Genomic DNA, 57,671 nt, shown 5'->3' on the forward strand with positions numbered 1-57,671 from the left:
TGAAACAGGCTGCGTCCCACATAGTGTTTCGTAAGCATGCCGGTAACAAAGAGCAACAGCAGCAGACCGACCATTCCGATGCCCGGGATGCGGTAACTGTGAGGAAGTTTGATGCCCAGTGATATGAGGGCATGGGTGACCAGTGGGGAAAAGGAACTGTCGATTTTCTGGAACAGAAAGTGCGCGACGAGAATGGTGACGGTGGCGGGCAGGATGACGATCAGGCCCGTCACCATAGTCTGGCGGCAGTAGCGATAGATTTTCATGGGTCAGGGCAGCAGCGTGCTGGCGTGTTCGGTGCGCGCACTGATGTACGTACTGCTGATGCGTTTGTGCAGGTTGTCTGACAACTCCTTGCGTCTGGTGCCCGAAGCACTGTATACGGGCTCCATGAAAGTCATGGAGACATGTACGGATCGGGTCTGGAGCAGTCGCCTGACATGGGCCAGGAATTCCATATCCCCATAATAGCAGATGACATCAAGTTCAGCCTGGTTGGCCTGCCTGGAGTTGATGGTGTGATAACAGAGGCAAAGAGGCTGGATGGTGAAATGTCGCTGACAGGCGATCTCCAGCAGTCCACTGCGAAAGGGGAGAACACTGCTGCCATCGGAGGTTGTGGCTTCCGGAAAAATACAGACGCGCAGGCCCTGTTCTACCCATGACGCAATAATCTGCTGCTCCTGGTGGATATTGCGGGGATTGCGCCGATCCACAAAGATGGTGCCACCGCAGCGAGCCAGAAAACCCAGCAGGGGTGAGCGTTCCACTTCCGTTGATGATACGAAGAGTGTGGGGTGTTGAGCCGCGATAACGAGGATGTCAACATAAGAGAGATGGTTACTGACAACGATACAGGCAGACGCGGCTGTGCCTGGCTGGGGGGCGCCATGGTGGCTGACGTGGATGCCCAGCAGGCGCAGCCCCCACCGGCAGTATCTGGTGGTGGTTTCAGCGCACAGTCGCTTGCGCCTGTGCGCCTGAAGGGGGAGATTCTGCACTATCCACCCCGTCAGGGCATAGGCGACCAGAGAGAGCACTACCAGGGGGTATTTCAGCAGGGGGTTCATACTCCGGAGAATTTCTCCTCAATGCGGTTATTGAGTTTTGTGGTGTCCAGCAGGGTGAAGAAGTCCACACAGGCGAATTTGCGATCCAGTGCAGGCTCGCCGCAGATGACCGCACCCGATTTCAGATAGAATTTCAACAGGGTCGGAATCTGCTTTCTGGCATCTTCGGCAAAGCTGTCCTGGATGGCCCCGACAAATTCAGCGTAGGCGTCCAATCCGCTGATGCGGAATTTTCGGCGGGGGAGAACTTTTTCGTTGGCGCTGCAGCGATGCTTCCACTTCAGGTAGAGGTGCAATGAGGCGATTTCATCCAGGGCAGTGGTCTGAATGCTTGAGCAGCCGAAGATATAAGTGCTTTTGGTGAGCTGGATATAGTGCCCGACGGCTTTCCAGAGCAGGGCGATCATGTAGCTGTTGCGGTAGTCGCGGTGGATGCAGGCACGACCCAGTTCAAGCTTGTGGCCGGGCAGGGCCAGGATGTTGCCGATGGAGAATTCTGTGGCAGAGTAGAAGGAGCTGCTGAAGCGAGATGAGTTGACCCGATAGGTGCCGATACAGCTCCCGGTCGCCTTATCGATGATCATCAGGTGGTCGCAGATGAAGTCGAAGTTGTCGATATCGATCTGCAGGGGCCTGTTTTTCTTGAGCATCTCGCTGTAGAAGACGTCGTGTCTGAGGGTCAGTACCTTTTCCAGGTCTTCGCCGTCAAGGGCAGTTCGTACCAGGTACTTGCTGTTTTCAATGACGAAGGGATATTTGGGTGTGAACTTGCGCATTTTTGTGTGAACCAGATAGTTCACCAGTTTTTCGGTTTTGATGGTCTTGTGCAGTGAGGTAAGGCCAGGAGCTTCAAGAATGCTTTCGATGATCATATCGTACTCCTTGGGAAGCGTATGCCAGGAGTATGGGGGAGTGAGGCGTGAAGTGTGTGAAGTCATTGTAAAATAGCAGTAAATGAATAAAAAAACCGCAGCCGATGGGGGCTGCGGTGGGAATGGTGTCCTGATTGGATCAGATGTCCAGGGTCTGGGTCTTTTCCTCCAGGATGTAAAACTCCAGGGTATCGCCTTCCTCGATGGGATCGTTGTAGCCGTCGAGGCCTATGCCGCACTCGTAACCCTTGACCACTTCCTTGACATCGTCCTTGAAGCGTTTGAGGGAGGCCAGCTTGCCCTTGAAGAGCACGTTGCCGTTGCGGATCAGGCGGGCAAAGCTGTTGCGCGTGGCTTTGCCTTCAGTCATCATGCAGCCGGCGATTTCGCCCTGTTTGGGAACGCGGAAGACCTGGCGAACGCTGGCCTGACCGATGACCAGTTCCTCAACCTGCTTATCGAGCAGGCCTTCCATGGCTTTTTTGATGTCTTCCACCACCTCGTAAATGATGTTGTAGAGGCGGACGTCAACGCCTTCACGCTGGGCCAGTTCGGCAGCCTTCGGCTCGGCGCGGACACTGAAGCCAATAATGATGGCGTTGGAGGCGCTGGCCAGGTTCACGTCGGTCTCGGTAATACCACCGGCACCCTTGTGGATAATGCGCAGCTTGACCTGATCGCTGGGGAATTTCTCCAGGGACGTGGCGATTGCCTCAGCGGAGCCGTGTACATCGGCCTTGATGATGATACCCAGTTCCTTGATGGTTCCACTTTGCATGTGGCTGAACAGGTCGTCCAGGGTCATTTTCCCCTTGCTGGTCAGCTCGGTGTTTTTTACTTTTTCTTCGCGACTGGTGCATATCTGGCGGGCGGTTTTTTCATCTGCCACAACGGCAGCCAGATCGCCGGCTTCGGGGACGCCGTTGATGCCAAGCACCTCGACAGGAGTAGAGGGGCCCGCTTCGTTGATAGGTTTGCCGCGGTCATCGAACATGGCGCGCACACGGCCATAGCAGGTGCCGGCGATGACAATATCCCCTTTGCGCAGGGTACCGTTCTGGACGAGTATAGTGGAAACGGCGCCGCGCTGTTTGTCCAGCTTGGACTCCACCACGGTTCCACGCGCTTCCCGTTCGGGGTTGGCTTTCAGATCGAGGATCTCCGCCTGCAGCATGATCATTTCCATCAGGTTATCAATGCCGATGCGCTCTTTTGCGGAGATGTTACAGTAGATGGTCGTGCCGCCCCACTCTTCGGGGAGCAGGTCGCGCTCAGCCAGCTCCTGCATGACGCGCTGGGGGTTGGCGTCGGGCTTGTCTATCTTGTTGACCGCAACGATGATCGGTACGCCGGCGGCCTTGGCGTGGTTGATGGCTTCGATGGTCTGGGGCATGACGCCGTCATCAGCGGCGACGACGAGGATAACGATATCCGTTACCTTGGCTCCACGGGCCCGCATCTGGGTAAAGGCTTCGTGTCCTGGGGTATCCAGGAAGGCGATTTTTTTACCGCTGCCAAGGTCCACGTTATAGGCACCGATATGCTGGGTGATGCCGCCTGCTTCGCCGGTTACTACGGCACTGGAACGGATGCTGTCCAGCAGACTTGTTTTCCCGTGGTCAACGTGACCCATGATGGTCACAATGGGGGAGCGTGACTGCAGGTTTTCCTGGATGTCGTCCTCGGTGCTCAGCAGGTGCTCGTGGTCGAGCTTGCGAATTTCAACCATGGCGCCGTATTCATCGGCCAGTAACTCGGCGGTTTCGGCATCGATGACCTGATTTATGTTCGCCATGACGCCAAGTTTTATGAGTTTGGCGACAATTTCTGTGGCTTTTTTTGATACGGCTTTGGCGAAGTCAGCAACGCTGATGGCTTCGTGAACGATAATTTTCAACTGCTTTTTCGACTCGACAGTTGATACCTGCTGTTGCGAGCCTTTGTCCTTGCGCTTTTTCTTTTTGCCGCCACGCTTGCGTCCCAGGGCGATTTCATCGGCATCCCAGCTGTCCATTTTGCGGATTTTATTGGGGTCGATTTCGACGGTCTCGGCTTTCTTTATGGGTTTTTTTACCGGTACATCGTCTGCCTTGACGCGCTCTTTGGCTTTGTCGCGCTCTTTTTCCTTCACCTTGTCCTTTTTGCGGGTTTCCTTGGGGTCGAGTTCCTCAAGGACCGTGCGTCCATCGGCGGGTGCCGGTTTGCGGACAGGACGTGGGCCGAATGCGGGCTTGCTGTCCTTGTCGAAGGCGTCCTTGCCGCCCGTGAAGGAACGATCGGGGGCCTTGCGGGGAGGTCCAGCCGGCTTGGCAGGCGCCGCAGCTGGTGGCGTGGCATTGGCCTTGGAATACATTGGCGAGCGCTCAGCCCGTGATGGAGATTCCGGACGGGAAGGGCGCTCGGCCTGACGTTCTGTTGAAGGTGTACTTGAGCGCTGCTCCTGGAAGCGGATCGCGCCCTTTTTATTGTCGCGGGAGAAACTGAACTGGCGAGGTTTCGCCGCGCTTTCTTTATTGTACAGCGGTTCGGCAGGAGTCGAAGCTCCACTGCCTTTTGATGAGCTGCTCTTTGCTTCGGAAGGTTTTTGGGAATCTGCTGGTGAAGTGTCAGCTGCAGATGCTTTGGGCTGTGGCGTCGGCGCTTCACTGTCTTGCTGGTGCTGACGCATCTTTGAAACCATTTCCGGTTCAACGCTCTGCAAGGGGCTTGTAACCCGGTATCCCATGTTCTCCAGTTCCGACATGGTTTCTTTGGTGTTCATACCCAGTTCTTTTGCCAGTTCGTGAACTCTCAGTTTTGCCATCTACATCCCTTCCTTCTTCATGGTTCTATATCTTTCAAAATTGTGAATAAACGTTGACGCCAGCCCGGTATCAGTAATGACCAGGCAACTGCGCTGTGCCGTTGCGAACAGGGAGCCCATCTCCTCCTGGCTGAGCAGGAAGACACAGGGGATCTGCAGTCGTGCAGCATCTGCGCTCAGTTCGTTGCGGCGATCCAAACTTATATCATCTGCGAGGACGAGTACCTTGGCAAGTCCTTTTTTCATTCCCTGCTGCACCTGGGTGTAGCCGGAAAGAACCTTGCGGGCTTTTACTCCGATCTTCAGGCTGTTCAGTGCCTGGTTGCGCAGAAGTATCTGCAGTTCGGTCAACTTCTCTTGTACACTGAAAGGGCTCAGCTCTTCAACCCGCAGGGCATGCATAAGCTTCTTCTTTTCCAGACCTTTGCTGACGCACCTGGTCTGTGGACACACATGGGCTCCCCGTCCGGGAAGCTTTTGTTTCAGATCCCAGATGATGGTGTTGTCAGGGGTTGCCACAATCCGCAGGAACTCCCTGGGGCTCCCTTTGGCGCGGCAGGCTATGCACATGCGTTCGGGTTGCGGCAACTCAGCTCTCCTCCTGCTCTTCAGCCAGGCTGCTGTTCGCAACAGGTTGAATCTGAACCGACTGTGTGGGGTCGGAAGATCGGCGTGCCTGTGGTGTCTCACCGCGCAGATATGCTTCGTACTCCTCTTCGGAGTAAATGTCTATCTTCCAGTTGGTGAGTTTGGCAGCCAGGCGGGCGTTCTGACCCTTGCGACCTATGGCCAGGGAGAGCTGACGCTCCGGGACAACGACCACAGCCACACCTTCTTCATCATAAATATCCATTTTGACGACTTCAGCCGGATTCAGGGCATTGCAGATAAACAGGGCGGGCTCGTCGCTCCACTCGATGATGTCGATCTTTTCGCCACCGATCTCTTCCACTACCGCACTGACACGACTGCCTTTGACGCCAACACAGGCGCCGACAGGGTCCATGCCCGACTTCAGGGCTTTGACGGCAATCTTGCTGCGGGAGCCTCCCTCCCTGGCAACGGCTTTGATGACGACGTTACTGGAGGAGATTTCGGGCACTTCCTCGCGGAAAAGCTGGAGCAGGAACTGTTCGCTGGTGCGGCTCAGGAGAATCTGCACGTCGCCGCGACGGCTCAACTGTACGTCGCGGATTACAGCCTTGACGACGTCTCCCTGTTTGTAGGTATCGGTGGGGAGGATGTCTGACTGCAGCAGAACACCATCGCACTCGCCCATGCTCAGGACGACGCGCCTTGCTTCCACGCGTTCAACAGGCGCCAGGATGAGTTCGCCAATGCGCTCGCGGTATTCGTCCATCAGGGACGCTTTTTCAACATCGCGTACCCGCTGCATGATAATCTGTTTGGCGGTCTGGGCGGTGATTCGCGCGATGGTCTGGATGTCAATGGGGACGTGGATTCGCTGTCCCACCTTGGCGTCTTCCTGAATTTTGATTGCGTCGGTCAGGGAAATTTCCAGGCTTTTATCGCGAACCTTTTCCACAACTTCCTTTTCAAAAGAGACGTCAAAGACTCCCGTCTCGTCGTCTATGCGGAAGAATATTTCGCATTCCTGGCTGTATTTGCGCTTGAGTGCGGCAACCACAGCAGTTTCAATGGCTTCAAGCAGGGTAGTTTTATCGAGGTTCTTCTCGCGGCACAATTGCTCAATTGAGCTGATGAATTCATTTTTCATAGGTTGTTACTCCCATTCGTATTCCAGATTGGCTTTTTCTATAATGGCAAGGGGTACCGGTATGAGAATACCCCGGTCTTTTTCCCGTATGGTCAGCTCGGTGTCGCTGATATCAGCAAGATAGCCAATGTGCAGTTTTGTATTCAGGAGGACTTCGCTGGTACGAATACGTGCCAGACGACCCAGGTATTTTTCGAAATCAGCACGGTGGCGCAGTTTGCGGTTTACGCCAGGGCTTGATACTTCCAGGGTATAGCGGAAGCCGATGATATCCTCCACGTCGAGAAGGGTGCCGAGCTCAATGCTGACCCGTTCGCATTCATCCAGGGATACCCCGCCCTCCTTGTCCAGGTAGACCCGCAGGATCCAACCGCTGGCGTTGATGAGCTCCACATCGAACAGCTCAAGTGCGAGTTCCTGTACAATGGGTTGCAGGAGTTCGCTGACGCCGCGAAGTATGCGCTCTTTATCCATCCTCTCACCTCAGATTTCACAATAAAAAAAGTGGGCGATAAAAACCCACTTGTTAAAGGTTTATCCTGTTTTCTCTCGCAAAACGCCCGTACTATACCATGAGTGGTGCATGCGCGCAAGTGGAATTATTCCAGGGCTCTGCGGGCATAGTTAGCGGCGTCGGAGTCGGGGAATTCACTCAGTACCCGCTGGTAGAAGAGTTTTGCCGTGCCCGTGTCGCCGAGAGCGCGAAAGGCGTGGCCTTGCTTAAGGATGGCGAAGGCGGTACTCCAGTGTCGGGGATATTTTTTCGCCTGCTCTTCAAAGATCAGTATGGCATTGCGCTCGTCACCAAGGCGCTGCACCGCACTGCCGTACCAGTACATAATACCTGCCCGTTCATTGTCGGACTCTGCTCCGGCCAGGATCTGAGGATACTGGTCACGGACCTGGGTGTACTTCTCTTCGCGGAAGAGCCGGCGGATGTAGTCGTAATTATTTTCGCCAGCCTGTTTGTCCAGGGTCGCGGTGGCGCGGGTTGCTGGCTGCTTGCTGCTTTCCGTGAGGGTTTCTGCCAGGGTTGCGGCGGTGGCTGAGCTTTCAGCCTTGACTTCGCCAAGGGTTCGCTCGAGGGCGCTGATTTCCCGGGCTATACTCTGCAGTTGTTGCTGGATGCGGGTGAGTTCTTCCTGGTTTTTCTTTTCGTTGGCCGCAACGGTGCCGCTGATGGTTTCCAGGGAGCTCTGGGTTCGCTGCTGGTTGCTTTCGAGTTGCTCCTGCAGTGAGCGCTGGCCGGTGTCATGTCGTCGCGATGAAGTTTCCAGCTGGTTGCGCAGGGTGGCTATCTCCCGCTCCACTTCCTCGAGGCGAAAGGAGACATCCATCTGCGAGCGCTGAATGGTCGGGCGCAGGCGCTCCTGGTCGGTGGCCAGTTCGCTGACCCGTGTCGAGGCTGCGGTAACGCCGGATTCCACACGGTTCAGCTCTTCGTTCAGATAGTGAATCTGTACCTGCAGAGCTTCAAGGTCAGCCTGCTTGGCGCATCCGGTGAGCAGGATGAGCGAAAAGACCGCGATCCAGGTATGGCGATGTGTCCACAGTTTCATTGTATCCATCCATAGCAAATTGCCTGCTCATGGTGAGCAGGCAATTTGTCAGTTTGCTTTGGGCTGTTTCCTGGGCACGTGGTCAGCGTTTGTTGACAAACTCGCCACGGCGGTTTTTCTGCCAGGCCCACTCGTTGCTGCGTGGGTCGACGGGACGCTCTTTGCCATAGGAGATCGTTGTCAGACGGGAGGCGTCAATACCGCCAGTCACCAGGTAGTCCTTTACGGACTGGGCACGGCGATCGCCGAGGGCAAGGTTGTAGTCGCTGCTGCCGCGCTCATCACAGTGGCCCTCAATGACGATGCGTGCATTGGGGTTATTCTTCAGGTACGCGATATTGTTGTCCAGCACTTTGCGTGCATCAGGGCGAATGCTGGAGCGATCAAAGTCGAAATGTACGGTGTAGAGTTCGGTTCCGTCGAGGTAGATCTTCCCGAGCACGGGGCTGGTGAAGGCATACTGTTCGCGGTCTTCGATCTGCATTTCAGGGGCTGTTGTGGTTTCCGTCGGCGTGGTCGTTTCACTGACCGTGGGTTCACTTACAGCAGCGTCATCTTCAATCACTACCTGCTGTGGCGCACAACCCACAGCAACGAGAAAAATCATGCCCGCCAACAGGGCAAATAGACCTTTAAACTTCGCCATTTTTCCTCCTCATTTTTCCTTCTCTGGAAATACCCAGTCGGGCATATTATTGTTTGCCGGCCCGTCTTTCAGGCGTTTCTGAAAGGTTCCCGTCCGGTCCATGACGTACAGCTTGAATTCTCCGGTCCGATTTGAAGTGAACAGGAGATAATTGCCGTCCCGTGACCAGCGGGGGGTTTCGTTATGCCCAGAGTTATACGTAAGACGCTGAGGATTATAGCCGTCCTTTTCGACAATGTAAATATTAAACTTATTCTCTTCCAGCGAGGTATACGCGATGTAATTGCCGTCAGGACTCCAGACTGGCGAGACATTGTAACGTCCTTCATAGGTGACCCGTGTAATCTCATCGGTACGCAGGTTTATCATGTATACCTGCGGCGAGCCGGGTCGGTCGGAGACAAAGGCGATGAAATTGCCGTCGGGACTCCAGGCGGGTGAAACGTCAATGGACCAGTGGCGGGTCAGCTGGCGATACATGCGGCCATCGCTGTGCAGCAGGTAGATGTTGGAAATTCCGTTATGGGACGCGGTGACAGCAATGTACTTGCCGTCGGGGCTGGGGATGCCGCCGGTATTGGTGCCGCCGAAAGCGGCCAGCAGTGCTGTGCGTCCCGACTGCAGATCCCGCAGGAGTATTTCGGGTCGTTGGCGGATATAGGAGGTGAATGCCACCTTGCTCATGGAGTGCCAGAAGGGATTGATGTTGATGCTGTCGTTGGTGGTAACGGGCTGCAGATTGCTGCCGTCAAAATCCATGGCGTAGATATTTTTACTGACGGCATTTGCCGAGCTGGTTCGGTCAGAGACAAAGGCGATGCGCGCTTCAAAGAAGCCTTGGACGCCGCTGACTTCGTAGAGAATGTGGTCGGCGAGGCGGTGGGCCAGCGTGACATACCGATCAAAGGCGATCTCAAAGCTCTGTTTGGACTTCTTGCGCTTCATGGCCATGTCATAGACTGCCACTTCCGCGCGCAGGTGGGTTCCCGTGGAGAACAGGCTTACGCTTGCCATGAATTCGGCACCGATAAAGAGCCAGTCTTCATAATTGACATCGGGTCTGCCGGGTTCGGCCAGGTACGCTTCACGGGGCAGCACTTTGATGATCCCCGCATAGCTGAGATCCTCCAGGATGAGGGCGCGCATGTTTTCGCGGAACTCGGCGGAGAGGCTGTTGTCCGAGGTGAATGTGGGGATGGCTATGGGGATACTGGTGATGCCGGTGGGTCGTACTTCAATGGCAAAGGCTTCGCTCTCTGCAACGTCAGCTGTGGCGACACCAGTCAGGATGAGTGCGGTGGCCAGGGCGCAAAGGATACGGTTGATGTGGCCCATGGCGGAGCAGAAAGATGGACGGGGGTCAGTCATGAATGTTTCCTCGAACGTCGATGGTGATGGTCTGGCGCGGGATGCTGGCGGGGAAGGGCATGTAGGGGTTGCCTCGCTGGACAGCCAGTATGAGCGCACGGTCTATGATCTGGGAACCGCTGGAGGTTCTGATGCTCACAGATTCGGGGATGATGTGGCCATCGCGGCTCAGGCTGAAGCGCACCACCGGGTCGCGGGTGGCTTCCACACTGAGGTCGATGCGGTTTTTGAAATGTTCCGTGATAATAGCGGTGATGGCCTCCAAATAGCTGATGGCTTCGCGATCACCGCTCATATCCCAGACAGTCTGCGCTTCAGTCTCTGCCCCCGAGTTTCCGGTAATGGTTGCCTGGGGAGGTGCGACTGGGACTTCCTGCCGGGTGGCAGGCGGTGTTTGCGGTGCCGGTGCGGTCTGGGCCTGCTGGCGAGCCAGGCGGTCAATGGCCTGCTGGGTCTGCTGCTGCAGTCGCTGGTTCTCCTGTTCCCGGCGCAGGCGATCGACAGCTGCCTGGGTCTGTTGGCGCACGTCGGTAGCTGGAACGGGTGGCTGCACTCTGGGAGGGGCGGTGGACGCCTGTTTACTGGAGGTGGCGATCACCGGGGCTTCCTGGGGTGTCGCCTGGGTTGTGGTGGTGCGGTCAGCCACTTCAGGGATGAGATGAACGCGGATATTCGGCGTAACCGGCGGGCTTACGCTGCTGCTCAGGCTGAGCAGTGCATAGATGAGTATGAAGACGCCATGCAGTGCCACGGAAGCGGCAGTGGAGTTACGCAGGCAGAGCAGTGGGGTAATCCATTGAAGCATCAGTTTCAGCAACCAGTCTTTTATTGAGTTACCAGGCCGATATTAAAAAAACCTTCAGACTGAAGAATATCCATAACCGCCACGACGGCACCATAGTTGACTTTGCGATCACCCTCGATGATGACGTCGTACTCCTGTCCCAGCTGTTTGAGGCCCTGGAGACGAGCCGGGAGATCAGCCACGGTGATGGCGTTCTGATTGATGAATACCTGGCCCTGTTCGTCAACGGTGATGATGATCTGCTGCTTGGCGTCATCAACCTTGAGCTCAGCCTGGGATTCGGGCAGGTCGACATTCATGCCGTGCTGGAGCATGGGCGCGGTGATCATGAAGATAATCAGCAGAACCAGCACCACATCCACCAGCGGAATGACGTTGATGTCCGGCATGGCCGGGTAAAGATTGCGCTGAATCTTCATTGCTTCCTCATGAGAATAGCCATGAGTTCATCGGCGAAGCTCTCCATGATGCTGACCTGCTGCTTGATGCGGGCGGCAAAGACATTGTAGAACATAACGGCGGGGATGGCGGCGAAAAGGCCCAGGGCCGTAGCCACCAGCGCTTCGGAGAGCCCTGGCGCCACAACCGCCAGCGAAGCGCTGCGCATGGCGCCGATGGTGTGAAAGGAGCGGATGATGCCCCAGACGGTTCCCAGCAGGCCGATATAGGGGGCCGACGAGGCGATGATGGCCAGGGTGCTGAGGGAGGATTCCATGTCGCGTACCTTGGCCATGGATTCCGCGCGCACGATGCGCTCCACATAGGCCACTTTTTCATCGCTGGCGGTTTCCTGGGGGAGTGCCTGGAAGTTCTTATGGGTGACCCGGAAGACATCAAGCAGGGGCGCGCTCATGCTTCCGGCGGAGGAAGTGACCTTGGAAAGGGACTGGTTGGACCAGAATATATCAAGAAAGCGGTCATTCATCTGGCTGACGTTACGCAGGTACAGAAATTTCTGGATGATGACTCCCCAGCTCACAATCGACATGCCCAGCAGGAAAATCATAATGAACTTGCCGAAGAAGTCGGCGTGGGAGAAGACATTGGCGATGCTGAATTCCATTCTGTATCCTCACAGGCAGAAATTGATTTTGGGGTAAAATAAAGCAATGCAGCGGGAAAGCCAAGGGATTTCGGTGATGCGAACATGTGGGTTTTGATTCTTGAAGCCATCTATAGTAAAAGGGTACTGGGAGTCGCAGACTTTTGGAAATGACCATTGCCCGCGCAGGAGGCACAGAATGAAATCCTTTCTCTTTGGTGGTCTGATCAGCATTGCTCTTTCCGCAGCCCTCTTCTGGCTTTTTTTTCAGTGGTATGTGCCTGAGAACTTCATCAGCAAGGACGAAAGTCGTCTGATTGCCGACCGCAACAATATGCTGCTGATGGAAATTGACAGCCTGCGCGAGGACTACGATCGCATGCGTCTGGAGCTGGCTGAGGCACCGGTTGTCCAGGAAACCCAGGATGTCACGGAACAGTGGATTCAGCGGCGGCTTGAAGTACACCGCGACCTCAAGGTGCGCCGTGTTGAGCAGCTGTCCTACGAGTACTTCAGCATGCCCGTCGGTGAGGCGATTCTTCCGGAAGCGGAGCGCCAGGCTATTCTCAATGAAATTGCCATGCCGTCGGAGCAGACCGTCTATCTCATCGTGGGTATCACCGATGAGCTGGCCTATGCTCCTCCCCTGGCAGATCTGAAGCAACAGGGCCTGGCGGTGAAACGCGCCCGCTACGTGGAGAACCTCATTGAAAACTTTTATGGCGAGCGCACTGACCTGTTTATCGACGTGCTGATGGATCAGCCCGATCGCCGCGGCATCATGATCTCCCGCATCACCTTCGAGGTGCGCCAGCCGTGACCCTTTCCACAGAAGCCTGCCTGCAGGCGCGCAAGGAAAAGCTCTGTCAGCGCTATCCCTTGCCGGACAGCGAAGCGCTGCTGATTACCAAACGCTCGAACCTCGCCTATTTCAATGATTTCCAGGGGACCAGCGGCTCCTGCCTGCTGTGGCGTCAGCAGTTGATTTTCTTTACCGATCCCCGCTATTACAGCGCTGCCTGCGGGCAGTGCTATTACGATGAAATCGTCTGCTTTGAGGGAGCCTTTGATCCCTTCCTGACGGACTTTCTGAAGAGTCGCCCCATCAGGGTGCTTCACGTTGAACCCAGTCTGACCCTTGAACAGTGGCAGCTCTGGAAGGAAAATCTCTCTTTTCTGGAAATTCGACCTCTGGTGAAGCCACTGGCAGAGCTGCGCATGATCAAGGACGAGCTGGAACTCGAGGAGATCCGCCAGAGCTGCGCCATTTCCATCAATGCCTTTGAGCAGCTCCGTCCGCTGCTGGCTCCTGGTATGCGCGAAGAAGAGATTGCCGCTGAACTGGAGTACCGCAGCCGCAGGCTGGGCGCGCGCAAGATGTCCTTTGACACCATTGTCGCGGCAGGGCCGTCCAGCGCCGTCCCGCACCACCAGACCGGGAGTGCTGTGGTGGAGCAGGGGGATGCCCTGCTTCTGGACTGGGGTGCCCGCAAGCGCTACTGCTCCGATATGACGCGCACCTTTTTCCTGGGAGAGCCGGACGAGGAGCTGTCCCGCATCTATCGTACTGTACTTGAAGCCCAATTGAGCGCCATCGAACAGTTAAAACCGGGAGTTAAACTTCTGGATGTGGATAATGCTGCCAGAAGTGTGATAAAGTCCTCCGGTTATGCGGAATTCTTTGGCCATGGAACCGGTCACAGCCTGGGTATCGATATCCATGAGTTCCCTGGAATTTCGCCCCGGAGCGCGGAGGTCACAGCCCAACCGGGAATGGTTTTGACCATCGAACCGGGAATCTACCTGCCCGGCAAAGGTGGGGTGCGCATTGAAGATCTGATCGTCGTCCACGCGGACCGCCTGGAGATCCTGACCGCTGCAATGCCGAAAGACTATGAAAGTGCGCTTCTTGGTTGAGTCAAACAGGATGAAATCTTTTGAATAAACGTCATGCGGAGGAATCATGATCACCACCAGCGATTTTCGCAAAGGAATGAAAATCGAACATGAAGGCGAACCCTATAGCATTATCGACTTTGTCCACTATAAGCCCGGCAAGGGTGGAGCCTTTGTCAGGGCAACCGTGCGCAACCTGCTCAGCAACAAGATTATTGAAATCACCTGGCGCAGTGGCGAAAAGGTCAAGAAGCCGGACCTGGATGAGCGCATGTACCAGTACCTGTACAGTGACGGCGATGACGCTTACCACTTCATGGATAACGGCACCTATGAGCAGATAACCCTGAACGGCAGCCAGATTGAGAACGCCAAGGACTTCATGAAGGAGAACGAGAACTACCAGATCATGATGTTCAACGGCAAGGCCATCAGCGTTGAGCCCCCCACCTTCATGGAACTGCTTATCGCCAAAGCGGAGCCCGGCCTGCGCGGTGATACCGCTACCGCCGGCACGAAACCGGCAATACTGGAAACCGGCAAGAAAATTCAGGTACCCCTCTTCGTCAACGAAGGGGAGGTGGTCAAAGTGGACACACGAACTGCAGAATATTTGGAAAGGGTATAACCTATGGACATTAAAGACATTCAGGCCCTGGTGGCACAAGTTGACTCATCCAGTGTAAATGAGCTGTGTATCGAACAGGATAGCTTTAAACTCCAGATCCGCAAGCTGGCACCCAATGTCACCGTGGCGGCAGCCCCGGTTCAGGTGGCCGCTCCCGTTGCTGCCGCGCCCGCGCCCGCACCTGCATCGGCAGCGCCAGTATCCGCCGCCGACGCGCCCTCCCATAACTACGCGGAGCTCAAATCCCCCATTGTGGGAACCTTCTATTCGGCACCCTCCCCCGACAGCCCTCCCTATGCCCGTCCCGGTGAAAAAGTCAAAAAGGGCCAGGTACTGTGCATCGTGGAAGCCATGAAAATCATGAATGAAATCGAATCAGAGTTTTCCGGCACCATCGTGAAGGTGCTGGTGGAAAACGGCAAACCTGTGGAATTCGGCCAGACCCTCTTCCTGATCGAAGAAGAGTAGCCCATGTTTCGCAAAGTTCTTATTGCCAACCGCGGCGAAATCGCCGTGCGCATCATACGCGCCTGTCGTGAGCTGGGCATCAGCACCGTGGCCGTCTACTCAGAAGGCGATCGCGACTCCATGCACGTGCGCATGGCCGATGAGGCCGTATGCATCGGCCCGCACCCGAGCTCCCAGTCCTATCTGAATATCAAGAACATCATTGCCACAGCGGAACTGACCAATGTGGACGCCATCCATCCCGGATATGGCTTTCTGGCCGAAAACGCCAACTTTGCCAACATCTGCAACGACTGTACCATCAAGTTCATCGGGCCAACCGCCAATCACATCACCCTGATGGGTGACAAGGCCAGGGCACGCCAGACCATGATGGAAGCCGGAGTTCCCGTCATCCAGGGCAGCTACGGCACCATCACCGACGAACGCGACGCCCTGGAAACCGCGCGGGAAATCGGCTATCCGGTCATCATCAAAGCCTCTGCCGGCGGTGGTGGCAAAGGAATGCGCATTGCCCGCAATGACGCTTCGCTGCAGTCGAGCTTCAACATGGCACAGAACGAAGCCCGCAACGCCTTCAACGACGCTTCCGTCTATATCGAAAAGTACATCGAAGAGCCCAAGCACATTGAATTTCAGGTGTTCGGCGACTCCCAGGGGAACGCCGTGCACCTGGGAGAGCGGGACTGCTCCATCCAGCGCCGCCACCAGAAGCTCCTGGAGGAAGCCCCCAGCCCCTTTCTGACCCCCGACCTGCGCAAGCGCATGGGTGAAGCCGCCGTGAAGGCCCTGAAGCATATCGGCTATGAGAATGCCGGCACCGTGGAATTCCTGGTGGACAAGCACGGAGAGTTCTTCTTTATCGAGATGAACACCCGCATCCAGGTGGAGCATCCGGTCACGGAGATGATCACCGGCATCGACCTGATCAAGGAACAGATCCGGGTAGCCGCTGGCCACCCCCTCTCCTTTACCCAGGAGGATATCACCTTCACCGGCCACGCCATAGAATGCCGCATTAACGCCGAAGATCCGGTGAAGTTCACCCCGTGTCCGGGGACGATCGAACAGTACATCGTGCCCGGTGGCTTCGGAGTGCGCGTGGACTCCGGCGCCTATGCCGGTTACCGCGTTCCGCCCTATTACGATTCCATGGTGGGGAAACTCATCGTGCACGGAAAGGATCGTGAAGAGGCCATCTGGCGCATGCGTCGTGCCCTCTCGGAATTCGAGATCACCGGTATCAAGACCACCATTGACTTCCATAAACGAGTCCTGCGGGAGAACAGCTTTATCAAAGGCGACATCTCAACCAACTTCATCGACCTGATGGAACAGCAGGTATAATAAACACAAACTGAAATCGCCCCACATGGGGCGATTTTTTTTAGGTATGCACATGTACAAGCTTTCATACTACGTGCCCGTCAGCTATCTGGAATCCACCAAACAGGCGCTCTTCGACGCCGGTGCCGGCAGGGTGGGCAATTATGACTCCTGTTGCTGGCAGACACCGGGCCAGGGGCAGTTCCGCCCCCTGGTGGGCAGCACCCCCTACCGTGGCGTGCCCGGACAGCTGGAACTGGTGGATGAGTACAAAGTGGAGATGATCTGCGTGCAGAGCAGCCTGGAAAACGCTCTGGGCGCCCTGCGGGCGGCCCATCCCTACGAGGAGCCCGCCATTGATGTGGTGCGCCTCGAGTCAGTTCCCTGAGGATCAGAACCTTCTGCCAAAGCCCATGAGCACCTGAACGGGGTGAATGCTGTGGACCTGGTGCCGTTGCCACTCCACAAAAAACGTGCTGCTGGCGTTCAGCAGTACTTCCACACCCACGCCCACATAGAGGCCTTCGCCGCTGCTGCTGCGCTCGCCACTGAACCAGTCGGCCCGCAGGCTGTTTTCGTAGATACCCAGCCCCACCCGTCCAATGACGCGTATGGGCACCTCCTCATCGTACTGCCAGGCTCCTCTGGCTCCCAGCATGAACGTCGCCGTTTCATAGCGATACCTTCCGGCAGCGCTGCTGTTCACTGATTTGCCCATGTACATGTATCCGACTTCCGCCTGCAGCCCCGGCTGCAGCTCGCTGCCGACGCGAAGCCCAAAGGGGTAACTGCTGTCCATGCCCTTGTCGTAGGCATTGTAGCCGCTGAAAATTTCGATCTGGCCGGTATTCGCTTGCGCCATGGCGCTCATGGACACTAGGCACAGGATGGGGAGCAGCAGCCTGAGAGGAAGATTCACGGATTCCTCCGAGGTCGCAGGAGATAGATACCGGCCAGGGAAAAGGCCGCCGGCAGGGTGGCGTCGGAAGAACTCCCCGCGCCGCAGCCGCCACTGGACGATGAACCTGACGATCCCAGCAGCCGTTTTTCAATACGCTCCTGCTGGGACTGCTGCAGTTGCTCCTGCTCCAGAATCTGCTGCTGCAGCTGCTCATACTCCGCCTGCAGCTTTTCATGCTGACCGACAAGGTTGCTGTAGTCTGTGTTTTTGACCAGACGGGCATAATTCTGCAGCAGGCTGCGCAGGTGCTCGTCATAGGTGCTGGCAAACTCCAGGGCGCGGTGGGCGTTGAGAATTCCAGCGCCACAGCCTTTGGAGTGGCAGTCGGAATCTGCCGGGAACAGGGTGGCACTGCCGATGAGGATCAGTTCAATATCCTCCTGAGAGAGCAGGGGGTTCGCCGCCAGCATCAGGGAGATGACCCCGGCCACATGGGGCGCGGCCATGCTCGTGCCGGAAAGGTAGCCATAATTATTATTTGACATGGTGGATAAGATTTTATAGTTGCCTACGATAGCGCCACCTGGAGCACTTAGAGTCACCATATTGCCATAATTGCTATAGCTAGCACGGTTGCCATCATATGTGGTTGCTCCGACAGAAATTACGTTTTTACAGTTAGCTGGCGAAGTACCTGTTGAATCTAAATTAAAATTTCCAGCAGCAGCAACAACAATTATGTCATTCGCAACAGCAAAATTGATAGCATCCTGAAGAGTGCTTGAGCACTCACGATCACCATCTGTTTGCACGCTTAGGTTAATTACATTGGCAACATTTAAGTTTACTGTTGAGTTATAGACTGAATCATCCCCTGCCGCCCATCGAATCCCCTCAGAGAGTGTTGTTATACTTCCAAAATTAAATCCAATAGCTCTGACTGGTAATATTTGAGCATTCCAGTCTATACCGGCAATACCTATACCATTGTCACTTTGCGCTGCAATTATCCCTGTAACATGGGTGCCATGTACGTCACCACCATCTGGGTCAATAGGAGCAAGTAGCTTGTTTTGAAGGTTTAATCCTGGCAGTATTCTGTTATCTTCAATGTCCTCATGTGACACAATTCCCGTGTCGATAACTGCGACCGTAATTTCTGCACTGCCCGTGGTGATCGCCCATGCTCCGGGCATGTCGATACCGTAGTTGGAAATGTTTGGGGAATGCAGATTCCATTGTTCATGCTGGTAGTAAGAATCATTGGGTATCACCGCCGGATACACCCGCCAGTCCGGCTCGGCATATTCCAGGTCAAGGTGACTGTGCAGGCTCAGCACATACGCTTCGGCTTCGGCTGGCGACATGGCATAGGGCAGGCGCAGCCGGTAGGCTCCGCCGGCAAGGGCGCTGTCAAATTCCAGGGAGGGGGCAGCGGCTTTCAGGGATTCGTTCTGATGGATGGCCGACAGGGATGTGGCCAGTGCTCCTGGAGTCGGCTTGATGATAATATGTTCTATGGGAGCCTGGGCCGCTGCCCATTGGCAGAATATGGCGATCAGGCAACTCAGGCGAATGGGAAATTTCATGGCGATGGATCACCGGCAGGGCTGGGGAGGTTGAGGCGCACCGGGGCGTCCTCTTCGGCATAGTCCAACTGGGGGAGGCTGTTCAGCTCCGAAAGCAATTGACGCAGCTGCAGGCTGTTCAGGGCTTCCTGGGTGCGCAGCAGGTGCGCGCCACCGGAGGTGGGACGCACATAGCGCAGGCGGGTTTCGGTTATCTCTTCAAGCTGCTGCACCAGTGAGGCATCCTGACGGGGGTCCAGGTTGTCACTCCACTTGACGATCAGGGTGACCTGTTGCGCCGTGGAGGCCAGGAGGCCCGAGCCAAGCAGGCCAAGGAGCAGCAGCGTGCCGCAGAAAAGGCGCACGATACTCACTGGTCTGCCCCGCCATTGGAAGATTCGGGCATGGTGTCCTGGAAGGTATCGCGGATTTCAAGAATATCCTTGAGGTTCTCGAAGAAGGCATCCACCACATTGGGGTCAAAGTGCTGGCCCCGCTCCTCCTTGAAGAGGTTGAGGATGCGCTCCAGTGGCCAGGCGGCCTTGTATACCCGGTCGCTGCCAAGGGCGTCGAAGACGTCGGCCAGGGCGGTGATGCGCCCGAAGAGGTGGATCTCCTCGCCGGCCAGACCGCGGGGATAGCCACGGCCATTGAACTTCTCGTGGTGTTCGTGGGCCACGGTGGCGGCGGCCTTGAGGATGGAGCGGCGCGACTTCCTGAGCATTTCGTAGCCCATGGTGGAGTGGCTCTTGATGACGTTGAATTCCTCATCGGTAAGTTTGCCGGGTTTTTTCAGGATGGCGTCGGGAATGCCGATCTTGCCGATATCGTGCATGGGGGAGGCCATGCGCAGGATCTCGCGTTCCCGTTCATCCATATTCATGCCACGGGCGAGCACATAGGAATATTCCGCCACCCGCTTGACGTGGTTACCGGTCTCCTTGGAGCGGCTTTCGCCCACTTCGGCCATGGTGAAGATGATCTCCTTCTGGGTGTCTTCGATTTCCTGGTAGAGCAGGGCCGACTCCAGGGCTTTGCCGGAGTAGGAAGCCGCCAGGCCCAGGTGCTCGCGGTCCTTGTCGGTGAAATATCCCTGGGAGGTGAGTTTGTTGATGGCCTGGTAGGCGCCGATGATATCGCCATCGTTATTGCGGATGGGCAGGGCGATAATATTGCGGGTGCGGTAGCCGGTCTGCTTGTCCACTTCCTGGTTGAAGCGGGCGTCGGCGTAGGCGTCGTTGATGATGATATCCTCACCACTGCTCATGGAGTGCCCAACCACGCCAGTGCCGGCCGGAATGCGAATGGGAGGAATGCCATGGGCGACTTTGGTCCAGAGTTCACCGCTCTGTTCGTCCAGGAGCCACAGGGTGCAGCGGTCGGCAACCACCAGTTGGCGGCCCATGTCTGCCATCAGCATCAGGATGCGGTCAACCTGCTTTTCATTGGAGATTTTCGCCACATACTCGAAGATGACTTTCAGCATCTGATCGGGTGAGAGTTCACGCTTCATGCCTGGCTCGCGGTCAAACTGGTTGTGGTAGTCGTGCATAAGTCTCATGGGTATTTACCGCATATCCTGTTTATGGGAGCTGTGTGCAAACAAATAATCGACGGGTTCCCAGACAACACATATCACTCTTCGTTGCGATTGGCATCAGTTTTTTTGTCTTCAGCGGGAGTTTCCGGCAGGGGTTGCACAGTGGACTGCGGGTCGGCGGCGTTCACGCTTTCAGCACCGGTGTGATTTTTGACATAGTCCAGCGCGGCCAGCACTTCTTCCTTGAGGAAACGCTTCATGACCTTGCCAGCCGCATTCAACGGGATTTCGTCGATAAAGTGAATCTGCTTTGGCACCTTGTAATTGGCCATATGCTGGCGCAGGTATTTTTTGAGGATCAGTTCATCAATCTTGCCTGGATACTCTGAGTTGAGAACCACATAGGCCACGGCAATTTCATCCAGGTGTTCATCGGGAATACCGATCACGGCAGCGTGCTCCACGGCTCCATGCTGGTAGAGGACTTCTTCGATTTCACGGGGGTAGATATTCATTCCCTTGGTGATAATGAGATCCTTGAGGCGGTCGACAATGTAGATATAGCCATCTTCATCGATTCTGGCAATATCGCCGGTGCGCAGCCAGCCGTTGATGATGGTGGAGGCGGTCTCCTCCGGTCGGTTGTAGTATCCCTTCATGACGTTCGGTCCCCGCACGATCAGCTCGCCATCCACATTCCGTGGCAGCTCGCAAAGGTCCTCGTCCACTACCTTGACTTCCACATCGGGCAGGGCTGGTCCGACGGAGCGGACCTTGGGCTTGCCCGGCGGTGTGAAGGCGACCACGGGCGAGCACTCGCTCAGGCCGTACCCTTCCAGTACCATCCCCGGCAGCTTTGCCTGCAGGGTGGTCCAGGTATCTTCGTGCAGTGGGCTGCCTCCTGATATGTACAGCTTCTTGCCCAGCAGCATGCGCACGTACCAGGGGATTTTCGTGCGCGCGAGCACGGAATAGATGGCGGGTACGGCAATGAAGACGTCCATGCGCTCTGTCAGCAAGCTGCGGAAAATCGGCGAAAAGGGGCGCAGGCTGGCAAACATGCGGATGGTACAGCCGAAGTAGAGCGGCAGCAGGAGGTTCGCCGTCAGGGGGAAGGTGTGGAACAGGGGCAGGAAGAGCAGGAACCGACGCCTGGAATTGACAACCGGCGAAAATGCGCGGTCGATGGAGGCCAGGTTGGCGCTGAGGTTGGCATGGGTCAGCATGACCCCTTTGGGCTGTCCTGTCGTGCCGGAGGTGTAGAGCAGGAAAGCCACATCCTGGGACGCCTCCTGCACATCCAGGGCTGGCAGTTCAGCGGTTGTTGGTGTGCCAAGGATATGGGGGGTGCGCGATTCGCTCTCCTTGCCACCATAGAGTACGGGAATGCCTTTGTTGGAAGCATGGGCTCCGATGCGGGAAAAGCGGCCCCCGCAAATCAGCAGCCTGGGCGTGGCGTCGTCGAGGATATGCTCCACCTCCTCGTGCTTGAGGAAAGTGTTTATGGGGATGAAGATGGCCTGGAGGCGGACTATGGCGAAAAGACTGATGACGAAGTGGGGGTGATTCTCCATGAGGAGCGCGACGCGGTCGCCGGGTTGGACGCCGTGCTGGCGCAGCAGGCTGGCCAGACGCTCTGTTTCCCTGTGGAACTGGCGAAAGGATATGCGCTCCTTTTCAAATTTGAGGAAAGTTTTGCTCGGACTTGTCTGGGCAGCCCGCTCAACATAGTGAAAAATATGCATTGTTGCTCCTGATTATGGCATTTCCACGAAAAACTCGGCACCGCCATCGCGATTGCGGGCCCAGATTTTTCCACCCATATTGCGTTCAATAATCATCTTGGACATGTAGAGGCCAAGGCCGGTGCCATGCCCTTCCTGCTTGGTGGAGAAATAGGGGTAGTACATCTTTTCGATGATCTCGTCCGGAATGCCGCCGCCATTGTCGTGGATGGACACGACCGCTTTGCCATGGTCAGTGTAGACGCGGATGTGAATCCGTGGGTCGGCGACCCTGTTGTCAATGATGGCATCGCGGGCATTGTTGATGATATTGAGGAGCACCTGGGCGTACTCTTTTGGATAGCCTTCCACCTCGGGGGTGGCGTCGCACTGTACCTGCACCCGGATATTGTTTTTTTCCATGGCGGCACCTACCAGTGACAGGGTGGTTTCAATGGCGTGCCGAATGGAAAAGCGGGATTTGGACTTGTCGGGACGGAAGAAGTCACGGAAGTCGTCGATGGTCTGGGACATGAATTCCAGCTGATCGAGTATTTTTGTGGTTCCACTTTCCATAATATCCCGGGAGAGTTCACCATTGCAGTAGTGATCGTAGTGCTCCTGGCACAGCAGTCCCACCACATTCAGGGGCTGCCGCCACTGGTGAGCAATGTAACCGATCATCTCGCCCATTTCTGCCAGCCGGGCCTGGTGAAGCATGACCTGATCCTTCTGACGATTCTTTTCCACCTCGGCCTGAACCCGCTCTTCCAGCTCCTGATTCAGCTTTCGCAGCTGCTCCTCCCCCTGTCGGCGCAGCTGGAGCTCCAGCTGGGTGTTGAGCAGGTTACGCACGCGGGCCAGCAATTCAATGCTGTTGACCAGGGGTTTGCGCACATAGTCACTGGCGCCAAGGTCAAAGGCCGACTGCAGGGTCTCAAGATCCGTCTTGGCGGTGGCTATCAGTATGGGGATGTCCTGGAGTGGCGCCTGGGATTTGATATAACGGCAGGCTTCCAGTCCATCGATATCGGGCATGATGATGTCCAGAACCACCAGGGCGATGTCGTCGTGCCTTGCCAGGAGATCATAGGCGCTGGTCGCATTGAGCGCCGTGGAAATGCGGGTGTAGCCGTCGTCCATCAGCATGGTTTCGAAGAGGGCCAGATTGTAGGTGGAATCATCTACCAGCAGGATGTGCATGTCGCGTATGCGCTCATCAGTTCCCATGGGTAACCTCAAAGTACAGAGTTGGGTGAGATTGCGAAAAAGATAACATCTTTATAACATAGTGCATCAAATGGCGTTGAAAAAAATCCTGGGTGGCAGAGAAGCAGGGTTGGTGGCTGTCAGAGGGAGAGGTTGCGGCGGCCTACGGACCACAGGCGCCACCCCTGCAGCAGGGCGGCACAACTCAAGCCCGCCACCAGGCCTGTCCAGAAGCCCTGGGCGCCCATGTGAATTCCGGCCCATGACGATATGCCCAGCAGAACGCCAAGGGGGAGTCCGATGACCCAGAAGGCGATAAAGGTGATCACCATGGGGACGCGGGTATCCTTGTAGCCCCTGAGGCCGCCGGCCGCGCTGACCTGGACGGCGTCTGATATCTGAAAGAGGGCCGCGAAAAACAGCAGGCTGACGGCTATGCTCTGTACCCGGGGATCGGGCGAGTAGAGGGCCGCTATCTGGGGTGAAAAGAGCATGATCATCGTGGAGAAGAGCAGCGCCGTGACCAGGGTCGTCAGCACGCCGGCAAAGGCGCTGAAGCGGGCAGCCTGTCCCTGCCGTGCCCCAAGTGCCTGGCCGACCCGTATGGTGATGGCCATGGAAATACTCAGGGGCACCATAAAGAGCAAAGAAGTGAAGTTCAGGGCGATCTGATGTCCCGCCACCACTTCGGCGCCCAGGGAGGCCACCAGCAGCGCAATGACGGCGAACATGCTGGTTTCAATGAAAATGGACATGCCGATGGGAAAGCCCAGCAGGATGATTCTCCACAGTGAACGGAGGTTGGGGTACTCCCAGAGCAGAAGTGACGGAAGAAAACGGTACCCGCGGCTTCGCCAGACGAACCAGGTCATGGTGGCAAGCATGACCCACATGACCAGGGCGCTGGCCCAGCCACACCCGACGCCACCCATGGCAGGGAAACCCAGTTTGCCGTAAATCAAAATATAGTTTGCCGGGACATTGAAGGCCAAGCCGATGAATCCGATGACCATGATGGGACGTGTTATGGAGACTCCCTCGCTGAAGGAACGCAGTGCCTGGTAGAGTGCCAGCGCCGGCAGACCCCAGGCAATGGCATTCAGATAACCTACCGCCAGGCGCTGGACATCCTCTTCAAGTTCCAGCAGGTCGAGAATCCACTCCACATGGCGCAGCAGGAAGAAGCCGCCGATGCCAAGCAGCAGAGCGATCCACAAGCCCTGACGCAGGGCTGAGGGAATAGCGGAAACGTTTCCTGCCCCGAAGTGCTGGGCGACAATAGGGGTGACGGCCATCAGTACCCCTCCGGCAAAGAGAAAGACGGGGAACCAGATGCTGCTGCCAATGGCTACCGCCGCCAGGTCGGCCGGGCTGACTCGCCCCGCCATGACGGTATCCACAAAGCCCATGGCCATATGGGCCACCTGGGCCAGAATGAGGGGAAGGCTCAGGCGTGTCAGATATCTGAGTTCAGTACAGTAGCGGTGGAAAAAGACCATGGCGGTGACAGGGCTCCCGTCGTTGACATCATCCCCGCGGAACACTACCATGCAGGGCCGACGGATTATGGGCCCTCTGGCTCTGACAGTCAATGCGCAATGACCATTCCATGGAGGAAAACATGACCCCTTCTCAGTTACAGCAAGCCTATAGTGAACTTGATCCGCAGCAGCAGGTGGAATGCCTGAAGGCCATTATGCCTCAGGCCCTTGAAATGATGCGTACCAGCCCACTGGTCGCCCTGGAGATTTTTGCCGCCTGCCAGGAGCAGATGGCGGGCATGGATATGTCTCAGCTGATGGCCATGATGTCCATGCTGGGCAAAAAAGAAGATGGCTGCTGCTCAAGCGGAACCTGCTGCTGAGGCACGCCGCAGTGTTACTCTCCCCCGGGGTGGGCTTTCTGTGGTCCTGGGGGAAAGAGTCTGGTGGGAACCCACCAGAGGTAGAGAACCATCCCGAAGAGCTCAATGAGCGACTGCAGGACGACAATACTGACCGCCAGTTCATAGCCCTGGGGTAAGGCCAGTGCCAGGGGCAGCACCACAAAGGAATTGCGGGTGCCGTAGCTGAAGGCCAGCACTCGGCCCTGCTGCACGGGCAGGCGAAAGCAGTGCGCCATCAGGCGCGCCGCCAGTGCAGCCACCACCAGGAAGGCGATGAAGGCCAGGGCCGCTGGCAGCAGTAGCGCTCCGGCCTCCAGAACCACATGCACCTGGGTGATGGCGATCAGACAGACCACAATGCTGAGCAGGGGTACCGGCAGCCATCCGAGCCCTTCCAGGAGTGTCTGGCGCTTGCGGCTCTGGTGGGCGTTTTTGCGCGTCAGGTATGCCAGCGCCAGGGGCAGGAGGATCAGCCCGCCGAAGGCGAGCAGCATATTGTGGCCGGTACTGGCGAGCATGGCGCTCTCCCCGGAAAAGAACCAGAGGTAGGCGGGCAGGCAGAGCATCTGCAGCAGCAGGCTCACCGGCGCAAAGGCAATGGCGCGTCTGGTGTCGCCTCCGCCAAGCTGAGTAAAGGTGATAAACCAGTCGGTGCAGGGCACCAGCAGCACCAGCAGGACGCCCAGGCGCAGTCCAGGAGAGTCCGGCAGCAGGGATGTCATGAGCAGCACCAGCAGGGGCAGAAGGAGAAAGTTTCCGGTTACGGCGGCCCAGAGAAAGCGTTGGTCAGCCAGCCCCTGCTTCCAGAGCCCCTCAAGGGGGACCTGGGTGAAAGTGCTGTAGAGCAGAAGGCCAAGCAGTGGCCACAGAAGGGTGTCAAGCACCTGGGGTGTCGTGTGCGCCAGCGAGCCGATGCCGAGGCCCAGGGCGATGGCAGACAGGTAAAACAGAATCTGGAACTTCTCCAGTATCAATCGTGACATGCCAGGTATCCTTTGCGGTGTCAGAGCCGCCTACTTGCCGATACAGAACTCACTGAAGATGGTGTCAAGGATATCGTCGGTGACCACTTCCCCAAGAATTTCCCCCAGATAGCTGAAGGCGTGCTGGATATCCATGCTGACCAGCTCGTAGCCGAGCCCCCGGATCAAAGTGTCCTGGGCATGGCCCAGGGATTCAAGAGCATTTGCCATGCTTTCGCGTTGCCGGGCGCGACTGAGCAGCGGGTTGCTGTGGCTTTCGTGATGCGCACCGCTGAGCTTCCGGAAGAGCGTATCCATGAGCTTTTCCAGTCCGTCTCCCGTCTGCAGACTGGTGGTGAGAATGGTGTCGTGGTCCATGGCGTGGAGGATGCTTTCATCCATGGCGCGGGGCAGATCCGACTTGTTGAGGAGCACCAGGCAGGGTTTGCCCTGGACGAGACGGGCGATTTCATGGTCTTCCTCATCGGCGGGCCTGGAGGTGTCCAGCAGCCACAGGATAATATCCGCCTGCTGGATAGCGCTGCGGGTGCGTTCGATGCCGATCTGCTCCACGGCATCCTGGGACTGGCGAATGCCCGCGGTGTCCAGCAGACGAATGGGCAGGCCGTGGACACTGATATACTGTTCGACAATATCGCGTGTGGTGCCGGGGATGGCGGTGACGATGGAGCGTTCACTGCGGCTCAGGGCGTTGAGCAGGCTCGACTTGCCGACATTGGGCTTGCCGACGATGGCGACGGCGGCGCCATCACGCATGAGCATGCCCGTACGGGAGTGGGCGAGCAGGGTTTCCAGCTGCTGCCGGACGCCGGTCAAACGCTGCGCCAGCGCCGTTGTGCTGGCGGGGGCGATGTCCTCATCGCTGAACTCCATGGTGGCTTCCAGGTTGCCCTGAATGGCAATCAGCTCCCCACGAAGTTCCTGGAGGGTGTCGCGCAGTCTCCCCTGCATGACATCGCTGGCGATGCGGGCGGCTTCGGGGGTTTTGGAGCGGATGACATCGATGATGGCTTCAGCCTGGGTGAGGTCGAGTTTTCCGTTGAGAAAGGCGCGCCGGGAAAATTCACCGGGCTGGGCCAGGCGACAGCGGGTGCTGCACAGCTCCAGGATGCGGCTGATAATGGTGCTGCCTCCATGGCAGTGGAACTCCACCACATCCTCTCCGGTAAAGGAGTGGGGGCCGGGCATATGCACTGCCAGCACCTGGTCTAGGGGGTGTCCACCCTCATCGAGAAACAGACCGAAGTACAGGTGGCGTGGTTTGGGCTGTTGAACTGGCTGCAGGTTTCTGGAACGAAAGAATTGCTGAAAGAGGGTCGGGGCAGCAGGGCCGCTGACCCGGACAATGCCTACGGCACCCTCACCGGGTGCCGTAGCCACGGCCGTTATGGTTTCCTGACAGATCACGCTTGCTGGGCCTCTTCTTCATCGTCAGTTTTGGCAACGGCGACGCTGATAATGCGATCGTCCCTGGAGAGGTCGACCAGCTTGACGCCCTGGGTGTTGCGTCCGGTAATGCGAATGTGTTTGGAGTCAAGGCGGATGATCTTGCCTTCCTTGGAGAGCAGCAGGATCTCATCGCCGTCGACCACCTGCAGGCCCCGTACGACCAGGCCGTTTTTGGTGGTGGTCTTGATGGTCAGATTGCCTTTGCCGCCACGGCTCTGCAGACGGTACTCATCGGTGATGGTCCGTTTGCCGTAACCCAGGTCGGTGACCGTGAGGATATAGGAAGGGTCGATGTCCTTGGAGATGGTCTCGGCGCTCACCACATAGTCGTTATTGACGAGGGTGATGCCCTTGACGCCACGGCTGACCCGTCCCACAGCGCGCACTTCCTGCTCCTCGAAGTGGATGCTGGCGCCAAAACGGGTGGTGACCATGACGCTGTTGCTGCCATTGGTGTGCATGACCTGGATCAGCTCATCGTCGTCATCAAGGTTGATGGCGTTGACCCCTTTCTTGCGGATATTGGCGTACTCCGAGAGGGGCGTCTTCTTGGCGATGCCGTTTTTGGTGATGAAGAGCAGGAATTTGTCTTCAGAGAATTCGCGTACCGGGAACACCGTGCTGATCTTTTCGTCCTTCTCGAGATCGACGAAATTGACGATGGCCTTTCCGCGACTGTTGCGCCCCTGCTCGGGGATATTGTAGGCCTTGATCCAGTAGACGCGGCCGCGATCGGTGAAAATCATCAGGTATTCGTGGGTGCTGCAGACAAAGATATCGGTGACGAAATCACCTTCCTTGATATCGAGGCCCACTTTGCCCTTGCCGCCACGGTGCTGGCTTTTGTAGGTGTCAGCGGGCGTGCGCTTGACGTAGCCGTCATTGGTGAGGGTGATGACCGTGGGCTCATCGGCGATGAGGTCTTCCAGGTCGATCTCCTCATGGTCGTCGATGATGATGGTGCGACGGGGGTCGGCGTATTTTTCGCGGATCTCATGGAGTTCGGTGCGGATAATGTCAATGACGCGGCTGTCGTTGGCGAGGATATCCTGCAGGTCATCGATGAGGGCGAGCACTTCCTCGTAATCGCGGATGATCTTTTCAATTTCCAGGCCAGTCAGGCGCTGCAGACGCATATCCAGGATGGCCTGGGCCTGCTCGTCGGAGAACTGGAAGCGCGCGATGAGGTCCTCTTTGGCCTCCTTGCCGGTGGCGCTGGCGCGAATGCGCTCAATGACTTCATCCAGGTTTTCGATGGCCACCTTGAGACCTTCGAGGATATGGGCTTTTTTGATGGCATTGGCCAGTTCGAACTTGATGCGGGCGATAACGATCTCGCGGCGGTGCTCGATGAAGTATTCGAGGATCTCCTTGAGGTTGAGGACACGGGGAGAGTTGTTCACCAGCGCCAGGTTGATGACGCCGAAGGTCCCTTCCATGGGTGTGAACTTGTAGAGGCGGTTGAGGATGCTTTCGGCGTGCTCGCCCCTTTTGATCTCAACCACAATGCGCATGCCCTCGCGGTCGGACTCATCGCGCAGGTCGGCTATGCCTTCTATACGTTTTTCCTTGACCAGTTCGACGATCTTCTCCAGCAGGCGGGATTTGTTGACCTGGTAGGGAATTTCCGTGACGATGATGGTTTCGCGGCCGGACTTGCTGGTTTCGATCTGGGCGCGGGCGCGCATGCGAATGCGGCCACGACCCGTGCGGTAGGCGTCAATGATGCCCTGTTTGCCGGTAATGAAGCCCGCGGTGGGAAAATCCGGCCCCTTGATGAGCTGCATGATCTCAGCAATATCCGCTTCCGGTTTGTCCAGCAGCAGGAGCAGGCCATCCACCACTTCGCCCAGGTTGTGGGGAGGGATGTTGGTGGCCATGCCCACGGCAATCCCGCTGGAGCCATTGATGAGCAGGTTGGGGATGCGGGCGGGCAGGAGTTTGGGCTCCTGGATGGTATCGTCGTAGTTGCTTTGGAATTCAACGGTGTTTTTTTCCAGGTCTGTCAGCAGCTCGTCGCTGATGCGCTTGAGGCGGACTTCCGTATAACGCATGGCCGCTGCACTGTCGCCGTCCACGGAGCCAAAGTTTCCCTGTCCGTCAATGAGCGGGTAGCGCAGGCTGAAGTCCTGAACCATGCGCACGATGGTGTCATAGACCGCGCTGTCGCCGTGGGGGTGGTATTTACCGATCACGTCACCCACGATGCGGGCCGATTTCTTGTAGGGCTTATTGTAGGCAACCCCCAGCTCGTGCATGGCGAAAAGCACCCGGCGGTGAACGGGTTTAAGGCCGTCACGCACATCGGGGAGTGCCCGACCGACGATAACGCTCATGGCGTAGTCGATATAGGCGCTTTCCATCTCCCGCTTGATATCGACGACCTGAATATCCTCAGGGAACAGTGTTTCTTCACTCACGGGGGTCTTCCTCCCAGCAAACTTTTTTGTGCAGAACAACACTCTATACCACTTTTTGCCGCCGATGGCAAAGTTTCGTCGCCGGCTTCAAGTGTCGGTTGCTTCCCGGCAAGAGCCGTATTATTCTGCACAGGCAAGCGTAAAGAAGGAGTGCACACGTGTCCGATACCCTGACCCCCATGATGCGTCAGTTCATGGAAATCAAAGATCAGTACCCCGATGCCATGCTCTTTTTCCGCATGGGGGATTTCTATGAACTTTTCGGCGAGGATGCCGTCCTGGCATCGGAAATACTGAAGATCACCCTCACCTCCCGGGACAAGGGAGAGAAGAAGACGCCCATGGCGGGTGTGCCACACCACGCTCTGGAAGGGTACCTGTACAAGCTGGTCAAAGCCGGGCATAAGGCGGTTATCTGTGATCAGCTGGAAGATCCGCGCCAGGCCAAAGGTATTGTCAAACGCGGTGTTACCCGCATTGTGACTCCCTCGACGATCATTCACCATGACGGGGTCGACCCGTCACAGCATAACTTTCTGGCGGCACTCCATGGCGACGACGATGACATCTGTATCGCCCTGTGGGATCTCTCCACGGCCAGTGTGAAACTGCTGCGTTCAAACCGCGAGCAGCTGGCCGATGACCTGCGCCGTTACCCCGTCTCCGAGTATCTGGTATGTCGCGATGGCCTGCTGGAGCAGGGCCAGCTGGTGCAGGCGCCCCAGCAGAGCGCCGCAGACTTTGCCCGCTTTGAGCACGGCCATGCCATGGCACTGACCATGGCCAGCGCTTATCTGGAAGGGACGCAGCTGCGCACGGTGCGTCCGCGCAGCATTGAAGATCTCAGCGCCCGTGAACTCCTGCTCATGGATGAAAATACCTGTGTGAATCTCGAACTGCTGCGCAATATGGGGGGTGGTCGTGAACACACCCTGCTGTGGGTGCTGGATCGCACCCGCACTGCCATGGGGGGACGCCTGCTGCGGGACTGGATGCGCCATCCGCTCTATCAGCAGCATGCCATCGAGCAGCGCCTGGACGCGGTTGAACTCCTGGCCGGACAGTACACCCTCACCGGCAGTATTCGCGATACCCTGGGCCGCATTCACGACCTTGAGCGGCTCATCAACCGCATATCCCTTGATCAGCATAAACCACGCGATCTGGTGGCTCTGCGTCAGTCTCTGCGCTTTACTCAGGAGTTGCGCCTGCAGGCTCCCCACTGCGCGGACTCTCCTTTGCTGCAGAGTCAGTTTGGCAATATGGAGGACTTTACCTCCCTGCTTGATCTGCTGGATCGAGCCATGTGCGATGAACCGCCAGTGACCGTCAAAAACGGGCAGGTGATCCGGTCCGGCTATGACGCGCACCTCGACCAGCTGCGGGATGTGCGGGGCAACGCCCGTGACAGGATTCTGCACATGGAGGCCAGAGAGAAGCAGGCTACGGGAATCAGCAGCCTGAAGATCCGCTATAACAGAGTATTCGGTTATTACATTGAGGTTCCGAAAACCCACCAGAACCGGGTGCCTGCCGAATACATACGCAAGCAGACCCTGGTCAACGCCGAACGCTATGTGACCGAGGCCATTAAAGAGCTGGAAACCAGTATTCTGGAGGCAGAAGAACAGCTGATTCCCTACGAGGAAAGCATCTATGCCGATATCTGCCAGCAGGTGCTCCAGTGGTTTGATCCGATTATCAACGCTGCCCGATCCATCGCCTGCATTGATGTGCTGAGCACCTTCGCGGAAGTGGCAGTCGCCTATGACTACCGCAAGCCCCGCATCAGCCCGGACCCGGTGCTGCATGTCCAGGGTCTGCGCCATCCGGTCATTGAAAAGCTCTCTGTCGAACCCTTTGTGGCAAATGACCTCGTACTGAATACCGATGACCAGCAGCTGATGATTATCACCGGCCCCAATATGGCGGGAAAGTCAACCTATATGCGTCAGGCCGCCCTGGCCGTGATCATGGCCCAGATGGGCTGCTTTGTGCCGGCCACGGAAGCCCTGATAGGCCTGTGCGACCGCATCTTCACCCGTGTCGGGGCCAGCGACAACCTGGTTGAAGGCAAGTCCACCTTCATGGTGGAAATGAGCGAAACGGCCAACATCCTCCACCATGCCACCCGCAACTCGCTGATCGTCATTGATGAAGTCGGGCGGGGAACCAGCACTTTTGATGGTATTTCCATCGCCTGGAGCGTGGCGGAACACCTGAGTTCCCAGGGGCCCATTGGCGCGCGAACCCTTTTCGCCACGCACTTCCACGAGTTGACGGACCTGGAGCGCGAACTGCACGGGGTGGTAAACTTCCATATTCTTATCCGCGAAAACCACGGTACCCTGCACTTTCTGCGCAAAGTGGCACCCGGGGCGGCCCCCAAATCCTACGGCATTGAGGTGGCGCGCCTGGCCCAGATTCCCCTGTCAGTCATCGAGCGCGCCCATGAGATTCTGCAAAACCTGGAAGCGCGGGAGTATTCCCCCGAGGGTCGCAGTTCCGTGGTGCACTCCCAGGATCCTCCCTTTCTCTTCGGTGCCGTGGAAGATCCGCTCGTGGAGAAAATTCGAGGCTTGAATCTGGATGAGTGCACACCGCGGCAGGCGCTGCAGATTCTCTATGAGCTCAAGTCGGAAGCGGGCGGCAGCGATACTTCCAGGGGAGGGTAACTGCCGTTTCGCACCCCGAAGCGGCAGGTTGTTGGCGCCGACCCGGATGCCATGCTGGAATGGTCCTGCACAGACTGCGTTTCTTGACATTGCCCTCACCTTGTTTGTGAGTTTCTTTTGCCACTTTTTTCCCGCAAAAAATGGCTGGGAAGCGGCCCCCAGTGCTGTCCTTATCAGCCGTCCGCTTGCCTGGAACTGGGGACCGCAAACAACCGCCCCCCATGGCTTTTGGTTTGCGGTTGCCGCCCTCGTGGCGGCAACCCTGCGGGTCCATCGCGTTATGCAGGCAATTGAAAAGTTCTCAGGTGCAAGGCGCAAGCAAGGTGAGCAACGCCGCAGATGAGGCTTTTCAGCAGCCTGACAGTCGGCGCGTCCTGGCTGGGAAAAAACACGGGGGAGAGACAGAAACAGGCCGTTCCCCCCTGAGCCCGTCCGGTGAGTGCGACGCCTGGCTGGCAAGACCCGAACGGGACACTCACAGGAAGTGAGTGGTCCGGCAGCACTGCAGGGATGCAGTGTCTGTCGGATCTCCAGAACAGGCGAGCAATGAGCCGGAAAAACGGGCGTTCGGGGGGCGCGTTTTTGCGTCCTTTTTGCGCGGTCAAAAAGGACAATACCCGGAAACGAAAAGAGGAATATCAGATAAGTCAATCATACAAAATCAATACGGTTTCCGCGCGATAAATGGCAGGCATAATAATGCCTTAACCCAAGACAACAAGATGCGAAACTTGAGTTCATTGCTCGTGGGGCAGATTGCAGGTGTTTTCGTTTCTCAAACAGAGCAGACATGGCTCAGGAAGGCACAAAAACGATCTCACCAGTTTTTCCTGTGACCTTCTGCGCTTTTATTGTACACTCTGTGAAATATTTCCAGTATCGTATCGCGCAGGAAAGAAGAACCCACCGCACGAGAGTGCGCGGCTGGGCCAGGGAAGTCACACTGCCCATGCCGGGTTTCAACGCAGAGGAGTGATAATGGCCAAAACAGTTATACTTGTGGATGACTCCCGCACCATACTGGCATCAGCGGAACTGGCCCTGGAGGATATCATCCAGGCAGGGCAGATACATTTTCTCACCTACAGCAATCCGCAGCAGTTTCTGGATGAAGTCTTCGCCGGTTCGGTGGACTACGACCTGCTGATATCCGACATCAACATGCCCCAGGTCAGCGGGTTGGAGGTATCGGCCAGACTCAAACAGGATCCACGCTTCAAGAGTAAGCCTATCCTTATTCTTACAACGGAGAGTTCCGCCGAGATGAAGGAAAAGGGCAAAGCCATCGGGGTAACCGGCTGGATGGTAAAGCCGTTCAGTGACGAGAAACTTGTAAAATCCATAAAACTCGTACTGGGGTTGTGAAATGAATCAAAAGAAAAACAATGCCAATCTTTCCCACCGAAGTCGCTACCTTATCTTTCACCTGGAAGATGAAGTTTTTGCCGTGGATATCATGAGTGTACGCGAGATCATCGCCATGATGAAAACCACACCGATCCCCAAGACACCCCGTTACATCAAGGGCGTTATGAATCTGCGGGGGAATATCATTCCCGTTATCGACCTGCGCCTGAAATTTCAGATGCCCGAGAAAGAGCCGGAGATGGATACCGCGATTATCATTCTTCAGGTTGGTGAAGCGGATATCGGCTTTATTGTTGATCACGTGGAAGAGGTCGCCACCATTGGCGATGAGCAGCTTTCCGATGCGCCTGCTTTCGGCACCACCGTGAATACAGACTTTATCCACAAAATTGCCCGTTACGATGATCGGGTCATCATGATCCTTGATGTGGACAAGGCCTTCAACCTCGATGAACTCAGGGATCTGGAAAATCTCGCCAAAACCTCGTAGGAAGAGTGACACTATGCAATGGTTCCGCCAGCTGAAGTTTCGCACGCGCATCATAGGACTGACCGTGATTCTTCTTTGCGGTACTGTCTGGATAGGGGCTATGGGCTATTGGGGCCTTGATACCCTGGAGGATCGCATAGCCAATACCAGTGAGGTGCGAATTCCAACGCTGATCGCCCTGGCGACCCTGAATGGCGAGCGCATGGCTATCCGCGCCCAGACCCTTGATGTGCTGCAGTATGAATACAATATGGCAGCACAGCAGCGCTTTCGCTCCATAGCCGAACAGCGGCAGCGCTCCTGGCAGATCATAGAGCGACACTGGCAGACCCTGGAGCAGACTCCGCGCCAGTCGGAAGCTGGTCGCCGGGCATGGGAGCAGTTGCAGACACAGTATAATGCGTGGCGTGGTATCTATGTTGACCTTGATCGCATCATCGATCAGTTGGCCGCCAATCGCGACTCCGCCACCCAGCGTGAACTTTTTGCCCGCTATCGTGAAACTGTCGAGCGCATGGTTCCCATCTCAGACGCCATGGGCAGCACCATGCAGCAGATGGTGGATAACAATATGGCGGTCACCAATCAACAGGTGAACGAAGCTGTGGAGTTCGGCATTTTCCTCGAGAAAACCATTGTGGCAGCGATTCTGTGGACCTTGCTCGTTTCCCTGGTCATCGCCTTCTTTATCATACGCTCTTCATCCAGACTTCTCACCGCCGCGATCCGCAATATATCAGAAGCGAACTCACAGGTGGTAAGCGCCTCAGACCAGATTGCGTCGTCGTCGAGTTCACTTGCAGAAGGCGCCTCTGAGCAGGCCAACAGTGTAGAGGAAGTGACGGCGACCGTTGAGGAAGCGACATCGATTAACAATCAGAATGCGGAGAACACGCGTCAGGCAGACATTCTTGCCGGTCAGGCGACGCAGGCCGCCAATGAGGGCTATGAGAAGGTCCAGCAGCTGATGAGCTCCATGGAGGAAGTGACCGCGTCCTCGGAGCGCATATCGCAGATCATCAAGACCATCGACGAAATCGCCTTCCAGACGAACCTTCTCGCGCTGAACGCGGCCGTTGAAGCGGCGCGCGCCGGCGAGCACGGACTTGGTTTTGCAGTGGTGGCGGAGGAAGTGAAGAGCCTTGCGCAGCGCAGTGCCAACGCAGCGCGTGAGACCGCCGACATCATCCAGCGCACCATCAGTCAGATTCGTCAGGGCAACAGCGTGGCCGAAGAGACCAACAGCGCCTTTGATGAAATCCGTCAGCAGATCAAGAAGACCTCGGACCTGATCGGCGAGATCACCGTTTCGGTGAAAGAGCAGTCCGAAGGCATGAACCAGATCTCGACGGCCATGAGCCAGATAGATAAAGTGACCCAGCAGAACGCCGCCAACTCTGAAGAGGCAGCCGCCGCGGCTGAAGAGCTGAACGCTCAGGCCGTGGCCATGCTCAACAGCGTCTCCACCGTGGCGAACTTCGTAGGTTTTCGCATGGAGAGCGAAAGCAGCCACAGTCGGGGCAGTGGATCACTTCCGCCCGCCGGTGGTCGTGTGCGCGTCAGCGCCCCGGGCAGCCCGGCGAAGCCCTCAGGCTCCAAGCAGCTTGCCCCGGCCTTCCATGATCCCCGTGGCAGCAGCGGCAGTGGCAGGGGCAGCAAGAAAGCGCGTAACGAGAACGACGATATCTTTCCCCTGGATGAAGACGACCTGAAGGAATTCTAAGCAGGCCGCTGAAGATCGCTCGGGCATAAAGAAAAGCCAGAAAAAAAGCCATTTCTCTCGCAAAGACGCGAAGGACGCCAAGGGAAGAAAAAACTGAGCATACAGGCGCAAACAGTTTGGTGTATTTCGTGGTTTGCTTCTCTTCTCCAGAAAGGACAGCGATGTTTGAAATAGACGGCGAAACCCTGAATATCAGCCTTGGCATGGACGCCGAGGACGTGGAGCAGCTTCGGCAGTTTCTGCTGAGCCGCATCGAGTACATCGAGCACATCGGCATCCAGGACCCCCGTGAAAGCCTTGGCAGCTCCAGCCTTCTGCAGCTGCTCGGGGCGATCCGCCGCAGCCATCGTGACATCGTGATCGACCTCTTTGACATGCCCCTTGAGCATCCCGAGCTTGGTCGTCAGTACTGGAGCGTGCCATGAGCCGCGAGCGCCTGCGCCAGATTTTCATAGAGGAAGCCAGCGAAATCATCGAAAAGCTCGACAGCGATGTGATGGACCTTGAGAGCGACCCGGGCAACAGCGACACCCTGAATGAACTCTTCCGTGGCGTACACACCCTGAAGGGCAGCGCCAACTCCATCGGTTTCACCCGTCTTGGCACCTTTGTGCACAGCTTTGAAGACGCGCTTGACTACTACCGCGCGGGCCAGGGCACCGTGAACACCGCCGTGATCGACACCTTCCTTGACGCGGTGGACGTGATCAAGGACGTCTTTGACGACGAAGTGCAGGAACGCTCAGAACTGACCCATCCTGCCCGCTATGAACAGAGCCTTGAGCACATCCGTCAGCTGCTGGTGCGCGTCAGCCCCACCGAGGAAACCGAGAGTGCCACCGCAGAAGACACCAGCGACCAACGGCCCAGTCAGACCGCCTACCGCGAAGTGCTGCGTGACCTTGCCGAAGAGTTTGCCAGCGTGCCCGAAGCCCCTGACGACAGCACCGACAGTGCCAGCGCCGTTGGAGGGCGCGCGCCGTCAGATCCCGTCAGCCGTGAGGGCGCAGACCACATAGACCTTGGTGAACTGCAGAGCCGCAAAGGCCCCGGCGAGCACCTGTATCACATCCAGCTGACCCTTGACAGCGACATCTACATCCGCGGCTACGACCACGCCATCTTCCTGCGCCTGCTGCGCGAACAGGGCAGCATCCTGAGTGTCCGCTGGGACCTCAGCCGGGTGAGCCACCTGAGCGACATCGACCCGCTGCGCTGCGACATTGGCATCGTGGACATCTATATGGCCAGCGACCATCCCCAGGGGGAAATCGAAGAGATCTTCGAATTCCTTGACGACTTTGAATACCGCGTTCGCGTCGTCGACGACGAAACGAGTGAGCCGGCATCCATAGCCCAGAGCGACAGCGCACCCGCGCCGACTCCGGCACCTTCACCGGCAGCGACTGTTACCGCTGCAACTACAAGCCCTGATGAGGGGCACCGTGAACCGCCAGCACCGGACACTGCCGCCAGCGCACCACCCACCGCCCCGGCAGAGGCATCCACAGAGCTCCCCACAGAGCCACCCACCGCCCCGGAGAGTGCAGACGCCATTGCCGCAGCACCCACTGCTCTTGCCGCAGAGTCCGAGGTCGAAGCGGACCGTGCCGCAGAGCGCAGCGCCCCCGCCAATCGCGGTCGCGACGAGAAACGCTCCTTCGTGCGCATCGACACGAAGAAACTGGACGAACTCTTTGACTCCGTCGGCGAACTGGTGATCGCCCAGAGCTTCCTGACCCAGAACCCCACCATTCAGGACATCGCCGACGAACACGTGAAGAAGACCCTGGACGTGCTGTCGAAGATCACGCGCCTGATCCAGAACCGGGTCATGTCCCTGCGCATGGTCCCCATCCGGGATACCTTCGAGAAGATGCGCCGGGTGGTGCGCGACGCCTCGCGCAAAATCGACAAGGACATCGTGCTGCACATCAACGGCGAAGACACGGAAATCGACAAGAACATGGTTGACGCCCTTGGCGACCCGCTGATCCACCTGATCCGCAATGCCATCGACCACGGCATCGAATCCGACCCCGCCGAACGCACCCTCCATGGCAAGCCGATCCAGGGGAATATCTTCCTGCGGGCCTTCCACAAAGGCGGCTCCATCGTGATCGAAATCAGTGACGACGGCCGTGGGATCAACCGTGAGAAAGTACTGCACAAAGCCATCAGGCAGGGCCTGGTGAGCGCCGAAGAGGAACTCAGCGACACCCAGGTGTACAGCCTGATCATGCAGGCAGGCTTCTCCACCGCCGAAGCCATCAGCGACCTCTCTGGCCGTGGTGTTGGCCTTGATGTGGTGCGCAGCTCCGTAGAACAGCTGCGCGGGAAAGTGGAAATCCAGTCCATGGCCCAGCAGGGCACGACCTTCAGCCTGCAGCTTCCGCTGACGCTGGCGATTATCGATGGCATGCTGGTGCGCTGCGCGCACGAGACCTTTATCATCCCGACGCTGTCGATTCTGGAGTCCTTCCAGCCCAGCAATGACAGCGTGTTCACCTACCAGGGCAAGGGCGAGTTTGTGAAGCTGCGCGAAGAAATCCTGCCCATCGTTCGCCTTGATGAAGTGCTGAATATCAGGGCTGCAAAGCGCCTGAAAGCCGCAGAAGCCACGCTGGTGCACGTAGAGAACGACAACGGCCACTTCGCGCTGCTGGTTGACGAACTGATCAGCCGTCAGCAGGTGGTGATCAAGCCCATCGGTGAAGGGAGCATCCGGGTGCCCCAGGTCTCCGGTGCGGCAGTGATGGGCAATGGAATGGTCTCCCTTATCCTCAATGTGGAAGGACTCTACTGAAATGGTTGATGAGAAGGCTCTCACGAAGCGGGAATTTGACTTGCTGCGCAAGTTTGTCTATACCAATGCCGGAATTTCCCTTTCTGACCAGAAGATGGCTCTGGTGCAGGGGAGGCTTTCCAAGCGTCTGCGCACACTGGGCATGAACTCCTATAAGCAGTATTACGATCATCTGGTCTCTGATGATACGGGTGATGAACTGATACATCTGATTGATGCTATTTCGACCAATGTGACCTCATTTTTTCGGGAACGGGGACAGTGGGAGTACCTGAAGATCCATATTGAGGATATCTTCGCCAAGCGATCGAACTCGGCTTTCCGTATCTGGTCGGCAGGGTGCTCCAGTGGTGAGGAACCTTACTCCATCGCCATGTTCCTGCTGGAAAATCTGCCAGCGGTCAGTGTCCGTCAGTGCAAGATACTGGCGACAGATATCTCCGCTGATATCCTGCGTCGCGCCACCAGCGGGCGGTATGTGGCGAAGAACGTTGAACCTCTTCCCAAAAACTATGTGAGTAAGTACTTTGATCGGGATCGCAAAAGCGAGTCTTATCAGATCAAGGCCTTTGTGCGCGAGATGGTGCTGTTTCGCCTTTTCAATCTGGTGTACGGGAACTTCTCCCTCTTCACTAATCCCTTTGATATGATTTTCTGCCGCAATGTCATGATTTACTTTGATACGCCCACCCGTGATAAGCTTATCGCGGAGTTTGCTCGTGTTTTGCCGCCGGGTGGTCTGCTGTTTATCGGGCACTCGGAATCTCTGACCCGCAACAACAAGCTTTTTCGCATGATTCAACCATCAATTTATGAACGCATAGGATAAGGAGAAGGGCCATGGCACAGGAACTGAACCAGCTTGAAGATGCTTCCATTGTCAAGGAGCTGCAGCGGCGCCTCAATGAAAAGAGTGCCTCACTGCTGGAAATGGAGCAGATGACTCGGCGTCTGCTGAGTCTCAATGAGCAGATTCGCCATACCGAAACCATCAAGAGTGAGTTTATCTCCCTTATCAAAACGGAATTTCGTACTCCGATCAGTTCGCTGCTCCAGGAGTCCCAGCAACTTGTGGAGAATATCGGGAATACCGATGTGGTGGCGACTGGAAGCCACCTGCACCAGCAGCTTCTGCGCATAGATTTCCATATGAAAAACATATTTGCCGCCGCTGAACTTGAGGCTGGCGAGACCCGGAATGCATACGTGAAGGTGCGTCTTGAGAGTCTGATAGAAGATGCCCTGGCTATTTTGCAGTACGTTGTCAAGCAGAAGCAGCTGCGCATTGAAAGTACCATAGACCTGCCGGAGGGGACCCTGGTCACGGATGCCGGGAAAATGCAGCTGGTGCTGATGAACCTGCTGTCCAATGCGTGTGAGTACTCCTATGGTGGCGACACGATCCGCATTCGCGGCACGGTGGAAGGCGACAGGATTCTGGTCAGCGTGGAAGATCCCGGCGAGGGGATCCCCGAGGAGCACCTTGAGCATATATTTCAGAAATTCTACCAGTATCACTCTGGGAAAACCCGTTTACAGAAAGGCCTTGGCCTCGGGTTGAATGTGGCCAGGGGCCTGGTCGATCTGCTTGGCGGAAGTGTTCACTGTACTTCCGCCCCCGGTGGCAAGAGTACCGTGTTCACGGTGAGCCTGCCCCTGAAGGACGATCGTGAGGTGAAAGACACCTCCGACGGTGGCAATGACTTCATGTTCGAAGCGTTCTGAATGAAAATGCAAAAACCCCCGTCCGGAAAGGCGGGGGTTTTTTTGATGGATTTCAGCGATAGCGCCAGCTTGTTCCTTCTTTTGAGTCCTTGATTTCCACGCCATTTTCCAGCAGTTCGTCACGGATGCGATCAGCGGTAGCGAAATCCTTATCGCGGCGCGCGGCATTGCGTGCTTCAATGCGGGCGGCAATTTCATCGGCGCTGAGCTGTGAAGTGCTCTGCCTGGCAAACCACTGTGATGGCAGAGACTGGAAGATTCCCAGTACGTCGCCCAAGCGGCAGTAGGTGTCATAGATGCCCTTGGCATCAGCGCTGGAGGGATTGAGTTTATTGAGGGTGTGGACCCCTTCAAAGAGGCTCGCCAGGGCCAGGGCGCTGTTGAAGTCGTCATCCATGGCCTCCTCGAATTTCCGCGTGATGTCACTGAGGACAGGGGCGATGGAATCCGAGGTGCGGGTGTCTTCGTGGTTTTCAAAGTTCTCCAGGAAGCGGTAGAGCTTCTCCAGTGCCTGGCGCGCCATGGTCATGTTCTCTTCACAGAAGTCGATGGGGCTGCGGTAATGGGTCTGGGCCAGGAAGAGGCGCAGGACTTCCGGGTCATAGTGCTGCAGGATCTCTTTGATGGTAAAGAAGTTCCCCAGGGACTTTGACATCTTTTCGTTATTGATGTTGACGAAGCCGTTGTGAATCCAGTAGCGGGCTGGGGCGCAGCCGTAACCGGCCTGGGACTGGGCTATCTCGTTTTCATGGTGGGGGAAGATGAGGTCCTTGCCACCGCCGTGGATGTCAAAGACGCGGCCAAGGTGTTTGTGGCCCATGGCGGAGCACTCAATGTGCCAGCCGGGACGCCCGGCACCAAAAGAGGCCTCCCATGAGGGTTCACCTTCTTTTTTGCCTTTCCAGAGGACGAAGTCCAGGGGGTTTTCCTTGAGGGGATTAACCTCGACCCGTGAGCCGCTCTGCAGGTCTTCCAGGGCCTTATGGCTGAGTTTGCCATATTCGGTGAAGCGATGAACCCGGAAGAAGATATCATCGCCACCCTTGTAGGCGTAGCCGTTGTCCAGAAGCTTTTCAATCAGGGCGATCATTTCTGGAAGGTGCTCAGTGGCCCGTGGTGCGATGGTGGGTGGAAGCACATAGAGCGCCGCCATATCGCGGTCGTGCTCGCTGATAAAGCGCTCGGCCAGCGCTTTCCACTCTTCGCCATTTTCGCGGGCTCGGTTGATGATTTTGTCGTCTATATCCGTGTAGTTCTTGACAAAGGTGACTTCGAATCCGCGATAGCTCAGATAGCGGCGGATACTGTCAAAGGCGACCGCGCTGCGGGCGTGACCGATGTGGCAGTGGTCATAGGTGGTGACTCCGCACACATAGATGCGGGCTTTGCCGGGCTCTATGGGGATAAAGTCTTCCTTGCTGCTGCTCTGGGTGTTGTAGAGGCGTATCATGGCTGCTCCTGTGCTGGTTTATGGCTGATTGGCGCGCTGGGAGCGTATGAAGTCCCAGTATCGCTGGACATGGCGATTGTGCTCGGCAAGGGTGGTGCTGAATACATGGCCCGATTCCCCCGGGGCCGCGACAAAATACAGGTAGTTCGTCTGAGCGGGATTGGCGGCGCTGGCAATGGCGGCTTCTGAAGGTGAACAGATAGGCGTGGGCGGGAGCCCATGGCGGGTATAGGTGTTATAGGGGGTATCCTGCTCCAGGTGCCTGCGGCGCAGGCGATCCTCCAGGGCGTCATCATCCCCCAGACCGTAGATAACGGTGGGATCTGCCTGCAGCCGCATTCTCCGTTCAAGACGGTTATGGAAGACCGAGGAGATCAGGGGCATTTCATCTCGGTTGCCCGCTTCCTTTTCGATGATGGAAGCGAGGATCAGGACATCCATCTTACTCCATCCGGGGCGCTGGTAGCGCTCAAGGAGCTGGAGCGTCGTGTGGCTCATGCGCTGCACCAGTTGTGTCTCCGCGCTGTGCCGTGAGTAGGCGTAGGTTTCGGGGAAAAGCAGGCCTTCCGGAGTGGAAAAAAGTGCTGAAGCTTCCACGGCATCCATGACAAGCTGGTGGAAGAGAGTGGCGTCGAGCATGGGGTTCTGGTCAACGCTCATGAGGATATCGCGATAGGTCGTTCCCTCGGTGACCGTGAAGGAACGCTGATAGGGGATACCCTGCATGAGTATCGCCGACACGCCTGCCAGTGATATTTCAGCGGGAAACAGGTATTCTCCGCTTTTCAGGGTGTTGCGTTGCAGGCGGTTGTACAGCACAAAGGGGAGCTTTGACGGCAGCACTCCATCCTCTTCGAGGATGGAAGCGATCCGGTTGAGGGACGCGCCACGGGGTATTTCTGTGATAACGGGCTCTGCCAGCGGCAATGGCCTGTGAATGATGGAGGTATAGGCATAATAGCTTAGTGGGGCCCCCAGAAGCAGCAGGGCCAGCACTGTCAGTACAAGGGCTTTCATGTGGGTTTCACCTGATCAGGGGTTCTCTGTGGCTGCCGCAGAAGACGGCGGTCACAGGGGGAACTGGTGGAGTAACCGGCAGGGCGATGATATCTCCGGGGTAAAAAGTATACGCACTTCCCATCTGTCCTGCCAGAGGAAAAAGCATCCCGGAGTCGAAGGGAAGCACTTGTCTGCCTGCTGTCGTCTCCACTTCCAGGGCTTTGGGAGCCAAACACAGAAGGAAGCTCGAAAGCTGTAGCGTCTGCGCAGCATAACAGGGCGAGGCTGCGCACTGGTGGTCTGCCAGCCATGTGAACCCCAGGATACGCATCTGGCTGCTTGAGCCATAGCCGCATCGATTGCCGCAAACCAGGGCAATATGGAGAACTGGTTCACCCATGGAGGGCGCGAGGATATCCGTCCGGAAGTGGGCCGCGGATTTATGGTGGGTGACCTGTCCGTCGCTCTGAAGAAAGTAGATGTTTTCGCTGTAACAGAAGGGAATGCCTTCCAGTGAGGAAATGTCAGAGGTTTCGGGAGTTCTTATCCATTCATGGAAGAGGCTTCCCGCAATGGCCTGGACTCCGGTATGCTCCACCAGTCCGTAGCGCTCAACTTTGCTGCCCTGGCTTCGGAAGTGGAGGAATACCTGGTTGGTATGGTTCATGGGTGCAATTTTCATCGCGCCAAGATACGGGAAATATCGGGGAAAATGCAAGTAATGAGGTAAGCTTTCCCGTCAAGAGGACAGTTTAAAACGAGAACACTACTATAAAAGGACACCCACTTTTGGTGCCGCCTTCCGTGGTTAATCTCCCTTGCCTTACCTTGGCGGGCTTTGCGACCCCCGTGAGCGCAGCGAACGGGGGTGAGACCCTGCCTTTCCATTCGCGGTTCCTTTCGTGCCCTCCGTGCTTTCCATGGTTCACTTCTCCGGTTTCCCTGCCACCCGCACTCAAGCGCCATGTGTGATGAGCACTTGACATCCCCCCGCTGCACTCTTTAAGCTGTTCGAGCTTTTTTCCGGTGTCCACAGGTGTGGATGAAAAGGGAAGAGGGGTGTAAATCCCCCGCGGACCCGCCACTGTAAGCGACGACAAGGGATCACATGCCACTGGCCACGGGCCGGGAAGGCGATCCGGAGGACGAATCGTGAGCCAGGAGACCTGCCGGAAAGGGTCACTACACTATCCTTCCCGGGTATGGAAGGTGGGTGCTGCAGGTCTATTGCTGAACACAGCCATAACGCCTCCTGCGTCCTCCCCACAACCGGGATACACAGGAGGCATTTTCATGCGTATTGGTTCCTTGTTGTATCCCGCTGCCATCAGTGCATCACTGATGTCCTTTGCAGCGGTATCCGTCCTTGCCGAAGAGGCAACCCCCGTCAGACTGGAGACCACCGTCGTCACCGCCACCCGCACGGCCCAGACCGTGGATGAAACCCTGGCTTCGGTCACGGTTATCACCCGCGAGGAGATTGAGCGTGGCCAGTACCAGAGCCTGCCCGATTTGCTGGCGACCATTCCGGGGGTGCAGGTGAATCAGGATGGTGGTCTGGGGACAAACACCAGTATCTATCTGCGGGGTACGAGCACCAACCAGACCCTGGTGCTGGTTGACGGTATCCGCATTCGTTCGGCTACTACGGGAGCCGCTTCCCTCCAGTATATTCCCCTCAGTCAGATTGACCGCGTCGAGGTGGTACGCGGTCCCCGCTCCACCCTCTATGGGGCCGATGCCGTGGGTGGGGTTATTCAGGTGTTCACCCGCAGCGGCGAGGCCGGTACGCGGGGCGAGGTCACGGTGGGCGGTGGCAGCCACGGCACTGCTGAAGGGCGGGCCTTTTTTGCCACGGCCAGCGGCAACAGCCACTACAGCCTGGGTATCGGGCACCTGCGCAGTGACGGCATTGATGCCCAGAAGAACGATGTCCCCGACGCTTTTGGCTGGGGCAATACCCCCGATGAACCGGACAAGGATGGCTACCGGGAGGATTCCCTGAGTGTGCGCTTCGGCCATGAGTTTTCACCGGGCAATTCCCTGCAATTCACCGGGTTGCATGCCGAGGGTGAGAGCGAGTATGACGGCACAAGTCAGAACTCTGCCGACTTTATTCAGCAGGCCCTGGGCCTCACCCTGCACCTGCTGCCCACTGATACGCTCAGTGTGACGGTTCAGGCCAGCCAGAGCCAGGATCGTTCGGAGAACTTTCTGGATGGCACTTTCTCCAGCCTCTTTGACACCAAACAACAGCAGTTCAGCGTGCAGGGCGACCTCTTCCTGCGCGACAGCGACGTGCTTACCATCGGCAGCGACTACACGAAGGACAAGGTGCGCAGCGACACGGACTACGACGAGCGCAGCCGCGATAACAGCGCCCTTTTCACCCAGTACCAGCTGGAGCACATGAACCACAGCATCCTGGTGGGTGTGCGCTACGACGATAACGAACAGTTCGGCGGCCACACCACCTACAACGCTGGCTATGGCCTGCGCCTTCCCCATGACCTCAAGCTGGGCCTGAACTACGGTACGGCCTTCCGCGCCCCCACCTTTAACGAGCTGTACTACCCCGATCCCTGGGGCTGGGGTGGTGGCAATCCCGACCTGAAACCTGAGGAATCGACCAGTTACGAGATTTCGCTGCAGCAGTCCCTGCCGAATGCCTACTGGCGCACCAGCCTTTTCCGCACGGAAATTGACAATATGATCAGCGGCTGGCCAGCGGAGAACATCAGTCGCGCCCGTATCGACGGCATGGAGCTGGATGGGGGCTACCGGCTGACCAGCCAGTGGAACATCAGCGCCGCCATTACCCTGCAGGACCCCAAAGACCGGGATTCGGGCAATCTTCTGGCCCGCCGCGCGGAGCAGATGGCGACGGTGAACCTGGATGGCGACTTCGGCAAAACCCGCGTGAGCGTTACGGCCCAGGGCTTCAGCGAGCGCTACGACGATGGGGCCAACACGCTGCGCCTGCCCGGCTATGGGCTGCTGCACCTGCGGGGCGAGTATGACATTGCCCCCAACTGGCTCTTGCAGGCTCGCATAGAAAACGTTCTGGACAAGGAGTACGAGGAAGTGGCGACCTATAACACCCCCGGCCGCAGCGCCTATCTGTACGCCAGTTACCGCTTCTGATGAACGCCATTACTGTCACCATACGGGCCCTGCTGGTCCTGCTGTGCCTCACCACCCTCCACTGGTCTGCCCTTGCGGGCCAGTGGATTGATGATATGGGGCGCAGCGTGCGGCTGGACAGCCCACCCCAGCGCATTGTCTCCCTGGTGCCCAGCGTGACGGAAATCCTCTTCGCCATCGGGGCCGATGGGCAATTGGTCGGCGTAACCGACTTCTGCGACTATCCCGCCGAGGCGCGCCGCAAACCCCAGATGGGGGCCTACTCGGACCCCAGCCTGGAGGCCATTGTGGCCGCTCGCCCCAGCCTGGTCTTCGCTTCGGCGGAGATGCACCGGCCCGGTTTTGTGGAGCGCCTGCAGCGCATGGGCATTGCGGTCTATGTGGTCAATCCCGGCACCATGGCGGAAGTGGTTGCTTCCCTGCGGGGTGTGGGCCGTGTGGCGGGCAGGGCTGCCCAGGCGGAAGAGCTGGCAACGTCCATGGAGCAGCGCATCCGCGCGGTACAGGAGCGGGCTGCTGGCAAGGTGCCGCCCCGTGTGCTCTTCAGCGTTATGGTCAATCCCCTGGTGGTGGCCGGACCCGGCACCATGACCGACGACCTGCTGCGGGTGGCGGGTGGCATCAATGTGGTGCCCGACGGCCCTTCCCGCTATCCCACCTGGGGCATCGAGGGGCTGCTGGCCATCGATCCCGAGGTGATTGTCGCCACGCCCCACACCGCCTATTCCACTTCCCACGAATACTTCCTGGCCTGGCCCCAGCTGCAGGCCGTACAGCAGAACCGCATTGTCAGCATTCACTCCGACTGGGTGCATCGCCCCGGCCCCCGCCTGGTTCAGGGTCTGGAAGCCCTGCACCAGGCCCTGCACGGGAAGGAGTAGGCATATGCTGCGCGCCACCCTGTCCCTCGTGATTCTGTCCCTGGCTCTGCTGCTGAGCCTGGGTATATCCCTGACCACCGGCCCCTACGACATCGGGCCGGGGCAGGTGTGGAACGCCCTGTTCAGCGCGAGTGCAGAGGATATTCATCGCACCATCGTGCAGGAAATCCGCCTGCCCCGCAGCCTTTTAGCCCTCCTGGTGGGGGCCGCCCTCTCTGTGGCGGGGGCAGCGTTCCAGGCGGTTCTGCGCAATCCTCTGGCCGATCCGTATATTCTGGGAGTTTCCGGTGGTGCCGCCCTGGGAGCCGTCAGCGCCTTTGCCCTCGGCATGTGGCTCACCTTCAGCGTGCCGGTCCTGGCCTTTGGCGGTGCCCTGCTGGCGCTGCTGGTGGTCTATCTGGTGGGGGGCACCCAGCGCACGGCGGCCCCGACCCTGATTCTGGCGGGTGTCATGGTGGGCAGCCTGGCGGCGGCCCTGTTGCTGTTTGTGCTGTGGAGCATGCCCGCCGACAGTGTGCGCGGGGCCATCTTCTGGCTGGCGGGCGACCTGAGCGCCGAAAACACCCGCTGGCTGCTGCCGGGTGCTGTGGGTGTACTGCTGGCCTGTGGTGGATTGTGGCTGATGGCTCCCGCTCTGGATATCTTCACCCAGGGGGAGGAGAGCGCGGCTGACCTGGGCCTGAGTGTGGCCTGGGCGCGGCTGGGGATCTTCTTTGCGGCGGGGCTGCTGACAGCCACGGCGGTGGCACTGGCAGGGCTGATCGGCTTTGTGGGGCTGGTGATTCCCCATGTGGTGCGCCTGCTGTGGGGGCCGAACCATCGTTTCCTGCTGCCCGCTTCGGCCCTGCTGGGGGCGACCTTTCTGCTGCTGGCCGACACCATCGCACGCACCATCTTCGCCCCGGCCCAGTTGCCCGTGGGCGTGATCACCGCCATCATCGGCGCTCCCTGCTTCCTCTACCTGCTGCGGCGGCGGGAGGTGCACCTGTGATTCACCTTGAAAACCTGCACTTTGCCTATGGCCCGAACCCGGTGCTGCAGGACATCACCATGACCATCAGCCAGGGGGAGATCGTCAGCATCCTGGGCCCCAACGGCTGCGGCAAATCCACCCTGCTGAAGCTGCTGCGCGGCGTGCTGAAACCCCAGCAGGGCACGGTGAGCTGGCAAGGGCAGCCGCCCCATGCCATCAAGCGCCGGGAAATGGCCTGCCGCTGCGCCGTGGTTTCCCAGTCGGAACAGCCCCTCTTTGGCTATACGGTGGAGGAGATGGTCAGCATGGCCCGTTTCGCCCGCCTGGGGCTGACGGGCACCATGGGAGCCAGTGACCGGCAGGCCATTGAAGAGGCCCTGCAGGCCACCGACATCGTCCACCTGCGCCACAAGTCCATCATGCGCATCAGTGGCGGCGAACGCCAGCGGGTCTACCTGGCCCGCGCCCTGGCCCAGCAGGCCACGGTGCTGCTGCTGGATGAAGCCACCAGCTCCCTGGATCTGGACCACCGCTGGGATACGGCCCGGCTGCTGCAACACATGAACCGCCAGCAGTCCACCACCATCGTGCAGGTCTCCCACGACCTGGACCTGGCCGCCGCCACCTCCCACCGCATCATCCTGCTGAACGCCACCGGGCAGATCGTGGCCAGCGGCACTCCCACCCAGGTCTATACCCCTGAGCACCTGGCCAGCGCCCTGCGGGTGCACGTGGCCGTCGATATCAACCCCCACAGCGGCACGCCCCGGGTCACCCCCCTGGGGAGCCTGCGCAGCCATGGGGGCAGCTGAAATGGACCGCCTGCTGAGCCCGACCATGAAGTGGTGGATGGCACTCTCCCTGGGCCTGCACAGCGTGGCACTGCTGCTGGCAGCCAACAGCTGGCAGCTGCCCTCGACGCTGGCACTCGGGCAGACAGAGAACCAGGTGATGGTACACCTGCTGAAGCGCCCCCAGCCACCGGCTGAAACAGCAATGGCTGGGACACCACCCCAGCCCGAGCCACCGTCAACCATTGCCGAACCCGCCAAACAGACCGCGCCCCAAGCGGCGCGGGAACCGATACCTGAGCCCGTCACAATCAGCGCGCCCCCACGGGAGCCCCAGAAGGCGGTTGCTCCTGAGAGCGTGCCAATGGATGTGGCAGACACCGAGCAGCCAACGCAGGCGGCCCCAGTGAGCACCCCAGCCCTGGTGGCACCCCCACAGGCATCAGCCGCCCCAGCACCCGTGGCAGCCACCTTCGGCAGCCCCAGCGGCCCCGACTACCACCGACAGGTTCAGCCCGTCTATCCAGCCCTGGCCCGCCGCCAGGGCTGGCAGGGCACCGTCATCCTGCAGGCCATCATTGACGAGGCGGGCCAGATCTCCGACCTGGAAATCGTTCAGACCTCCGGCTACCAGGTACTGGATCGCAGTGCCATGGAAGCCACTCTCGCCTCCAGCTATCGCCCGGCAGTGCTGGGTGGCCGCACCATGGCCAGTCTGGTTGAAATCCCCGTGCGCTTTGTATTACGCTGATACCGGCTCCCTGGAGCCCACTCTTTCACCTGCCTGGGGCAACCTATGAAAACCGTGAATATGGAATACCTGCGCAGCTGGATTGGCAGGCAGCAACACGATGAAGACACCCTGGATATTCGCCAGGCACAGCTGATGGCTGCCACCATCGACCATGGAGCTGCCATAGGACCAGGCGAACCCCTGCCTCCGTTGTGGCACTGGATCTACTTTCGCGAAGGAGCTCCCGCTGCTGAGCTTGGCCCTGATGGACATGGCCCCCGTGGCGACTTTCTGCCTCCGGTGCCCCTGCGCAACCGCATGTGGGCTGGTGGCCGGGTGGAGTTCCTCCGCCCCCTGATCATCGGTGACAGCGTACACAAGCATTCCCGCGTACTGGATGTGCAGCACAAGCAGAGCCGCAGCTGGGGCGAGCTGGTCTTCGTCACCGTGCTTCATGAACTGCGCTGCCGCGAGGACCAGCTGCTGCTGCTGCGCGAAGAGCATGACATCGTCTACCGCCAGCCCCGACCTGTGGGTCAGCGTGACCCGTTGCCGGAAACACCGTACACCCCCTCATCCGGGGCAAAAACCTTCACCCCCGCTGCGACCACGCTGTTTCGCTACTCCGCCCTCACCTTCAACGGCCATCGCATCCACTACGATGCCGACTACTGCCGGCGCGAAGAGGGTTATCCCGACCTGGTCATCCACGGGCCCCTTATTGCCACGCTGCTGGCAGGGCTGGCCCGCCAGTGCCTTCAGGGAGATATGCAATCGTTCCACTACCGCGCCCTCAATCCAGCATTTCTGGGCGACACCATCTCCATGGAGACACGGCTGACCAATGGCGCAGCGACCCTGCTGGCCGTTCTGCCCGACGGACGCGTCGCCATGGAAGCCCAGGCAACCAAGGAGACACCATGAAGCCATCACTTCCAGCTTTACATGCCATGGAACAGGCGGCGTCCGTCGTCTACCGCTCCATGTCGCCCACACCCCAGTACCGCTGGCCGCTGCTGTGCCGGGAGCTTGGCGCCGACATCTGGGTAAAACACGAAAACCACACGCCCGTGGGTGCCTTCAAGGTGCGGGGTGGCCTGGTCTATTTTGCCGATCTGGCTGCCAGCAAAGCTCGCCCCCATGGCGTGATTGCCGCCACCAGGGGCAATCATGGGCAGTCGGTGGGTCTGGCTGCGCGCCTGGCGGGAATTGCGGCCACCATTGTCGTGCCCCATGGCAACAGCCGGGAAAAGAATGCCGCCATGGGAGCCCAGGGGGTCACGCTCATCGAACATGGCGCAGACTTCCAGGCGTCCCTGGAGTACGCACGGCAGCTGGCCGCAGAGCGCGATCTGCACTTGGTTCCCTCCTACCATCCCATGCTGGTGGCCGGAGTGGCAACGGGCGCACTGGAACTGCTGCGCGCTGTCCCTGACCTGCAGCGCGTCTATGTGCCGATTGGACTTGGATCGGGGATATGCGCCATGGTGGCGGCGCGGGAGGCTTTGGGGCTTGCCACGGAAATTGTCGGCGTGGTGTCATCCCACGCCCGGGCCTACAGCGAGTCTTTTACCCGCAAGCAGATGACGGAAGCTGCCGTTTCAACAGTACTGGCCGACGGCATGGCGTGCCGGACGCCGGAGCCAATGGCCCTTGAGGTTATCTGGAAGGCAGTGAAGCGCATTGTGGAAGTCTCCGACCAGGAGGTTGCCACGGCCATACGCATGCTCTACGAATGCACCCACAATGTGGCGGAAGGGGCGGGAGCCGCCGCTCTGGCGGCAGCTCTGCAGGAGAGGCCCCGCAATCAGGGCAGGCGCGTTGCCGTGCTCCTGACCGGGGGAAATATCGATCGAGAACTGCTGATGCGGGCACTGGGCCAATGGTGATCCACCGACCGCAGGCCGCAGTGGCGCTCAGACCACCAGCAGCCCTTCAAGACGCTGCTCTTCCACAGGATCGGCCGGGAACATGGTGGTCTGCCCCCGGTACTCCATGAGCACACGACTGCCACGTTCCACACTGCGCGCCGAATAGCGGGCCAGGATGCGCGCAGCCAGTTCGTGGTTGGCGGGGCTCTGCTTGCCGCGCAGGATAGCGACGGCGCCGCGCTCATCTTCCATGCGCAGGAAGGCGTCCCCCTCCCGGAGCAGATGCGGCAGGTAGCGGCACTCGGTTTCATTGCGGCCGATGGCCAGGCGGGCTTCATCCAGGATAAGCTGGCGACCGATCATGCTCAGGCGCACGGTGGCCTCATCCATCTCTTCAAAGGGGCTCTCCATCAGGTGGCGAATGCGTCGCGCCATGCCTGGATCGGTAAGGAAGCATCCTCCGGCGGGACTGGCGTATTCGGTGATCCCCAGCTCCTTTGCCAGCTGCATCTGCGGCTTGCGACTGCGATTTTTGAAGGCGTAGAGTTTTTCCCGGTCCAGCAGTCCCAGGGTTTCCAGCTCCACCTCGGGCATCAGCTGCTGGCTCAGGGGGCGCACGATTTTCCCCTCCAGTCCCGCGAGCTTTTCAATGCGACGCAGGGACTTCGGCATCTGGCTCATGGGGCGCTGGCCCATCACCTCGCCGGTCACTATGGCCAGGGCACCCTCTTCCTCCATCATGCGGCGCAGGGTGCTGAAAAAGAGAACCTTGCAGTCAATGCAGGGGTTCACCTGGGAACCGTAGCCATACTGGGGATTCCTGACGATGCCGATATGGGGGATGGCCATATCCACCAGGCGCAGGGTACAGCCGATGGTGGCCTCCTTGGCGCGAATATAATCTTCGGGGCTTTCTTTCAGGTAGCTGCGTCCGAGAAAGGGTGAAGTAAACTGGATGGCAAGCACTTCGAAGCCCAGCTCCACCATGACACGGGCCGCCAGGGTTGAGTCGAGGCCACCGCTGTACGCTGCCAGTACTTTCGGTTTTTTCATGGATATACACCTTGATTCGTTAGAGTGTTGTGAGGTATTCCTGATATGGTGCGCCAGGCACGGGGAGAAAACTGCCAGCATTTCTCCTGACAACGCCCGGATACCCGGAAACGGGACGCCGGAAACATAACAAATTCGATAGACATTCGCCATATTTTTTTCCGGGGGGGGGTTGATGCCCATCGATCTGCACGCACACTCCACGGCTTCCGACGGCTCCGATTCGCCAGCCATGCTGGCCAGCCGCGCTGCCGAGGCCCATCTGTCGGCCCTGGCCCTCACCGACCACGACACGGTGGCGGGGGTTGAGCCCTTCATGCAGGCGTGCGCGCTCTGTGGCGTTGAGGGGATCGCCGGAGTGGAAATTTCGGCACTGCACATTCTGCGCGGCACCATACCGCTGGGCGTGCATATCCTCGGCTACTTCTTCGATGGCGTTTCCGATGGCTTTGAAGAGGCGCTGAGCTGCATGATGGAGGCCCGGGAGGAACGCAACCTGGCCATGATCGCCAAACTGCAGCGTCTGGGCATTACCATTGAGCTTGAGGACGTCAGCGCCCTGGCACAGGGCGATGTGGTGGGCAGGGTCCACATGGCCCAGGCCCTGATGGCTGCCGGTCATTGCCGATCCATCAACGAAGCCTTCAGCCGCTATCTGGGTCCGGGTGGCAAGGCCTATGTGCCCAAGGAGCGTCTCAATCCCCAGCAGGCCATCGACCTGATCCGCAGCCACCAGGGGTATGCCGTGCTGGCCCATCCGGGTACTCTGCCGCTGCGGGGACACAGCGAATATTATCCCTTCATTGAAAATCTTGTGAGCAAGGGGCTCGGCGGCGTTGAAGCCCACTATCCGTTCCATAGCCCATCCCAGCGCACCCTGTTTTGTCGGATCGCCAGAAGTCTTCAGGTTGTCGTCACCGGCGGCTCCGACTATCACGGACAAAACCGGCCAGGCATAGAGCTTGGTCGTGGCGACGGCAGTCTGCAGCTTGAGTACGCAATGCTGGAACAGATGCGTCAGTGGTACCGTGAACATTAATAAAAGTGCATATGGAAAGAATTCCCGGCGGAAGTGTTTTGAACGGTCCTGCCATGAGAAAAGACTTTTCTCGTGGTGCGCAATTGGCTATGATACGTTTTACCCCGAATACGGGAACTGAGTTCAAGGCATAGGTGATTGAATATGTGTGCGTTTCCCCAGACCAAGGCATCACTCGACTGGAGCAATCTCTCGTTCAGTTACATGGACACCGGCAGCCGCTACCGTGCCTGTTACCGCAATGGTTCCTGGGATGCCCATATGTCAGCGGACAAGAACATCACCCTGCCGGAGGGCTCACAGGCCCTCAACTACGGGCAACAGTGTTTTGAAGGGCTGAAGGCCTACACCACCGCCAGCGGTGACGTGGTGCTCTTCCGCCCGGACATGAACCTAGCCCGCATCAACCGCTCTGCCCGCCGCCTGCTGATGCAGGAGATTCCGGCTGATATTTTCATGGAGGGACTGGAGCGTGTTGTCCGTGAAAATTACGCCTTTGTGCCCCCCTATGGCCATGGAGCTTCACTGTATCTGCGCCCACTCTATCTGGGCATCGGCGACAACCTGGGGCTGAAATCGGCTTCGGAGTTTCTCTTCACGGTTTACTGCAGCCCCGTTGGCCCCTACTATAAAGATGGCTTCAAGCCCATTCACCTGATGGTTTCCGACTATGACCGCGCGGCTCCCCACGGAACCGGCAACGTCAAGGTGGGCGGTAACTATGCTGCAGGCCTGCTGGCCAGTCAGGAAGCCCGCCAGAAGGGTTTTGCCGAAGCCATATTCCTGGACGCCACCACCCGCACCTATATTGACGAAGTGGGAACTTCAAATTTCTTCGGCATTACCGCTGACAATACCCTGATCACACCGGTGTCCTCATCGATTCTGGAGAGCATCACCCGCCTCTCGCTGGTTGAGGTGGCCCAGAGTATGGGAATGAAGGTGGAACAGCGGCCAGTGGCCCTCAGCGAGCTGGAAAACTTCGTGGAGGCCGGCTGCTGCGGCACTGCTGCCGTCATCACTCCCATCAGCCACGTGACCAGTGGCGAGCGCACGTACCAGTTTGGTGATGGAGTTTCCGCCGGTCAGATGACGACCCGCCTCTATGAACGTCTGCTTGACATCCAGCTGGGCAAAGACGAAGAATTCTCCCACTGGCTGCACAAGGTCATATAACCCGGGAAGGATGTGCCCCCTTGGACGATTTCCAGTACATGAGCCGTATCTCAATTCTCTATGTGGAAGACGAAGACGAAATACGCCATACCCTGACCCGCTTTCTGCAGAAGCGGGCCAGAGAGGTTCATGTGGCATCCAATGGGCAGGAAGGGCTTGAGCTGTTCCGCAAACACCGCCCCCATGTCGTGGTGACCGACATTCAGATGCCGGTCATGGATGGTCTGGAACTGGCCAGGCACATCAAGGCCATCGACATCACCACCCCCATCATCATCACCACGGCCTACGATGATTCCAGTTTCATGATGGAGTCCATCGATCTGGGCATTGAAAAGTACATCAAAAAGCCCCTGCGCACCCAGATGCTCTTCACTGCCATCGACCGCGCTGCCCAGACCCTGCTGCAAAAACGCGAGCTGGAGCAGCAGAACCGCATTATCCAGGCCATTCTGGACAACAGCCCCGGTTTCATTGCCACCTTTGTGAATAACCAGATCACCTACATGAATAAATCGTTCCTGCAGTATCTGGGCTACACCTGCCTGCCTGACCTGATGGCGGAGCACAGCCAGCTCAGTGACTTCTTTGTGGAAAAAGATGGCGTCTTCTACGCCCAGGAAGGCCGTGAAACCTGGCTGCAACAGGTTCAGCAGAACCCGGATCAGGAGCACATTGTCTTTGTCAAAAGCCCTGAACAGCTGAAACTTGACGCCCAGGCCTACATCGTGAGGGCGAATCTCATTTCCGCTTCCGCCAACCCTGATGTAGCCCACCAGATCTGTGTAGTGACCTTTGCCAATGTAACTGAGCTGGAAATGGAGAAGCAGCGCTTCCAGGAACTGGCCATGCGCGACCCCCTCACCGATATCCTCAACCGCAAGTTCTTTGTCCAGGAGCTGGAGCGTGAAATCGCCCGTTCGGTGCGCTACAACCACACCTTCTCCCTGGTCATGTTCGACATCGACCGATTCAAGCCGGTGAACGATACCTATGGCCACCAGGTGGGTGACTATGTGCTCAAGGAAGTCGTCACCCTGGTGAGTTTCCACATGCGCCGCACCGATGTCTTTGGCCGCTACGGTGGCGAGGAGTTCATCATTCTCCTGCCGGAGACCGGCCTTGAAGGGGCCTGCGCTCTGGCAGAGAAGATTCGCGAGACCATCGACAGCCACATCTTCGACTTCATTGAACACCTGACCTGCAGCTTCGGCGTTGCGGAGTTCAACAACGAGCTGACCTCCTTCGAGCTGATCAAGCGCACCGACGATGCCCTCTACAAAGCCAAGAACAACGGCCGCAACCGCATTGAGCACTCCTGAGTCAGGTTTGGCATCTTGTCGTCCTGGGTTCAGACATTATTGCCCTGATGTTGACCACGCGGAAACCGTATTGCTTTTGCATGCTTGACTCATCGGGTATTTCTCTTTTCGTGAGACGCCGTCTGTACAGAGCCACCCCCTCATTTCAGCAGTTCATCAGAGCAGACGCCGACAACCCGCTTTTGCGGGAGTGCGAACGGTACGTCCTGAGATATCACCGGCCCTCAACTGCCGGTGACGATTTCCCCTTCCATGGACTGACCATCGTCCGCCAGGCCACTCAGTCGCACCAGCTGCTTTGAGCGGCCAGTGGGGTTCTCCCTCAAACGGACGCTGATATAGTTGTCCGTCTCACCCTTGAGGTACCCCGCTCCCTTCTCCAGAAGAACCCATCGCTGCTGGCCAAGGCAGGATCGATGAAATCGTTCCTGCAGGTGCGCAGCAACCGCCTGCAGCCGCTGCACGCGCGCGTGTTTCTCATGGTCCGGGCACTGGTCGGGCAGATCCACTGCCTGGGTGCCGGGACGCCCGCTGAAGGGAAAGATATGGAGATAGTCCAGCGGGGAGCTTTCAATGCGCTGGCAGATGCTTTCGAAGGTGGCTGGACTCTCACCGGGAAATCCCGCGATGATATCAGTGCCAATTTTCAGGAACGGGTCAATGGATTTCACCTGTTCCATGACCTTCAGAGCCTCCGACCAGCGGTAATGACGATTCATCAGGGCCAGGATACGATCATCGGCACTCTGCAGGGAAATATGGAGGTGTCGGCAGAGTTTGGGGTGGCTCAGCAGCCCGAGGATAGTCTCGTCGATTTCCGCAGGCTCAATGCTGGACAGGCGCAGCCGTCCCAGGTGGGGTATCTCCAGCAGGCGCTCCATCAGGCGCCCCAGGCTGGATGGCTCCGCCAGATCCTTTCCGTAGCTGCCGATGTGTACGCCGGTCAGGATAATCTCGTCGAAGGTGTGAGCCAGCTCCGCCGCTGTTTCCAAAACGTGCTCCATTTTGATACTGCGGCTGGGGCCACGGGCAATGGTCACCAGGCAGTAGCTGCAGGTATTATCACAGCCGTCCTGTATCTTCAGGTTCACCCGTTCATCGCCACTGGCCTGGGCGATGAGCTTCAGGGGAGCACTGTGCTCCGAAAGCACCCCGACACTGTGGGGAACCTGACGCAGCAGCGTGGTGACCAGGGCGTTTTTCTCCTGGTTCCCGAAGACCATATCCACGTAGGGCAGTGCCAACAGGTCTTCCATGGCCGTCTGGGCCATGCAGCCGATGATGGCGATGGTGGCAGCGGGATTTTCGCGGCGGGCCCGGCGGGCGTAGGCAAGGGTCTTGCTATCGGCCCGTGCGGTTACGGTACAGGAGTTGACCAGCACAAAATCCGCCTGACCGGGATGCTCTGCCTGGCGCATTCCGCTGAGGATAAGTTCTTCTTTCATCATGGCTGATTCCGCCTGGTTGAGTCGACATCCCAGGGTCTTTATGTAAAATGCCTGCATGTTTCGTGCTCCACAAAAAGTTTGCCCTTTATATCACGGTTTACACA

54 protein-coding genes and 1 riboswitch (1 of these 55 only partly in view) are annotated in these 57,671 nt (G+C 57.9%); of the genes, 26 read left to right on the forward strand and 28 right to left on the reverse strand.

Annotation, left to right across the window (positions count from 1 at the left end; translation table 11 throughout):
* The 13 genes from SELIN_RS08085 to SELIN_RS08145 all read right to left on the reverse strand — a co-directional run.
* A protein-coding gene (locus SELIN_RS08085) for a DUF502 domain-containing protein (RefSeq protein WP_013506176.1) crosses the window boundary here: on the reverse strand, window positions 1-266 show its 5' portion. 379 nt of this gene lie to the left of the window's left edge; only the first 266 of its 645 coding nucleotides appear in the window; its start codon is at window positions 264-266; its stop codon lies off the left edge, out of view.
* 3 nt (window positions 267-269) lie between these two features.
* Entirely contained in the window at window positions 270-1,070 is an 801-nt protein-coding gene (locus SELIN_RS08090; protein ID WP_013506177.1) for a lysophospholipid acyltransferase family protein, read from the reverse strand.
* Window positions 1,067-1,942, reverse strand: a complete 876-nt coding sequence (locus SELIN_RS08095; protein WP_013506178.1) for a GNAT family N-acetyltransferase — start codon at window positions 1,940-1,942, stop codon at window positions 1,067-1,069. The genes SELIN_RS08090 and SELIN_RS08095 overlap by 4 nt, the downstream gene beginning before the upstream one ends.
* A gap of 139 nt (window positions 1,943-2,081) precedes the next feature.
* Window positions 2,082-4,745, reverse strand: coding sequence for a translation initiation factor IF-2 (gene infB, locus SELIN_RS08100; RefSeq protein ID WP_013506179.1), 2,664 nt, complete (start codon window positions 4,743-4,745; stop codon window positions 2,082-2,084).
* Window positions 4,746-5,333, reverse strand: a complete 588-nt coding sequence (locus tag SELIN_RS08105) for a DUF448 domain-containing protein (RefSeq protein ID WP_013506180.1) — start codon at window positions 5,331-5,333, stop codon at window positions 4,746-4,748.
* A 1-nt stretch (window position 5,334) separates the two neighbouring features.
* Complete coding sequence (gene nusA, locus SELIN_RS08110) at window positions 5,335-6,483, reverse strand: transcription termination factor NusA (RefSeq protein WP_013506181.1); 1,149 nt, start codon at window positions 6,481-6,483, stop codon at window positions 5,335-5,337.
* A gap of 6 nt (window positions 6,484-6,489) precedes the next feature.
* Window positions 6,490-6,957, reverse strand: a complete 468-nt coding sequence (locus tag SELIN_RS08115) for a ribosome maturation factor RimP (protein WP_013506182.1) — start codon at window positions 6,955-6,957, stop codon at window positions 6,490-6,492.
* Between the two features lie 125 nt (window positions 6,958-7,082).
* On the reverse strand, window positions 7,083-8,042 hold the full coding sequence (locus tag SELIN_RS08120) for a tetratricopeptide repeat protein (RefSeq protein ID WP_013506183.1): 960 nt from the start codon (window positions 8,040-8,042) through the stop codon (window positions 7,083-7,085).
* Between the two features lie 82 nt (window positions 8,043-8,124).
* Window positions 8,125-8,688, reverse strand: coding sequence for a peptidoglycan-associated lipoprotein Pal (gene pal / locus SELIN_RS08125; protein ID WP_013506184.1), 564 nt, complete (start codon window positions 8,686-8,688; stop codon window positions 8,125-8,127).
* Window positions 8,689-8,697: 9 nt separating this feature from the next.
* Window positions 8,698-10,056, reverse strand: a complete 1,359-nt coding sequence (locus SELIN_RS13995; protein ID WP_013506185.1) for a PD40 domain-containing protein — start codon at window positions 10,054-10,056, stop codon at window positions 8,698-8,700.
* The gene (locus SELIN_RS08135) at window positions 10,049-10,861 is read right to left on the reverse strand and encodes a TonB C-terminal domain-containing protein (protein WP_013506186.1); all 813 of its coding nucleotides are present in this window, start codon (window positions 10,859-10,861) and stop codon (window positions 10,049-10,051) included. Before SELIN_RS08135 ends, SELIN_RS13995 begins: the two co-directional genes overlap by 8 nt.
* A 20-nt stretch (window positions 10,862-10,881) precedes the next feature.
* Window positions 10,882-11,280, reverse strand: coding sequence for an ExbD/TolR family protein (locus SELIN_RS08140; RefSeq protein WP_013506187.1), 399 nt, complete (start codon window positions 11,278-11,280; stop codon window positions 10,882-10,884).
* Window positions 11,277-11,924 carry a MotA/TolQ/ExbB proton channel family protein gene (locus SELIN_RS08145; protein ID WP_013506188.1) on the reverse strand — a complete coding sequence of 216 codons (648 nt, stop codon included), beginning with the start codon at window positions 11,922-11,924 and terminating at the stop codon, window positions 11,277-11,279. Before SELIN_RS08145 ends, SELIN_RS08140 begins: the two co-directional genes overlap by 4 nt.
* Window positions 11,925-12,102: 178 nt before the next feature.
* On the opposite strand from SELIN_RS08145, the gene SELIN_RS08150 reads away from it, so the two are divergent.
* Genes SELIN_RS08150 through SELIN_RS08175 form a run of 6 tightly spaced genes read left to right on the forward strand, consistent with a single transcriptional unit; the run spans window position 12,103 to window position 16,609 of the window.
* On the forward strand, window positions 12,103-12,723 hold the full coding sequence (locus tag SELIN_RS08150) for a hypothetical protein (RefSeq protein ID WP_013506189.1): 621 nt from the start codon (window positions 12,103-12,105) through the stop codon (window positions 12,721-12,723).
* A complete protein-coding gene (locus tag SELIN_RS08155; protein ID WP_013506190.1) occupies window positions 12,720-13,820 on the forward strand; it encodes an aminopeptidase P family protein in 1,101 nt (366 codons plus the stop codon). Before SELIN_RS08150 ends, SELIN_RS08155 begins: the two co-directional genes overlap by 4 nt.
* 46 nt (window positions 13,821-13,866) lie before the next feature.
* Window positions 13,867-14,427 (forward strand): elongation factor P, encoded by a 561-nt coding sequence (efp, locus tag SELIN_RS08160; protein ID WP_013506191.1) that lies wholly within the window; start codon window positions 13,867-13,869, stop codon window positions 14,425-14,427.
* A gap of 3 nt (window positions 14,428-14,430) precedes the next feature.
* Window positions 14,431-14,895 carry an acetyl-CoA carboxylase biotin carboxyl carrier protein gene (gene accB / locus SELIN_RS08165; protein ID WP_013506192.1) on the forward strand — a complete coding sequence of 155 codons (465 nt, stop codon included), beginning with the start codon at window positions 14,431-14,433 and terminating at the stop codon, window positions 14,893-14,895.
* Window positions 14,896-14,898: 3 nt separating this feature from the next.
* Window positions 14,899-16,242, forward strand: a complete 1,344-nt coding sequence (gene accC / locus SELIN_RS08170; protein WP_013506193.1) for an acetyl-CoA carboxylase biotin carboxylase subunit — start codon at window positions 14,899-14,901, stop codon at window positions 16,240-16,242.
* A 52-nt stretch (window positions 16,243-16,294) separates the two neighbouring features.
* Window positions 16,295-16,609: a YqfO family protein gene (locus tag SELIN_RS08175; protein ID WP_041725992.1), complete on the forward strand. Its 315-nt coding sequence runs from the start codon at window positions 16,295-16,297 to the stop codon at window positions 16,607-16,609.
* A gap of 3 nt (window positions 16,610-16,612) precedes the next feature.
* Here the strand turns inward: SELIN_RS08175 and SELIN_RS08180 are convergent, their stop codons facing one another.
* The 7 genes from SELIN_RS08180 to SELIN_RS08210 all read right to left on the reverse strand — a co-directional run bounded on the left by SELIN_RS08180 (window position 16,613) and on the right by SELIN_RS08210 (window position 24,713).
* Entirely contained in the window at window positions 16,613-17,140 is a 528-nt protein-coding gene (locus SELIN_RS08180; RefSeq protein WP_013506195.1) for an outer membrane beta-barrel protein, read from the reverse strand.
* The gene (locus SELIN_RS14705; protein WP_013506196.1) at window positions 17,137-18,711 is read right to left on the reverse strand and encodes a S8 family serine peptidase; all 1,575 of its coding nucleotides are present in this window, start codon (window positions 18,709-18,711) and stop codon (window positions 17,137-17,139) included. Before SELIN_RS14705 ends, SELIN_RS08180 begins: the two co-directional genes overlap by 4 nt.
* Complete coding sequence (locus tag SELIN_RS08190; protein WP_013506197.1) at window positions 18,708-19,064, reverse strand: hypothetical protein; 357 nt, start codon at window positions 19,062-19,064, stop codon at window positions 18,708-18,710. Before SELIN_RS08190 ends, SELIN_RS14705 begins: the two co-directional genes overlap by 4 nt.
* Window positions 19,061-20,251: an HD-GYP domain-containing protein gene (locus SELIN_RS08195; protein ID WP_013506198.1), complete on the reverse strand. Its 1,191-nt coding sequence runs from the start codon at window positions 20,249-20,251 to the stop codon at window positions 19,061-19,063. The genes SELIN_RS08190 and SELIN_RS08195 overlap by 4 nt, the downstream gene beginning before the upstream one ends.
* Window positions 20,252-20,325: 74 nt before the next feature.
* The gene (locus SELIN_RS08200; protein WP_013506199.1) at window positions 20,326-21,975 is read right to left on the reverse strand and encodes a long-chain-fatty-acid--CoA ligase; all 1,650 of its coding nucleotides are present in this window, start codon (window positions 21,973-21,975) and stop codon (window positions 20,326-20,328) included.
* Between the two features lie 12 nt (window positions 21,976-21,987).
* Complete coding sequence (locus SELIN_RS08205; protein ID WP_013506200.1) at window positions 21,988-23,184, reverse strand: hybrid sensor histidine kinase/response regulator; 1,197 nt, start codon at window positions 23,182-23,184, stop codon at window positions 21,988-21,990.
* A gap of 119 nt (window positions 23,185-23,303) precedes the next feature.
* Window positions 23,304-24,713 carry an MATE family efflux transporter gene (locus tag SELIN_RS08210; protein WP_013506201.1) on the reverse strand — a complete coding sequence of 470 codons (1,410 nt, stop codon included), beginning with the start codon at window positions 24,711-24,713 and terminating at the stop codon, window positions 23,304-23,306.
* A gap of 71 nt (window positions 24,714-24,784) precedes the next feature.
* Between SELIN_RS08210 and SELIN_RS08215 the strand changes: the two genes are divergently transcribed.
* Window positions 24,785-25,027: a hypothetical protein gene (locus tag SELIN_RS08215; RefSeq protein ID WP_013506202.1), complete on the forward strand. Its 243-nt coding sequence runs from the start codon at window positions 24,785-24,787 to the stop codon at window positions 25,025-25,027.
* Between the two features lie 14 nt (window positions 25,028-25,041).
* On the opposite strand, the gene SELIN_RS08220 is transcribed toward SELIN_RS08215, so the two are convergent.
* Genes SELIN_RS08220 through gyrA form a run of 3 tightly spaced genes read right to left on the reverse strand, consistent with a single transcriptional unit; the run spans window position 25,042 to window position 29,900 of the window.
* Window positions 25,042-26,031 (reverse strand): bile acid:sodium symporter, encoded by a 990-nt coding sequence (locus tag SELIN_RS08220; protein ID WP_013506203.1) that lies wholly within the window; start codon window positions 26,029-26,031, stop codon window positions 25,042-25,044.
* A gap of 30 nt (window positions 26,032-26,061) precedes the next feature.
* Window positions 26,062-27,438, reverse strand: a complete 1,377-nt coding sequence (gene mnmE / locus SELIN_RS08225; RefSeq protein ID WP_013506204.1) for a tRNA uridine-5-carboxymethylaminomethyl(34) synthesis GTPase MnmE — start codon at window positions 27,436-27,438, stop codon at window positions 26,062-26,064.
* Window positions 27,435-29,900: a DNA gyrase subunit A gene (gene gyrA, locus SELIN_RS08230; protein WP_013506205.1), complete on the reverse strand. Its 2,466-nt coding sequence runs from the start codon at window positions 29,898-29,900 to the stop codon at window positions 27,435-27,437. The genes mnmE and gyrA overlap by 4 nt, the downstream gene beginning before the upstream one ends.
* Before the next feature lie 158 nt (window positions 29,901-30,058).
* Between gyrA and mutS the strand changes: the two genes are divergently transcribed.
* From mutS to SELIN_RS08275, 9 genes are all read left to right on the forward strand, one after another.
* Window positions 30,059-32,575 carry a DNA mismatch repair protein MutS gene (gene mutS, locus SELIN_RS08235; protein WP_013506206.1) on the forward strand — a complete coding sequence of 839 codons (2,517 nt, stop codon included), beginning with the start codon at window positions 30,059-30,061 and terminating at the stop codon, window positions 32,573-32,575.
* A gap of 515 nt (window positions 32,576-33,090) precedes the next feature.
* On the forward strand, window positions 33,091-33,411 hold the full coding sequence (locus tag SELIN_RS15120) for a hypothetical protein (protein ID WP_156788049.1): 321 nt from the start codon (window positions 33,091-33,093) through the stop codon (window positions 33,409-33,411).
* Between the two features lie 142 nt (window positions 33,412-33,553).
* Window positions 33,554-33,940, forward strand: coding sequence for a response regulator (locus SELIN_RS08245; protein WP_013506207.1), 387 nt, complete (start codon window positions 33,554-33,556; stop codon window positions 33,938-33,940).
* A gap of 1 nt (window position 33,941) precedes the next feature.
* Window positions 33,942-34,433 carry a chemotaxis protein CheW gene (locus tag SELIN_RS08250; protein WP_013506208.1) on the forward strand — a complete coding sequence of 164 codons (492 nt, stop codon included), beginning with the start codon at window positions 33,942-33,944 and terminating at the stop codon, window positions 34,431-34,433.
* A gap of 13 nt (window positions 34,434-34,446) precedes the next feature.
* Window positions 34,447-36,156 (forward strand): HAMP domain-containing methyl-accepting chemotaxis protein, encoded by a 1,710-nt coding sequence (locus SELIN_RS14005; RefSeq protein ID WP_013506209.1) that lies wholly within the window; start codon window positions 34,447-34,449, stop codon window positions 36,154-36,156.
* Window positions 36,157-36,317: 161 nt separating this feature from the next.
* Window positions 36,318-36,581 carry a hypothetical protein gene (locus SELIN_RS08260; protein WP_013505860.1) on the forward strand — a complete coding sequence of 88 codons (264 nt, stop codon included), beginning with the start codon at window positions 36,318-36,320 and terminating at the stop codon, window positions 36,579-36,581.
* Entirely contained in the window at window positions 36,578-38,962 is a 2,385-nt protein-coding gene (locus SELIN_RS14010) for a chemotaxis protein CheA (RefSeq protein ID WP_013506210.1), read from the forward strand. The genes SELIN_RS08260 and SELIN_RS14010 overlap by 4 nt, the downstream gene beginning before the upstream one ends.
* A gap of 1 nt (window position 38,963) precedes the next feature.
* Window positions 38,964-39,791, forward strand: a complete 828-nt coding sequence (locus tag SELIN_RS08270) for a CheR family methyltransferase (RefSeq protein ID WP_013506211.1) — start codon at window positions 38,964-38,966, stop codon at window positions 39,789-39,791.
* Window positions 39,792-39,802: 11 nt separating this feature from the next.
* Window positions 39,803-40,687 (forward strand): sensor histidine kinase, encoded by an 885-nt coding sequence (locus SELIN_RS08275; RefSeq protein WP_013506212.1) that lies wholly within the window; start codon window positions 39,803-39,805, stop codon window positions 40,685-40,687.
* A 52-nt stretch (window positions 40,688-40,739) separates the two neighbouring features.
* Here SELIN_RS08275 and cysS read toward each other — a convergent pair whose 3' ends face one another.
* Genes cysS through SELIN_RS08290 form a run of 3 tightly spaced genes read right to left on the reverse strand, consistent with a single transcriptional unit; the run spans window position 40,740 to window position 43,803 of the window.
* Entirely contained in the window at window positions 40,740-42,137 is a 1,398-nt protein-coding gene (gene cysS / locus SELIN_RS08280; RefSeq protein WP_013506213.1) for a cysteine--tRNA ligase, read from the reverse strand.
* 18 nt (window positions 42,138-42,155) lie between these two features.
* Window positions 42,156-43,154, reverse strand: a complete 999-nt coding sequence (gene mltG, locus SELIN_RS08285) for an endolytic transglycosylase MltG (RefSeq protein ID WP_013506214.1) — start codon at window positions 43,152-43,154, stop codon at window positions 42,156-42,158.
* A gap of 7 nt (window positions 43,155-43,161) precedes the next feature.
* Window positions 43,162-43,803 carry a hypothetical protein gene (locus tag SELIN_RS08290; protein WP_041725996.1) on the reverse strand — a complete coding sequence of 214 codons (642 nt, stop codon included), beginning with the start codon at window positions 43,801-43,803 and terminating at the stop codon, window positions 43,162-43,164.
* 340 nt (window positions 43,804-44,143) lie between these two features.
* Window positions 44,144-44,324: riboswitch (cobalamin riboswitch) on the forward strand.
* A gap of 105 nt (window positions 44,325-44,429) precedes the next feature.
* On the opposite strand from SELIN_RS08290, the gene SELIN_RS08295 reads away from it, so the two are divergent.
* From SELIN_RS08295 to SELIN_RS08325, 7 genes are read left to right on the forward strand one after another with little or no spacing between them, the layout of a single operon-like run.
* Window positions 44,430-46,280, forward strand: a complete 1,851-nt coding sequence (locus tag SELIN_RS08295; protein WP_013506216.1) for a TonB-dependent receptor domain-containing protein — start codon at window positions 44,430-44,432, stop codon at window positions 46,278-46,280.
* Window positions 46,280-47,161, forward strand: a complete 882-nt coding sequence (locus tag SELIN_RS08300; protein WP_013506217.1) for a cobalamin-binding protein — start codon at window positions 46,280-46,282, stop codon at window positions 47,159-47,161. Before SELIN_RS08295 ends, SELIN_RS08300 begins: the two co-directional genes overlap by 1 nt.
* A 4-nt stretch (window positions 47,162-47,165) precedes the next feature.
* A complete protein-coding gene (locus SELIN_RS08305) occupies window positions 47,166-48,152 on the forward strand; it encodes a FecCD family ABC transporter permease (RefSeq protein WP_013506218.1) in 987 nt (328 codons plus the stop codon).
* The gene (locus SELIN_RS08310; protein ID WP_013506219.1) at window positions 48,149-48,946 is read left to right on the forward strand and encodes an ABC transporter ATP-binding protein; all 798 of its coding nucleotides are present in this window, start codon (window positions 48,149-48,151) and stop codon (window positions 48,944-48,946) included. Before SELIN_RS08305 ends, SELIN_RS08310 begins: the two co-directional genes overlap by 4 nt.
* Window positions 48,933-49,676, forward strand: a complete 744-nt coding sequence (locus SELIN_RS14015) for an energy transducer TonB (RefSeq protein ID WP_083805976.1) — start codon at window positions 48,933-48,935, stop codon at window positions 49,674-49,676. Before SELIN_RS08310 ends, SELIN_RS14015 begins: the two co-directional genes overlap by 14 nt.
* A gap of 45 nt (window positions 49,677-49,721) precedes the next feature.
* On the forward strand, window positions 49,722-50,582 hold the full coding sequence (locus SELIN_RS08320) for an HTD2 family dehydratase (protein ID WP_013506221.1): 861 nt from the start codon (window positions 49,722-49,724) through the stop codon (window positions 50,580-50,582).
* On the forward strand, window positions 50,579-51,547 hold the full coding sequence (locus SELIN_RS08325) for a threonine dehydratase (protein WP_013506222.1): 969 nt from the start codon (window positions 50,579-50,581) through the stop codon (window positions 51,545-51,547). Before SELIN_RS08320 ends, SELIN_RS08325 begins: the two co-directional genes overlap by 4 nt.
* Before the next feature lie 27 nt (window positions 51,548-51,574).
* On the opposite strand, the gene SELIN_RS08330 is transcribed toward SELIN_RS08325, so the two are convergent.
* Entirely contained in the window at window positions 51,575-52,582 is a 1,008-nt protein-coding gene (locus SELIN_RS08330) for a hypothetical protein (protein ID WP_013506223.1), read from the reverse strand.
* A 175-nt stretch (window positions 52,583-52,757) separates the two neighbouring features.
* Between SELIN_RS08330 and SELIN_RS08335 the strand changes: the two genes are divergently transcribed.
* From SELIN_RS08335 to SELIN_RS08345, 3 genes are all read left to right on the forward strand, one after another.
* A complete protein-coding gene (locus SELIN_RS08335) occupies window positions 52,758-53,621 on the forward strand; it encodes a PHP domain-containing protein (RefSeq protein ID WP_013506224.1) in 864 nt (287 codons plus the stop codon).
* A gap of 144 nt (window positions 53,622-53,765) precedes the next feature.
* Window positions 53,766-54,797, forward strand: a complete 1,032-nt coding sequence (locus SELIN_RS08340) for a branched-chain amino acid aminotransferase (RefSeq protein WP_013506225.1) — start codon at window positions 53,766-53,768, stop codon at window positions 54,795-54,797.
* Between the two features lie 20 nt (window positions 54,798-54,817).
* Window positions 54,818-56,119 carry a GGDEF domain-containing response regulator gene (locus tag SELIN_RS08345; RefSeq protein ID WP_013506226.1) on the forward strand — a complete coding sequence of 434 codons (1,302 nt, stop codon included), beginning with the start codon at window positions 54,818-54,820 and terminating at the stop codon, window positions 56,117-56,119.
* 224 nt (window positions 56,120-56,343) lie between these two features.
* Here the strand turns inward: SELIN_RS08345 and mtaB are convergent, their stop codons facing one another.
* Window positions 56,344-57,624: a tRNA (N(6)-L-threonylcarbamoyladenosine(37)-C(2))-methylthiotransferase MtaB gene (gene mtaB / locus SELIN_RS08350; RefSeq protein ID WP_013506227.1), complete on the reverse strand. Its 1,281-nt coding sequence runs from the start codon at window positions 57,622-57,624 to the stop codon at window positions 56,344-56,346.
* Window positions 57,625-57,671 lie beyond the last annotated feature (47 nt).

The sequence above is a fragment of the Desulfurispirillum indicum S5 genome, assembly GCF_000177635.2.
In the GTDB taxonomy this organism is placed as follows: domain Bacteria; phylum Chrysiogenota; class Chrysiogenetes; order Chrysiogenales; family Chrysiogenaceae; genus Desulfurispirillum; species Desulfurispirillum indicum.

Coding starts and splice junctions, on each gene's coding strand:
- SELIN_RS08250 (WP_013506208.1), top strand. CDS start 33,942: ATGAATCAAAAGAAAAACAATGCCAATCTTTCCCACCGAAGTCGCTAC.
- SELIN_RS08205 (WP_013506200.1), bottom strand. CDS start 23,184: ATGGGAACTGATGAGCGCATACGCGACATGCACATCCTGCTGGTAGAT.
- accB (WP_013506192.1), top strand. CDS start 14,431: ATGGACATTAAAGACATTCAGGCCCTGGTGGCACAAGTTGACTCATCC.
- SELIN_RS14010 (WP_013506210.1), top strand. CDS start 36,578: ATGAGCCGCGAGCGCCTGCGCCAGATTTTCATAGAGGAAGCCAGCGAA.
- efp (WP_013506191.1), top strand. CDS start 13,867: ATGATCACCACCAGCGATTTTCGCAAAGGAATGAAAATCGAACATGAA.
- SELIN_RS08295 (WP_013506216.1), top strand. CDS start 44,430: ATGCGTATTGGTTCCTTGTTGTATCCCGCTGCCATCAGTGCATCACTG.
- SELIN_RS13995 (WP_013506185.1), bottom strand. CDS start 10,056: ATGACTGACCCCCGTCCATCTTTCTGCTCCGCCATGGGCCACATCAAC.
- SELIN_RS08195 (WP_013506198.1), bottom strand. CDS start 20,251: ATGAGACTTATGCACGACTACCACAACCAGTTTGACCGCGAGCCAGGC.
- SELIN_RS08245 (WP_013506207.1), top strand. CDS start 33,554: ATGGCCAAAACAGTTATACTTGTGGATGACTCCCGCACCATACTGGCA.
- nusA (WP_013506181.1), bottom strand. CDS start 6,483: ATGAAAAATGAATTCATCAGCTCAATTGAGCAATTGTGCCGCGAGAAG.
- SELIN_RS08175 (WP_041725992.1), top strand. CDS start 16,295: ATGTACAAGCTTTCATACTACGTGCCCGTCAGCTATCTGGAATCCACC.
- cysS (WP_013506213.1), bottom strand. CDS start 42,137: ATGATACGCCTCTACAACACCCAGAGCAGCAGCAAGGAAGACTTTATC.
- SELIN_RS08260 (WP_013505860.1), top strand. CDS start 36,318: ATGTTTGAAATAGACGGCGAAACCCTGAATATCAGCCTTGGCATGGAC.
- SELIN_RS08210 (WP_013506201.1), bottom strand. CDS start 24,713: ATGGTAGTGTTCCGCGGGGATGATGTCAACGACGGGAGCCCTGTCACC.
- SELIN_RS08120 (WP_013506183.1), bottom strand. CDS start 8,042: ATGAAACTGTGGACACATCGCCATACCTGGATCGCGGTCTTTTCGCTC.
- SELIN_RS08200 (WP_013506199.1), bottom strand. CDS start 21,975: ATGCATATTTTTCACTATGTTGAGCGGGCTGCCCAGACAAGTCCGAGC.
- SELIN_RS08140 (WP_013506187.1), bottom strand. CDS start 11,280: ATGAAGATTCAGCGCAATCTTTACCCGGCCATGCCGGACATCAACGTC.
- SELIN_RS14015 (WP_083805976.1), top strand. CDS start 48,933: ATGGGGGCAGCTGAAATGGACCGCCTGCTGAGCCCGACCATGAAGTGG.
- SELIN_RS14705 (WP_013506196.1), bottom strand. CDS start 18,711: ATGAAATTTCCCATTCGCCTGAGTTGCCTGATCGCCATATTCTGCCAA.
- SELIN_RS08090 (WP_013506177.1), bottom strand. CDS start 1,070: ATGAACCCCCTGCTGAAATACCCCCTGGTAGTGCTCTCTCTGGTCGCC.
- infB (WP_013506179.1), bottom strand. CDS start 4,745: ATGGCAAAACTGAGAGTTCACGAACTGGCAAAAGAACTGGGTATGAAC.
- SELIN_RS08115 (WP_013506182.1), bottom strand. CDS start 6,957: ATGGATAAAGAGCGCATACTTCGCGGCGTCAGCGAACTCCTGCAACCC.
- SELIN_RS08300 (WP_013506217.1), top strand. CDS start 46,280: ATGAACGCCATTACTGTCACCATACGGGCCCTGCTGGTCCTGCTGTGC.
- SELIN_RS14005 (WP_013506209.1), top strand. CDS start 34,447: ATGCAATGGTTCCGCCAGCTGAAGTTTCGCACGCGCATCATAGGACTG.
- SELIN_RS08340 (WP_013506225.1), top strand. CDS start 53,766: ATGTGTGCGTTTCCCCAGACCAAGGCATCACTCGACTGGAGCAATCTC.
- SELIN_RS08290 (WP_041725996.1), bottom strand. CDS start 43,803: ATGAACCATACCAACCAGGTATTCCTCCACTTCCGAAGCCAGGGCAGC.
- mtaB (WP_013506227.1), bottom strand. CDS start 57,624: ATGCAGGCATTTTACATAAAGACCCTGGGATGTCGACTCAACCAGGCG.
- SELIN_RS08215 (WP_013506202.1), top strand. CDS start 24,785: ATGACCCCTTCTCAGTTACAGCAAGCCTATAGTGAACTTGATCCGCAG.
- SELIN_RS08325 (WP_013506222.1), top strand. CDS start 50,579: ATGAAGCCATCACTTCCAGCTTTACATGCCATGGAACAGGCGGCGTCC.
- SELIN_RS08320 (WP_013506221.1), top strand. CDS start 49,722: ATGAAAACCGTGAATATGGAATACCTGCGCAGCTGGATTGGCAGGCAG.
- SELIN_RS08335 (WP_013506224.1), top strand. CDS start 52,758: ATGCCCATCGATCTGCACGCACACTCCACGGCTTCCGACGGCTCCGAT.
- SELIN_RS08305 (WP_013506218.1), top strand. CDS start 47,166: ATGCTGCGCGCCACCCTGTCCCTCGTGATTCTGTCCCTGGCTCTGCTG.
- SELIN_RS08150 (WP_013506189.1), top strand. CDS start 12,103: ATGAAATCCTTTCTCTTTGGTGGTCTGATCAGCATTGCTCTTTCCGCA.
- SELIN_RS08095 (WP_013506178.1), bottom strand. CDS start 1,942: ATGATCATCGAAAGCATTCTTGAAGCTCCTGGCCTTACCTCACTGCAC.
- mltG (WP_013506214.1), bottom strand. CDS start 43,154: ATGAAAGCCCTTGTACTGACAGTGCTGGCCCTGCTGCTTCTGGGGGCC.
- pal (WP_013506184.1), bottom strand. CDS start 8,688: ATGGCGAAGTTTAAAGGTCTATTTGCCCTGTTGGCGGGCATGATTTTT.
- accC (WP_013506193.1), top strand. CDS start 14,899: ATGTTTCGCAAAGTTCTTATTGCCAACCGCGGCGAAATCGCCGTGCGC.
- SELIN_RS08270 (WP_013506211.1), top strand. CDS start 38,964: ATGGTTGATGAGAAGGCTCTCACGAAGCGGGAATTTGACTTGCTGCGC.
- SELIN_RS08135 (WP_013506186.1), bottom strand. CDS start 10,861: ATGCTTCAATGGATTACCCCACTGCTCTGCCTGCGTAACTCCACTGCC.
- SELIN_RS08275 (WP_013506212.1), top strand. CDS start 39,803: ATGGCACAGGAACTGAACCAGCTTGAAGATGCTTCCATTGTCAAGGAG.
- SELIN_RS08145 (WP_013506188.1), bottom strand. CDS start 11,924: ATGGAATTCAGCATCGCCAATGTCTTCTCCCACGCCGACTTCTTCGGC.
- SELIN_RS08330 (WP_013506223.1), bottom strand. CDS start 52,582: ATGAAAAAACCGAAAGTACTGGCAGCGTACAGCGGTGGCCTCGACTCA.
- SELIN_RS08220 (WP_013506203.1), bottom strand. CDS start 26,031: ATGTCACGATTGATACTGGAGAAGTTCCAGATTCTGTTTTACCTGTCT.